Raw genomic sequence first — 56,112 nt, forward strand, 5'->3', positions numbered from 1 at the left:
GCGCCGGCGCCGAGGGCGCCGATCGCCAGCAGGTCACCGAAGCGCAGCAGCTGCCGGAGGAAGTCGATGGCCGCGTTGTCGGCGAGCGCCGGGTTGATCGCGACCGTCTGCGCCGCGATGCCTCCGGAGAGCTGGGCGTCGATCAGGCTGAGCAGCGCGCGCAGCGCCGAGAAGCCGAAGGTGCGGGCGCCGACGATGATCAGCTCGATCACCAGCGCCCGGCGTTCACGCGGATCGTCGACCACGGGCACGCCGGGCTGCGGTGCGCGCCGCACCCGGTCCCAGAAATCCGTCGCCGCTCTCACCCCGATCAGCCTACGGGCGCCGGGCCGCGGCGCGAGCCGTGCCGTCACGCGCGGGTCCGCGCGGCCGGTGTCAGCGGCGGAGCAGCTGGTGTGCGGCGAAGGCCAGGCCGCGGAAGTAGGGCCGCGGGACGGCGAAGCCGGTCTGTCCGGCCAGGTCGGCGAGTTCGGCGTCGCTGACCGGGTGGAAGTCCTCGCGCAGCCGGGTGCTGATGGCCGGCAGCGCTTCCTCGGAGACGCCGTGAGCCAGGGTGTAGGCGGCCATCGCGTCGAGATCGTCCTCGTCGTGCTCGGCCAGGTCGGCCAGCAGCAGCGGGGCTCCGGGGGCGAGCAGTGCCGCGATCTCGCCGAGGAAGGCGGCCTTGGCCTCGCTGCCGGCGATGAAATGCATCACCAGCAGCGAGACCGCGGCGTCGAAGCGTTCACCAGCGCCGATCCCGGAGGCGTATCCCTCGACGAACTCGACGTTGTGCAATGACTCGGCTTCGGCTCGCCGGCGGGCGATCGCCAGCATGTCCGGTGACGGGTCCACACCGAGGACCTGCCAGCCGGGGTTGGCCTTGGCGAAGGCCAACGTCTCGGTGCCGGTACCGGCACCCACGACGAGAACCCGGGCTCGCTCACCGAGCCGGGCGGCGAGCACCGCGGCGCTCATCTCGTGAAGTTCTGCGTACCCGGGGACCAGGGTGGCGATCCGGGCGTCGTAGCCGAGCGCGTTCTGCTCGGCGAAGCGGTCGGCCACGGTACTAGTGCTCATGGCGGTGTCCCCCGACCAGCTCGTGCAGCGCCTGCGAGAGTTCGGCGACCTTGGTCACCGGACGGTCGAAGGGCAGGCGCACGTCGGAGTCGTCGTTGGGGGTCTCCACGCGGAAGGTGATGCCGAACCGGTCCAGTCCCAGGGGCCGGATGCGGCCGCGCTGCAGGTGCTGGGGGAACTTGCTGGCGAGCCGGTAGACGAGGTCCTGGTGCTCGGCCTCGAGGTGCGAGATCCACTGACCCTCGTACTCCCAGAACGGGTCCGGGCTGGCGGCGGCCAGGGTCGGGGCGTCCACCGAGGAGGCGCCCGAGGTGGTGGCGATGACCGCGTTGTCCAGGTGCAGCCGCAGCAGGCAGTGTCCGTGCCCCACGTCCAGCAGCCGGGCGTCGGGGTGATCGCCGGCGATCTCGACGGCCAGATCGCGTTCGAGCGGCGCCGGCACCGAGTACAGGGTGCCCGAGAGCCAGATCAGCGACCGGACCCGCTCGCGCAGGCTGATCGGGGCGCAGTCGGCGAGTTCGAGCATGGCCGGCAGCCCGTCGAAGGCCTGCTCGGCGCGCTCGCGGATCGGCGCATCGTCGGGAACCACCATGAAGGCTTCGGACTCGAACAGATGCACCATCGCCACTGCGGCCGGGCTCGCGCCGTCCACCGACAGGGTGCCCTCGTGGGCGCGTCGGCATGCCGTCTGGATCAGCTCGGCATCACAGGGTGCCGGCACCGGCTTGTGCTCGGTCTGCTGCATCGAGTCCTCCTCGTCCGTCATCGACTCGCCGTCGCTTTGCTTAGGTGAGCCTAACTTATGCTTGCCTAACTTAAATGGGTGGCGCCGCGGCGTCAATGCGTTCCGCGGAATTGGCTGGTAATTCTCAGGTCGCGGGCACCGGCCGCACCGCACCCGGCTTCGTCGGCCGGCCTGCCGACCAGCGAGCAGGCCGCCCCGATGCCCTACCCTGGGAGTGTGTCCGTCTACGCATACTTCGGTCCGGCCGGAACCTTCACCGAGATGGCGCTCAACCGGCTCCTGGACCGTCGCCCGGACGGGGCGGACGCCACCCGCATCCCCGCGGCCTCACCGGCCGCCGCCCTGGCCCTGGTCCGCGCGGGCGAGGCCGACTTCGCCTGCGTACCGATCGAGAGCTCGCTGGAGGGTTCGGTGCCGGCGACCATGGACGCCCTGGTGCCCACCGCCGGCCGGCCGCGTATCCAGGCCTACGACGAGGTGAGCCTGGACATCGCCTTCACCATCGCCGCCCGTGAACCTCTGGCCCCCACTGCGGTACGCACCATCGCGGCCTACCCGGTGGCCTCGGCCCAGGTGACGCAGTCCGTCGCCGCCGCCTTCCCCAACGCCCAGTTCGTCATCTCCACGTCCAATGCCGCTGCGGCCCAAGACGTCTCCGACGGACGGGCCGATGCGGCGGTCACCACCGCGATCGCCGCCGATCTGTACGGTCTCACCCCGATCGCCGAGGGCCTGGCCGACGCCGACGACGCCGTGACCCGCTTCCTGCTGATCGGCCGGCCCGGTCCACCCACCGGACGCACCGGCGGCGACCGCACCTCGGTGATCCTGGATCTGCCCAACCGGCCCGGCAGTCTGGTCACCGCGATGAGCGAGTTCGCCTCCCGCGGCGTGGACCTGACCCGGATCGAGTCGCGCCCGCGGGGCGCCGGCGCTCCCGGCCAGTACCGGTTCTTCCTGGATGCGGCCGGACATCTGGACGACGACGCCGTGAGCGAGGCGCTGCGCGCCCTGTACCGGAGCTGCGAGCGGGTCACCTTCCTCGGCTCGTGGCCGGTGGACCGCAATCCGGCGCCCGCCCCAGACGACCACACCGACAGCTACCGCTGGTTGTCGGCCCTGCACAACGGAGACGAGTGAGATGGCACGGCTGTATCTGGTTCGGCATGGAGAGACGACCGCCAATGTGCTCGGTCAGCTCGACACCGCCCTGCCCGGCGCGAACCTCACCGACTTCGGCGCCCGGCAGGGCGTCCGGTTCGGTCTGACCAATCCGCTGCACACCCCGTCACTGCTGGTGAACTCGGTGGCCAGCCGGGCACAGCAGACCGCCGAGCTGATCGCCTCGGCCTGGGGCGCCGACCCGGTGAGCCTCGACGGCCTGCACGAGGTGCAGGCCGGTGACCTGGAGGGACGCAGCGACCGGGAGGCCCACGAGACCTTCCGCGATGTGGTGCACCGCTGGCATCACGGCGAGATCGATGCGCGGCTGCCCGGCGGCGAATCCCTGGAGATGCTGCGCGCCCGCTACCTGCCGGTGATCGACGAGCTGGCCGCCGCCAATCTCACCGGCGACCAGCAGCGCGACGTGTACGTGGTCTCCCACGGTGCCGCCATCCGGCTGGTCGCCGCACATCTGGCCGGGATCGATCCGGAGTTCGCCCTGCGCCACCACCTGCGCAACACCGAGACGGTCGAACTCGAACTCACCGACTCGGGCTGGACCTGTCTGCGCTGGGGCGGCGTCACCGACTTCGCCGTCCCCGACACCGTGGTCCCGACCACCCCGGACGAGGACTCGACCGCCGTCGGCCCCGACGACGAACCGCTGGGCTGATCCGCGCGGCGGCGGTCGCTCCGGTCGCTCAGCCCCAGCCGTGGGCGTCGAGCCAGGCGTCGTCGATCCCGAAGTGGTGGCCGATCTCGTGCAGCACGGTGATCGCCACCTGCTCACGCACCTCGTCGACGGTCCGGCAGATGCGCGTGATCGGCTCACGGTAGATCCAGATGGTGTCCGGCAGGAAACCGGCGTAGTCGCTGGTGCGGTGGGTCAGCGCCACTCCGCTGTAGAGCCCGAGCAGGTTGGGATCCTCCTCGTTGACCGGCTCGACCAGGATGACCACGTTGGACATGGCCCGCATGAACTCCTCGGGGAGGAGGTCGAGTGCCTCGCCCACCAGGATCTCGAACTGTTCGTCGGAGATCTGCACCGTCATCGGGTTCCCCTCCGCCTCGTCATCCCCAGTCGCCAACCCCACAGGTATCCGTCCCCCATCCGTATCCGTCCGTCATCGGCCTGCGTCCCCCATTCGCCTTCGGTACCCGTTCGCCCGCCGGCACCGTCCCGCCGATCAGCCGACCGGAGCCGGCACCTCGGTGGGGTTCGGCTCGTAACCCGGGGCCACCGGCACCGGAGTGGGCAGCTGACGGCCGGGCGGCCCCTCCTCCGGCGGCACCGGGATCTTGCCGTTGATCAGCAGCTCCTTGCGCGCATCGCCGATGAGCTTGGCGAAGCCGCCGCGGTCGGGCAGTGCCACGTAACAGACCGCCTTGCGGCTGCCGGTGAGCCAGCTCACCTCGGAGATCACCGACCACTGCACGTTCAGGGTGGTCTTGGTGAAGTTCTTCTCCCCGCCGAAGAAGCGGTTGGTCTGAGTGGGACAGATCGTCTTGAGATAGGCGTTCTGTTCCGCTTCGTCGGGCCAGGCGCGGCCGGAGTTGCGGGCCCCGAACTTCTGGCCGAGGTCCACGATCCCGGTGGTCTGGAAGGCGTGCGGCCCCGCGCAGTTGACCACCTCGGTGGTGGGCTTGCGGGTCTTCTCGTCGAAGCCGATGCAGGTGCCGGGCGGCCATGCGAAGGACTGGTCGGCGTCGGCCACCCGGCCGACGAACTCCTCCTGGGTGCCGTTCACGCCGGGCTGCTCGATGCCGCAGCGCAGCACCCGCGCCCCGCGCTGCCACTGCGCCTTGGACGGGTACATCAGACCGGTCGCGAAACGGCCCTGCGGGTCGAGGCCGCCGCCGAGGTAGCCGGTGACGATCACCGGGCAGTTCTCGTCCCGGATCTCGGCGAAGCGCTCGGCGCCGGGCCACGGTGCGGTGGAGCCGAACTCGGCACCCGGGAACTGGGCGGTGTCCACTTCACCGGCCACCTCGAAGCGGTGCGGGTCGGTGCACGCCACCTTCTTCGGGTTGCCCGGGGATTCGAGCTTCCAGGTCAGGCAGTCGCCGGCGGTGGACCGGGTGAAGTCGTTCTCCTCATACGAGGTGCCCTCACCGATGCCGGTGTCACCGAGCCCGCCGTCGTCGTCGAAGCCGCCGCGGGCGAAGATCACGCCGCCGGCGACCAGGGCGCCGACGAGGGTGGCGACCAGGACGGCGTAGAGCCGCGACCTCGATCGCCGGTACTGCGGGGTCTCTTCCGCTTCCGCAGCGAGATCCTGCGGAGCGTCGTCTTCCGTGGCACTCATCGGCATCCATCATGCCTGGTCGTCCTTCGCGACGGGTCCCGAGTAGGGTTCAGAGCGTGATCGACCTGAAGTTCGTACGGGAAAACCCCGACGTCGTCCGTGATTCACAGCGCGCCCGCGGCGAGGACCCGGAGCTCGTCGACCAGCTGCTCGAGGCCGACGCCGCACGACGCGCCTCCATCGCCGAGGCCGACACTCTGCGCGCGGAGCAGAAGGCGCTCGGCCGGCAGGTGGGCAAGGCCTCCGGGGACGAGAAGACGGCGCTGCTCGAGCGCGGCAAGGCGCTCGCCGAGCAGGTGAAGGCGGCCGTGGCCCGCCAGAACGAGGCCGGGGCCGCCTTCGACGGCTTCCACCGCGCGCTGTCCAACGTGATCGCCGAGCAGACCCCGCCCGGCGGCGAGGACGACTTCGTGGTGCTCGAGCACGTCGGCACCCCGCCGGAGCTGACCGACCCGAAGGATCACCTCGAGATCGGCGAGACCCTCGGACTGATCGACATGCCGCGCGGCACCAAGGTCTCCGGTTCGCGGTTCTACTTCCTGACCGGCTGGGGCGCCCTGCTGCAGCTGGGCCTGCTGAACATGGCCGCGGCCAAGGCCACGGCGGCCGGTTTCACCATGATGATCCCGCCGGTGCTGGTCAAGCCGGAGATCATGGGCGGCACCGGCTTCCTCGGCGCGCACGCCGACGAGGTGTACCACCTGGACAAGGACGACGATCTGTATCTGGTGGGCACCTCCGAGGTGCCGCTGGCCGGCTACCACAGCGACGAGATCCTGGATCTGTCCGACGGCCCCAAGCGCTACGCCGGCTGGTCGACCTGCTTCCGCCGCGAGGCCGGCTCGTACGGCAAGGACACCCGGGGCATCCTCCGGGTCCACCAGTTCGACAAGGTGGAGGGCTTCATCTACTGCCGCCCCGAGGACGCCGAGGCCGAGCATCAGCGGCTGCTGGACTTCGAGAAGTCGATGCTCGCCGCGATCGACGTGCCGTACCGGGTGATCGACGTGGCCGCCGGCGATCTGGGCAGCTCCGCCGCCCGCAAATTCGACTGCGAGGCCTGGGTGCCGTCCCAGGGGACCTACCGCGAACTGACGTCGACGTCCAACTGCACCACCTTCCAGGCCCGCCGCCTGCAGGTGCGGTACCGCGACGAGAACGGCAAACCGCAGACCGCGGCCACCCTCAACGGCACGCTGGCGACCACCCGGTGGATCGTGGCGATCCTGGAGAACCACCAGCAGCCCGACGGCTCGGTGCGCCTGCCCGAGGAACTGGCCCGCTTCGTCGGCAGGGACGTGCTCACACCGCAGTCCTGAGACCGGTTTCCCGGGCGCCGCTCCGCCGCGTCGCACAGCGTCCGCGGCTCCGGCGCCGCTCGGCCGCGTCACCCGCCGTCGGCCGGGTGGCCGACCACACCGGGCGGCCCCGCGCCACGCGCCGGTACCCTCGCTCTGGTGAACAGTCAGCCTCCCCCGCCGCCCCGGCGGCGACCGGACGGGTCCGCCCGCCCGGCCCCTCCCCGGGAGGCCCGTGCGCACCGAGAGCCCGGCGCACCGTCTCCGCGCCGGCAGCAGGGAGCCCAGCCGCCGCCCGCTCAGCAGCCGCCGCAGGGCCGTCCACCGCAGCCTCCCCAGGGTGCGCGACCGGCCCAGGCCGGTCCCGCCCAGCAGCCCCCGGCCGGTCAACCGCCGGCTGGTCAACCCCCTGCCGGCCGGCGCAGCGCCCGGCCACAGCCGCGCACCGCACCCCCGGCAGACGCCGAACGGACCCGGCGCGTCGCACCGCCGGGCCGCGCTGCACCGCCGCCCGGACCACAGCCCGCACCCGGGCCCGCCGGCCGGCGGCAGCCGCCGGCCCGCCCGGTCCGCGGTCCCGGTGCGACGGTGCCGGACCGGACCGCCGTCGACCGGCCCCGGCAGGCCGCCGCGGCTGATCCCGGGCAGCCTCCGCTGGCCTGGTCGGACGAACCGCCGCGGTCGCCGGACCGATACGCACCCCGGCAGGAACCCGAACCGCTTCCGCAGTCGCAGCTCATCGCGCGGAACCGGCCGGACGATGGTCCCGCTGCCGATGGTCCCGCTGCCGGCCGTCCCCCCGCCGACCGGCGCCGGCCCCCGGAAGGCAAACGCTCGCGGCGGGCAGAGGTCTCCCGCCCCTCGGCGGATCCGGCGGCACCGCCGCGTCCCAAACGCCGCCGCAAGCGGCGCATCCTGCCGTGGCTGCTGGTGATCCTGCTGGTCCTGCTGCTCTGCCCGGTGGGGCTGATGCTCTACTACGACAGCAGGCTCCACCGGGTCGATGCCCTCGCCGCGTACGCGGGCCGGCCCGCCGCCACCCCCGGAACCACCTGGCTGATCGTCGGCACCGACTCGCGGGCCGACCTGAGCCAGCAGCAGAAGGACGACCTGGCGACCGGCGACAGCGACGGCGCCCGCACCGACACCATCATGCTGGCCCACCTGCCACCGCACGGGAAGCCGATGCTGATCAGCATCCCGCGGGATCTGTACGTGCCGATTCCCGGCATGGGCAGCCACAAGGTCAACGCCGCGTTCAACAACGGCGGCGCCAACCTGCTGGTGCAGACCGTCGAACAGCTCACCAAACTGCGGATCGACCACTACGCGGAGATCGGCTTCGGCGGCTTCGCCACCCTCGTCGACGGTATCGGCGGGGTCACCATGTGCCTGAATCAGCCGCTGCGCGATCCGAAGGCCGGTCTCCGGCTCAAAGCCGGCTGCCAGAAGCTCGACGGCTCGCAGGCGCTGGGTCTGATGCGCACCCGCGCCTTCCCCAACGCCGACCTCGAGCGCGTGGTCAACCAGCGGAAGTTCCTGTCCGCCTTGATGGCCCGGGCGTCGAGTCCGGCGGTGCTGCTCAATCCGTTCCGGCTGATCCCGTTCCTCAACGGCGCCGTGGACTCGGTGACCGTCGCCGACGGCGACCACCTCTGGCACCTGGGCTGGCTGGCCTGGAAGCTGCGCGGCGATCCGGTGACCACCACCACGCCGACCGGCGACAGCTCCTACACCGACGACGGCGACTCGCTGCTGCCGGACGAGCGGACCGACGCGTTCTTCGACGACCTGCGGCACGGTCGGCAGGTGCCCGACGATCTGCTCAACGACGGACCCGGCTCCCTCTCCTGAGGAGGATCGCCGGAGACCGGCGAGTCAGCGCAGAGTGACCTGGCGGCCGATGATGCCCGCGCGTGAATTCCGCTCGGCGGCGTCGAGATCGGACTCGTCGGCCAGCGCCTCGGTGAGCCAGGCGTCGAGCTGGTCCAGTCCCGCGTACCACTCCTCGTGGTGCTTCTCGTTGTCCAGGTCGAAGACCGGGACGAGCAGTCCGTGGGTGCGGAACGAGCCGGCGAAACGCGAACCCTCACCCATGGTGAGCCGGCCCGCCGCGTGCAGGCGGGCCATCGCCTTCATCAGGGCGTCCTCGTCCTCCGGGCGCACCCAGCGCAGGTGGGCCCGCTCCCCCGCATCCACCCACCAGGGGGCGCCGACACCGCTCGTGGGGGTCAGCCGCGCGGTGGGCATGATCGTGTCATTGGCGCGGTCGATCATCGGGGCCAGCTCGGCCGGGATCTGGCCGCCCTCGAACCACCAGGAGAAGTCCTGGTACACCACCACGTCCAGCTGTTGCTCCGGATCCAGCAGCTCGGTCAGGGCGCGCTCGGCCGGCTCGCCGTCGTATTCGGCGCCCGGTTCGGCCGATGCCGCCCAGGAGATCGCCGCGGCCAGTTCACCGGCCAGATCCGCGGGCTCCGGATCGGTCTGCAGCGCGGCCAGGCCCTGCCGGACCGTGCCGTCGACCCCCTTCGCCGCGCCCCGCTCACCCCAGGTGGCGGCGTCGCGCTCGCGCACCATCGCCGGGACCGCACCGGGCAGGATGGTGGCGAAGTCCACCTCGTTCGGGGCGTCGACGCCGTCGGCGAACCGCACCTGAGCGGTGGCCGCGGCGATGAAGGCACGCATCGCCACCAGATCGCATTCCGCGGCGAGTCCGGCCAGCGGCCGCGCCGGGGCGGCGAGCGCCGCGGCCTGCCGCGCCTTGCGCGCCGCTACTCGTTCGGCCCGATTGCTTCCGGGGCGAGGTCCACTGCCGCGCTTGCTCTTCTTTCCCATGCCCCTAGCGTAGGGGGCGCGAAACCGTCATTCGACGGTGACCAGCCAATCGCGGACGCGGGCCGGATGATTGGTAGCCAGCCAGCGCACGCCGAGGTCGGCGCACAGCTGGACGTCCTCCTGGTTCTCCACCGTCCAGCAGTAGGTGACCCGGCCGGCGGCCGCCGCCTTGTCGACGAGATCCGGGTGGGTCCGCAGGGTCGCGATGGACGGCCCCACCCCGGTGGCGCCGACGGCGGTCGCGGCGCTGCCGGCGATCACCCGCGGGGTGTCGCCGAGCAGGATCGTCGGCAGCATCGGTGCGGTGCGACGCACCCGCCACACCCCGGACGGCGAGAAGGAGATCACCACGGCGCGGCTGTGATCGGCCGACGGCGGGGCGCCCACCCCGAACTCGTGCAGGGTCTCCATCAGTCGCTGCTCGACGAGTGAGCCGTACCGCACCGGATGCTTGGTCTCGATGAACAGCCGCACCGGACGCCGCCAGTCCAGGGTGAGGGTGAGCAGTTCCGGCAGCGTCAGCACCCCGGCCGGGGTGCCGTCGTGCCAGGAGCCGAAGTCGTGCTCACGCAATTGCGGCAGCGTCATCTCGCTGACGAGGCCGCTTCCGTCGCTGGTGCGGTCGATGGTGCGGTCGTGGATACACACCAGCTGATGGTCCAGGGTGAGCCGGACATCGCATTCGAGGCCGTCGGCCCCCTGCTCGAGGGCCGCCTCGTAGGCGCGCAGGGTGTGCTCGGCGTAATCGCCCGACGCGCCGCGGTGGGCGACCACCGCAGGCTTTCCGGAGCGCGAGATGCCGCCGGTCATGCCGGCACCAGCCGCCGCTGCGGCACCGGACGGGACCGGCCCGGTTCGGCCAGTGCGGCGAATCGGCGCGGCGCCCAGTAGACGAAGGCCGCCGAAGCCGCGAAAGACAGGGTCACCCAGGCCAGGGCGTCGGCGCCGGTCTGCACCGAATCCGACGGCCAGGCCACCAGCCGGTAGACCAGCGCGATCAGGCCCACCAGGCTCACCAGACCCCAGGCCACGGCGAGCCGGTCGATGCGGCGGCGGGCCCGGCGGGCCTCCTCGTCGCCGCGCAGGCGGGTGCTCTCGATGAGCAGGAAGGGGGCGGTGACGACGTTGACGAAGGGAGTCACCGCACCGAGGATCAGCAGAATCGGCCGGCGCGGCTCGCACCGGTCGATCCGGCGGTAGTCCGCCGCGCGCACCTCACGCAGCCAGCGCGCGAAACCGGCCAGGGCGATGATCGCACCGAGAGCGGCCAGCACGCCGAAGACCAGGACGGCGATCACGGTCAGCAGGTCCAGCCAGGCCGGGATCGGCCGGCTCCGGTTGACCACGAGCACGATGTAGCGCAGCAGCTGGGCGACGGCGGCACCGGCGAGGATCCCGCCGAGCAACCGCAACGACTGCCCGAGCTCGCGCCACCGGAGGCGGCCGCCCGCGTCCTCGTCGGCCGAGACTGCGGGCGGGACGTCGATCAGACCCCAGCGCGGGATCTCCCGGTACTGCGGCCGGGGCTGCGGCGGCCGGGCCGGGGCCGGCGGCGGCGGAATGGTCTCCGGCGGCCGATGGGCCCACCAGCGCAGGGCCGGGCGGTTGGGCAGGATGCGCCTCACCGTGTTGGTGGCCGACGAGACGGGTGCCGGACGCACCGGCCGGGCCGGGGCGGGCCGCGGCGGGGCGGACGGGGACGCCGCGGACTGGGACGCAGCGGAGTGGGGCGCAGCGGAGTGGGGCGCAGCGGAGTGGGGCGGAACCGGCTGGGAGGGGGCGGTCCGCCGCGACACGGGTCGCCGGGTCTGCGCATCGACCTCGGTCAGCGGCCCGCCGCAGCGGGGACAACTGGTGCGGCCGGCGCGATGCTCTGCCTGGATACGGCAGTTCGGGCAGACGTCGAGGGTCAAGTCGCCGGCTCCGCGGCGCTGTCGACGGGCTTGCCGGCGCCCTGCCAGGCCACCATGCCGCCGCGTACACAGGTCCCGTCGATGCCGCGCATCGCCAGATACTGCAGCAGCCGGATGGAGCGGCCGGAGGTGCGGCAGATGACCAGCAGGTCGGCGTTCAGATCGATCTCGTCCAGACGCGCGGGGACGTCGTCGAGCGGGATGTGCAGTGCCCCGCGCACATGCGCCTCATCCCACTCGTAGCCCTCGCGCACGTCCAGGAGCACCGTGTCGGTCACTGACGAGAAGTCGTCCGGCAGGTCGACGACGTCGATCTGTTCGATGTCCATGCTCACCCCTCCCATATTTCCACAGACCACCCGGGAGGCACCCGCGGTTGTCGTGCGGCCGGCGCACGCCCCGGCATAACACAGCGGAGGTCCGGTCCACCGTTCAAGGGAGTGCCGAAGCCGCCGAGACGCTGTCCACAACCGACCATAAGTCGTCTTCCCACAGTTGTCCCCAGGCCTCCCACATGTCGTGCGGATTCTGTGGATAACCCTGTGGAATTGTGGACTATCCGCACTACAGTAGGTGGCCCAGGTCACATTTCGGTGATGATTCATCTGCATTTGAGACGCCCGTCACAGAGTCGCCATCCGCCGTTGTCCACTCCTGTCCACATCCACAGCTGTGGAGAACGTGTGGATAACACGCCCCGCGACACTCTCAAGCTCACCTTTGGAGTTGTCCGAAACGTCGGGATGTGCCCTGTCAGCGAGCCAGGAAATCTTCCAGCATCCGGGCCTCGCCCTCGGCCGCCGACCGCTCCGCCGCACTCAGATCCCGGAGCTGCGTCAGCACCACCCGGTCCGCCTCGCGCGCCCAGGTGCCGGCCAGCCGGCCGTCGGCCAGGACGAAGCCGGGCGAGCGGCCGTTGGGGGTGACCGTCGCCCGGTACAGGGCCGCGTCGGCGAGCCGGTCCCGGTCGCCGTTGGCCACCAGCACGTTGTCGTACGGGGCGATCAGCCGCACCGGGGCCGGGGTGGCTCCGTCGACGATCGGCAGCCCGTCCAGGTCGTAGAGCGCCTGCCCGTCCGGTCCGGTCAGCTCCACCAGCTCCCAGTCGTCGGCCATCTCCCGCAACAATCCGCTCAGCCCGGTCAGGCCGCTCCACACGCCCAGCGCGCCGGCCGTCGCCGGGCCGTACCCGCGCAGATACATCCGGATCAGATCCTTGCCCGCCTCGTCGCCGGTCACCGCCGGCTCACCCGGACCGATCCAGTCGTCGAGCAGCCGGTACGAGAGCCCGCCGCTGTGCCGCCACAGTCCCCGCGGCGGCACCTGCACCAGTGGCAGCCGGACCCGGACCACAGCGGCCAGCGCCTCGGCCGGGTCGTCGGGCCACTGTGCGGCCAGCAGCTCCCGGATCCGGGCGGACGGCAGCGCCTCCTCGGTGGCACCGAACGCCGACAGCGCGACCTCGACGATCTGCGCCGGGTCGGCCGAGAGCCGGCGCAGATGGTTCTGCCGCAACCCGGCCTCGAGCACCGGCTGCACCGCGCTCCGGATCCAGCGCGCGTCGAGGCCGTCCATCAGGAAGACGGTGCCGCGCTGCAGCGCCATCCGGACCAGTTCCCGGTCGACCAGCAGTTCGTCGACCTCGGCGGGGTCGAAGCCGGCGATCCGCGACCAGAGCCCCACGAAGGGTGCCTGGGGGTCCTGCGACTGCAGTCCCACGCAGCGGTCGAGGACTTCGACGGCCTCCTCGTCGACCCGGTCGAGCAGGTGCTGCCGGGCCAGCAGCGTGCGGTTCCACTGCCCGGCGTCGATGGTCTCCGGCAAGGCCTCAGCCGGCGGCCGGGAAACTGAGCCCGGTCGTCGCGTGGCAGCGGTAGCCGTTGGGATTCTTGACCAGATACTGCTGGTGGTAGTCCTCGGCGTAGTAGAAGGTTCCGTTCCCGGCGTCGGCGAGTTCGACGATCTCGCTGGTGACCGGACCGTAGCCGGCGTCGGCCAGCACCGGCTCGAACCGGCGGGCGGCCGCAGCGGCCTGCTCGGCGTCGGCCTCGCTGAAGGTGAAGACCGCCGACCGGTACTGGGTGCCGATGTCGTTGCCCTGCCGCATCTCCTGGGTCGGGTCGTGGGCGGTGAAGAAGGTCGCCAGCAGGTCCGCGAAACTCACCTGCTGCGGATCGAAGACCACCAGCGCCACTTCGGCGTGGCCGGTGCGGGCGGTGCACACCTCCTCATAGGAGGGGTTGGGCGTGTAGCCGCCGGCGTACCCGACCGCCGTCGTGTAGACGCCGGGGATCTGCCAGAAGATCTCCTCGACGCCCCAGAAGCAGCCGCCGCCGAAGATCACGGCCGACAGCCCGTCGGGCCACCGGCCCACCCCGCCGGCGTAGCTCCCGTCGGCATCGGGTTCACCGCGCATGGGATGGCGCAGCACGATGTTCTCGGCAGCCAGCGGCTGCTCCTCGCTGCGCCCCGGCAGGGCGTCGGCCGGGTCCACCATGACCCGCTTGACATCTGAGGCGGCCATCATCCGATCGAACAGGCTCATACCGTCCAGGTTACGACGCTGCGCGGCCTCGCGCCGCCGGCCGGTTGTCCGCGGCGCTCCCGACGGCTAGGGTCTGAAGTGCTTTCTGATGTGAAGTGCGTCACTGCCGACGCACCCGGGGTGAGGACATTTCAGTGACCACGACTCGCGCGCCGCAGTCGGCCCGCCACACCTGCCGGGCCGCAGGCATCGCCTCGACGTCGTACAACGTGCGCGGACAGTGTCTGGCGATCACCGTGACCATCCTCGCGCTGCTGGCCGCATTCGTCCTGCTGATGGTGCTGTGACACGGCGGTTGAACGGACGGCGTCGGCCTGGGTCTGAGCCTTGCGCCGCAACGGCATTCCGGGGAGTGTAGAAATTGGACCTGGTACGAGAAACGCACTGAGAGAGGAACATCGTGGCTGACTACACCCTGCCCGACCTGGATTACGACTACGGAGCTCTCGAGCCCCACATCTCCGGCAAGATCATGGAGCTGCACCACAGCAAGCACCACGCCACCTACGTGGCCGGCGCCAACACCGCCCTGGCGAAGCTCGCCGAGGCTCGCGAGGCCGGCGACATCCAGGGGAAGGTGTACGGCCTGTCGGCCAACCTGTCCTTCCACCTGGGTGGCCACACCAACCACTCGATCTTCTGGAAGAACCTCTCCCCCAACGGCGGCGGCGAGCCCACCGGCGACCTGGCCGAGCAGATCGGCGTCGACTTCGGCGGTTTCGAGCCGTTCAAGGCGCACTTCACCGCGGCGGCCACCACCCTGCAGGGCAGCGGCTGGGCCATCCTCGGCTACGACACCATCGGCCAGCGCCTGGTGATCGAGCAGCTGACCGACCAGAGCGGCAACACCTCGGCCGCGCTGATCCCGGTGGTCATGCTCGACATGTGGGAGCACGCCTTCTACCTGGACTACCAGAATGTGAAGCCGGACTACGTCAAGGCCTGGTGGAACGTGGTGAACTGGGAGGACGCCGCTGAGCGCTTCGCTCGCGCGAAGACCCAGGGCTCGGGCCTGATCGTCCCGGCCTGATCGACGCCGCCGAACGGCGGTCGCCCCATCCGGGGCGGCCGCCGTTCGCGCATCCGGTGCCCGCGCGCCGGGGGGGTGCGTTCGCGACATCGGAACCGGAACGCGCACGTGCGCACACGCGCGTTCCGGTTCCGGTGCCGCGGTCTCGGGCGGACGCCGGCCCGGCGGGATCAGAACAGAACGGTCAGGGTGATCGCGGCGGCACAGGCGGCCGCGATCAGCAGCAGCGCCACCGCGTCGGCGCGCCCGGGCCGCGACGGGTAGGCGGTGAGCCGCCCGGTGCCGCCGCGGGCGGTGATGGCCTCCCCCATCTCCGCGGCCCGGCGCATGGCCGACGACATCGCCGCCACCACCATGTCCAGAATGCTCAGCTCCGCCGACGGGTGCCCCGAGTCGGCCCGCGAGGTGGGCCGCAGCCGCTGCGCCGCACGCAGCATGCGCATCTCCTCCATCAGCATCGGCAGCCCGCGCAGCGAGAGCGCGATGGCCACCGCCCATTCGTCGACGGGCAGCCGGAGCAGCCGCAGCGGGGCCATCAACCGGGCCAGCGCCGGGGCCAGCTCGGCCATCGGGGTGGTCCACACCACCAGGATCGACATGGCCAGCACCACCAGCCCCAGCACGGTGCCGCGTAGCGCGACCAGCATGCCGTGGGTGCCGGCCGAGACTCCCGAGACACCGATCGCGACCAGCATGAGCACCCAGAACCACCACGGCGGACGCGGGATGGCGCCGAGCGGGATCCCGGCGGCCACCGCCATCACGATGACGCAGATCGCCACCAGGATCAGTGCCGGCCAGGACGGCAGCACCCACGTCATCACGCCCAGCATCAGGACGATGAGGAGTTTGGTGCCGGCCCACAGCCGGTGCACCACCGAGTCGCCGGGGATCTGCCGCAGCGGCGGCGTCTTGAGGCTCACAGCGATCCCTCCAGGACTCCGGCGGCCAGTTCCACTCTCCGGTTGCACACCCGATCCAGCGCCTCCAGGTCGTGCGAGATGATGATGATGGTGATGCCCTGCCGGCGCAGTCCGGCCAGCACGTCGAGGACTTCTTCGCGCGCCCCCGGGTCGAGTCCGGCCAGCGGCTCGTCGAGCACCAGCACGTCGGGTTTGGAGGCGGCGAGCGAGGCCAGCACCACCCGGCGCATCTGGCCGCCGGAGAGCGAGTCGACGCGGCGGGCCGCGATCTCCCGGGGCAGAGCCACCAGGTCCAGCACGTGGCCCACCTCGGCGGTGCCGACGGATTCGCCGCCGACGGCCATGATCTCGTCGCTGACGCTGGTCTTCTGCAATTGCAGACGGGCATGCTGGAAGCCCAGCCCCACCTTGCCGATCTGCTCGCTCGTCGGCTCGCCGCGGAGCAGCACCCGCCCCTCACTGGGCTCGATCAGCCCGGCGACGATCCAGGCGAGGGTGGTCTTGCCGGAGCCGTTGCCGCCCACGATGAGCAAACCGTCGCCCTCGTTCACCTGCAGGTTGACCCGGTGCAGCGCGGTCACCTCCCAGGGCGAGCCGGCCATGTAGGTGTGCGAGACGTCCTCGACGGTCAGCAGCGGCCGCCCGCCGGCGTGTGCGGCCGGCAGCTGCGGATTGTGCTCCTCGGGCCGCATCCACTCCGGCCGGTGTTCGACGATGCGCCCGGCCTGCAGATGGATCACCCGGTCGGCGGCGCGCGCCTCGTCGTCGCGGTGAGTGATCAGGACGACGGTGATCCCGCGCCGGCGCGGCAGCTCGGCGAGGATCGAGATCAGGTCGCGCCGGCCTTGCGGGTCGACCATCGAGGTCACCTCGTCGGCGATCAGCAGCCGCGGATCGCGGGCCAGGGCGGCGGCCACGGCCAGGCGCTGCTGCTGCCCGCCGGACAGATCGGAGGTCTCACGCATCGCCAGGCCGGTCAGGCCCACCTCGTCGAGCAGCCCGTCGATGTCCACCTCGGCGTCGGCCGGCAGACCCCACACCAGGTCGTCGGCGACCCGCGAGCCCAGCATCTGGGCCTCCGGGCGCTGGAGCACCACGGCGGTACCGCCCGTGCGGCCCAGGCCCGGGGCGCCGGGGCGGTCCACCACGCCCACGGTGGGTTCGGTGCCGGCCAGCAGTTTCGCCAGGGTCGACTTGCCGGAGCCGTTGGCGCCGACCACGGCGACGAATTCGCCGCGGATGAGCGCCAGGTCGATGCCGTGCAGGACCTCGCGCTCGGTGTTCGGGTAGCGGTAGCCCACCCCCGACATCCGCAGCGGCAGGGGGTCGACGTCCTCGTCGACGGTCAGGTCGCGGCTGGAGTCGAGCGTGTCCTCCATCTTGATGTGGGCCAGCCGGTTGATCACGCCGACCAGCAGCCACCACGCCACGTACAGCGAGATCAGGGTGCCGACGGCGCCGGAGATCAGCATGTAGATCCACCAGTGGTCGACGATGTTTCGGCCGAAGCCGTCGATGCCGTCGCCGATGGACCGCAGGCCCACGCCGCGGAAGATCTTGCCGATGCCCTCGGCCAGGTTGCCCAGCACTTCGAGTGCCAGGTTGCGCAGCGGTATCAGCACCCACAGCACCAGCACCGAGGCCGCGGCCAGCACGGGCGCGGCGACGATACCCACGGCCGTGAGCATCGCCAGTCCGCCGCCGCGGCGTTTCACCTCGCCCACCAGGCCGCCGAGGATCGCCGCGGTCAGCACCGAGAGCGCCGGCGCCAGGCCGGCGACGGCGAAGGTCACGCCCGTGGAGGTGACCGCCGCGGCGACCACCGCGCGCGGTCGGGTGCGGGCGGCGATCAGTGCGATGGGGACGGGGGCCAGCAGACCGGCGGCGGTGGCCAGCGGAATCACCGCGGCGATCACCACCGAGACCACGGTCAGACCCGAGAGGATCGCGACAGTCGCGATCTCCAGCGGGCGCAGCGGTCCGGTCACGGTGCCTGCGCGCGGGTCGAGGGCATGGGTGCTCACCCCATCATTCTGCCTGTGCGGGGGTGGGCCGGTGGTTCGGCAGGGTGCCCGGAGCATCCGGATGCGGGCACCCGAACAGTAGATTTTTGTGCTCCTACCTGCGGATATGCGGAGGTGCGAGGTGTTGCGGGCACGGCGCGAGCATGCCTAACGTTGTCGTCATGGTCACTGCCCTCCTGCTCAGCTTCGGCGTCGTCTTCGTCGCCGAACTGGGCGACAAGTCGCAGTTGATGGCCATGACCTATGCGCTGCGGTACCGCTGGTGGGTGGTGCTGACCGCGATCCTGACGGCCACCACCCTGGTGCACGCGGTGTCGGTCTTCTTCGGTCACTTCCTGGGCCTGTCGATTCCGACGCATCTGATGGCGATCGTCGGCGGCCTGGCCATGCTGGCCTTCGCCCTGTGGACGCTGCGCGGCGATGAACTGTCCGAGGACGAGGGCAGTCGCGCGGTGCGGGTGTCCGGCTCGGTGTTCCTGGCGGTGATGAGCTCGTTCATGCTGGCCGAGCTGGGCGACAAGACGATGCTGGCCACCATCACCCTGGCCACCGACCATGACTGGCTCGGCATCTGGATCGGTTCGACGATCGGCATGGTGGCCGCCGATGCGCTGGCCATCGCGGTGGGCGCCCTGCTCGGCAAGCATCTGCCCGAGCGCACCATCGCACTAGCCGCGGCCGCACTGTTCTTCGGCTTCGCGGTCTGGCTGCTGGTCGACGGCCTGGCCGGCGCGAGCCCGGCGCTGCTCGGCGGCACTCTGGCGGCGGTCGCGGTCATGCTGATCGTCGGCGGCCGGCTGATCGTGACCACCCGGCGCCGACGGGCCCGCGCGGCCGCCGCCCGGCTGCCCCGAGACGAGACCCCCGCCTCACTCCCCCACTGACCGGCCGCCGACCGCCGAGCACCGCGCAGACTGTCGAATCGACCCGCTCTCGGCGGGTCGATTCGACAGTCTGTCAGCTCAGCACCTGTTCGGCGGTCGGCAACCGGAGGATGTCGGCGGAACTGAGCCATTCGCGCAGCACCTTGGTCGCCTGCACATCGTCCTCGTTGTATTCGAGCAGCCGGTCGCGCTGGCTCACGTCCAGCGTGGTGCCGTCGAGGGCGACCGCCGCGGCGTACCAGTCCATCGAGGCCTCGCCGCTGGCCTCGTCGTCACGCCAGTGGAAACCGGCGACGGGCGCGATCCGTTTGAGGCCTTTGCCGTTGGGACAGATGAAGTTGGCGCCGACGGCCTCGTAGATGTCCACCCACTGCGGGGAGGCGATGAAGGCGTCCACCTCCTCGCGGCTCGGGATGCCCGGGTATCCGGCGAAGCGGTCGGCGCTGCCCCGCAGCCACCGGTTCTCGGCCTGCTGCGAATAGCAGTAGGCGGCAAAGGTCTTGCCCTGTGCCGCAGCCTCTGCGCGGCGGTCCTTCATCCAGCCCCAGAACTCGGCGAAGGAGCGGGCCTCGTCGTCGGTGGGCAGCGGATCCCAGGTGACGAACGGCCGGTACCGCACCGGGACGGCGGGATCGGTGGTGTCGGTGAGCAGCGTGCCCCACAGGTAGGCGCCGCGCTCACCGAAGCTCTCCATGTCCACGTCCACCTCGATGTCGGCGCGGGCCACGCGCGGCCGTTCGAGCCGGCGCACCAGCGGGATGCCGTCCCGGAGGCAGTTCGCGGAGACCACCGCGTCGGTCAGGCGCGCCGACCCGGGCCAGTCCTCGGGCGGTTCACCGCGGTAGTCGGCCAGTTCGTCGAAGGTGACGATTCCGGCGGCCCGCAATGCCTCACCGGCGCTCCCGCCGATCACCAGGGACAGGTCGCGCTCCTGATAGAGGGTGACCTCGCATTCCGGCCACCACGCGCAGCTGCGGCATTCGCTGACCTTGCGCGGATGTGTGGCGATCCGGCCCTCGGCGACGGCCCGGCGGCGCACCAGCAGCTCGTCGTAGTCGGCGAGCAGCGAGCCGAGCCCGACGGCGACGATGCAGTCGGCGTCGGAGCCGATCACGCCACCCTGCCAGTCGGCGCGGTCAGGGAAGGCGGACAGCCCGAGTTCGTCGAGCATGCTCGCCAGGTGCGTCAGCCGGAGAGCATCGCGCCGGTTGCTGCGGGCGGTACGCGTGGCGTCCGGCTCCGGAGTCCAGCCCCACAGCGGGCTGGTGCGCAGCGACGGCGGCGGCGCATCGGCGTCGCGCTCGCCTTTGGCCGGGCTCGTGACGCGGTGGTTGACGATGATGATCGGCAGATAGCCGGTCCCGTGCCGGAGCAGGACCTCGGCGTGGCCTCGGCGGCCGTGTTCGGGGTCGCTGGGCAGCCAGGCCTGGAAGATCCACGGGACTCCGGCCCGGCAGGCCGCCAGAGTGGCGGCCACCCGTTCCCGAAGCGGGGCGTCGTCGTCGATCTCGGTGTAGGACGCCGGATCGGCGCTCTGAAGGCCGCGCAGCATCGAGATCACCTCGTTGCGGTGGATCTGCGCGGCTTCTATGCGGCGCTGTGCCTCAGTGGTCTGCTCGACGGGGACGGCCTGCTCGCGGCGGTTGAAGTCCAGTGCCAGACGGTGCTCGCATCCGGACAGATTCCGTGCACCGAGCACCGCAGAGTCCACCCGCCGCCCCTCTCCTGGTCTCTCGCCCGGCCGACACGGATACGGCTGCAGACGTTCATTCGACTATTGACACTATGCAATGCTGGAAGATGTCATGCGTAAGCCGGGCATCCGGCGGAAAGGACGGCATGGGTCTGTTGTCATCCCGGCGAACCACGAGCGTCGAACGGAAAGCCAGCGCCACTGTGCGGCGGGCGGAGCGCAAAGCGGCCAAGAAGGTCCGCAAGGCCGAGCGGAAGCTGGTCAAGGAGCGCGCCCGCGCCGAGGCCAAATTCAGCGCCCGGGAAGAGAACCGGGCGCGCAAGAAGGCGCTGCGCACCGAGCGCAAGCACAACAAGAAGTCGCACCGCGACGAGCGTAAGACCGCCAAGGTCGCCGGCAAAGCCCAGGAGAAGGCTGCCGCCGCCGAGACCAAGAAGCTCGCCGCCGAGGCCAAGAACGTCGAGAAGACCGGAGCGCTCGCGCCGGCCAAGATCCGCCGGTATCTGACAGCGGCCCGCCTGGTGGCGCCGATCGCCGGACCGCTCGCCTACCGGGCGGGCACCGCCGCCCGCGAGCAGCTCGTCGAGTTCCAGGCGCGCCGTGCCGGAGTGTCGGCGACGGCGCTGAGCGCCTATGGAGGTCCCAGCGCCGCACTGCGGGCCCGGATCGACGCGGCGCGTTCGTCGGCGCAGCAGGTGTCGCAGGTCGAGACCACCGATGAGGGCCGGGCCTTCGTCGGGGCGATGAGTGAACGGCTGGACAACCTCAAGGTGGCCGTCGACGCCGCCGACACCATGCCGCCGAGCCAGCGCCGGGCAGCCCAGCGCGCCATCGAGAACGAGCTGGCGGCGATCGACAGCGATCTGCTGGCCCGCCTGAACGTGCACCCGTAGGAGACGAGACCCCGATGACAACCGAAGATCCGGCCGGAACACCCGATCAGAAGCCGGCCGCGGCACCGCAGGCCGCGAGCGCGGACGCCACCGCTGAGCAGGCCCCGCCCGCGAAGAAGGCCCCGCCCGCGAAGAAGGCGGCACCGGCCGACGAGAAGCCCGCCGCGAAGAAGACCGCGCCCGCCAAGAAGACCGCACCGGCCAAGAAGGCGGCACCGGCGAAGAAGGCCACTGCCAAGAAGGCCGCACCGGTCAAGAAGGCCGCACCGGTCAAGAAGGCCGCACCCGCCAAGAAGGCCGCGAACGCGGCACCGGCGGAGAAGGCTCCCGCCAAGAAGGCTCCGGCCAAGAAGGCACCGGCGCCCGCCGAGGGGAAGGCGCCCGCTCCCGAGCAGGCGACGATCGATCAGATCGCCCCGGCACCGGTCGCCGAGCAGCTGACGGCCGCGCCGGAGAAGCCCGAGCTGACCGCGGCTCCGGAGAAGCCCGAGCTGAGTGCGGCCCCGCCGAAGGCCGAACGTGCCGCCGCACCGGAGACGCCCGGGCCGGCCGCACCGGCCGACGACGTCGTCGCCAAGGCCGATGCGGAGCGCGATCTGTTCGCCCAGCTCCGCCGGACCGCGCCGACGCGGCTGCCTTCCGGCGGCGCCTCGCCGGCTGTGATCGCCGCCGTCCTGGCGGTCCTCGGTGTGCTGGTGGTCCTGGCGCGCCGCCGTCGTTCCTGAACCGTCGTCGTTCCTGAACCGTCGTCGTTCCTGAAACGCTGCGCCCAGACAGAAGTGCACCCGGAGAAGAAGGCGCCCGGACTTCGGCACGGCCGAAGTCCGGGCTATCGCGTTCGGGCGCGGGTCAGCGTCCGGGCAGGTACTTGAGCGCCTTGATGGCCAGCGGGGTGACCTTCAGATACAGATCGCGCGGGACGCCTCGCATCCCGTCGAGCCCGATGAACCGCTGGCTGGCGATGGTCTGCGGCTCGGTGTACTTCACCAGGCCCTCGTCACCGTGCCGGCGGCCGACACCGGAGATGCCCATCCCGCCCATCGGGGCCGCGGTTGACGCCCAGGCGGCGGCGTAGCCCTCGTTGATGTTGACGGTGCCGGCGCGCAGCTGCTCGGCGATCTTCTGGGCCTGCGCGGTGGATCCGGCGAAGACGCTGGCGTTGAGACCGTAGTCGGTGTCGTTGGCCAGCGTGATCGCCTCGTCCACCGAGTCCACCGGGTAGATGGAGACCAGAGGCCCGAAGGTCTCGTCGGCGAAGCAGGTCATCTGGTCGGTGACACCGGTGAGCACGGTCGGGGCATAGAAGAGCGGGCCCAGGTCGGCACGGCGCTTGCCGCCGGCCAGGACGGTCGCGCCCTTGGCGACGGCGTCCTGCACGTGCTTCTCGACGGTGTCGATCTGCGACTGCGAGGCCAGTGATCCCATGTCGGCGGTGAAGTCGTAGCTGCCCGAGAGCGTCATGTTCTCCACGTACTCGGCGAACTTACGGCTGAACTCGTCGGCGATCTCTCGCTCCACGTACAGGCGCTCGATGGAGATGCACAGCTGACCCGAGTTGGAGAAGCAGGCGCGGGCCGCGCCGGCCACAGCCTGGTCGATGTCGACGCCCGCGGTGACGATCATCGGGTTCTTGCCGCCGAGTTCGGCGGAGAAACCGATGAGCCGTCGGCCGGCCTGCTCGGCGAGGGTGGCGCCGGTGGCCGAAGAACCGGTGAACATCAGGTAGTCGGTGGTGGCGACGATCTCCTGGCCGACCACCGAACCCGGGCCGGGCACCACGGCGTAGAGCTCGCGCGGCAGTCCCGCCTGGTAGAGCAGCTCGGCCAGGGCCAACGCACAGTACGGGGTGTTGCTGTCGGGCTTGATCACCACGGCGTTGCCGGCGATCAGCGCGGCGACCGCGTCAGAGACGGCCAGAGTCAGTGGGTAGTTCCACGGGCTGATGACGCCGACGACGCCCTTGGGCTGGTAGCGCACCCGCACCTCGGTGGCGCCGGGGATCATGCCCTGCACCTTGCGCTCGGCCAGGATCGACGCCGCGTTGGTGGCGTAGTAGCGCGCGGTCAGCGCGACGTCGATGACCTCTTCCTGCGCATAGATCCGGGCCTTGCCGGTCTCGGCCTGCGCGATGTCCATCAGCTCATCGGCGTGCTTGTGCACCAGCGAGGAGAACCGGTCGATCACCTTGGCGCGGTCGGCGACGCTGCGGCCGGCCCAGTCGCGCTGAGCGGAACGCGCCCGCTTGACGGCCAGCCGCAGGTCGGCGGCGGTGGCCACCGGGATGGTGGCCATCTCGGTGGCGGTGAAGGCTTCGAGGACCGGCTTGGTGGGCCGCGTGTCGTCGGGTTCGAGGGCGGCGAGGGCCGCGAGGCGCTGGAAGTACGCCGGGGACGGCTTGGGCATGGTGGGGTGTCCTTACTTCGGTGTCGGAGTACTTCGGTGTCGGAGTACTTCGGTATCGGCGTACTTCGGTATCGGCGTACTTCGGTGTCGGGGGCGGTCCGGTGCCGTGCACCGGCGCCGTCAGGACGCGGGTGCGACCGCGACGATCCCGTCGTCGTCGGAGTAGACGACGTCGCCCGGGGTGAAGGTGATACCGCCCAGTTCCACCGGCACGTCGCGCTCGCCGGCGCCGGTCTTGGTGGACTTTCGCGGGTTGGTGCCGAGCGCCTTGACGCCGATCGCCATACCGCCGATCGTCTTGGCGTCGCGGATGGCGCCGTTGGCGATGATCCCCACCCAGCCGTTGCTGCGGCCGAGTTCGGCGATGATGTCGCCGACCAGCGCGGTGTGTACCGAGCCGTCGCCGTCGATCACCAGCACGCCGCCCGGATTGGGCTCGGAGAGGATCGACTTCAGCAGGGCGTTGTCCTGGAAGCAGCGGACGGTGGTCACCGTGCCGACGAACTCCCGGTTGCCGCCGTACTGCGTGAACTGGGTGTCGCAGCTGCGGACATCGGCGCCGATCTCGTCGACGAGGTCGGCCGTGGGGGTGAATTCGAGCGAGGTCATAGTGCCTCAGTCTATGCCCGCACTGATTTGTCTGTTACCGCGCGTAACGGAGATCACCGGCGTGGATCGCCCCCGCGAGGTCGGGAGAAGGCGCCGTATCCGCGGCGGGTCTGCCGGGCGGCGGGCCGAGCAGGCACAATGGTGCTGTGGACCTGATTCCGATCTCCGACGAGAGCATCCGCCTCGGCCAGTTCCTCAAGCTGGCCAGCCTCATCGAGTCCGGGGCGGACGCCAAGTTCGTCATCGCCGACGGTCTGGTGTCGGTGAACGACGAGGTGGAGACGCGGCGTGGCCGGCAGCTGCATGACGGTGATGTGGTGGAGCTGGGCGGAATGAGTGTGCAGGTGTCCGCCGGGGGCGGCGCCGATGTCTGAGCAGGCCACCGTCTCCGGCGGCGCGGTGCATCCGCTGCCCGATGATCTGCGGGCTGCAATCCTCGGCGGACAGCGCGGCGTGGGCGACGACGGAAGCCCGTCGGTGGGCCGGAGCGTGCTGGAGCTGTGGGAGGCGTGCACTCCCTTGGGCCGCAACGAGTTCATCTGCTGGGTCGACGACGCCAAGCAGGCCAAGACACGGATCCGGCGCATCCGCCGGACCTGCGAGGAACTCGAGGACGGCGCTCGCCGCCCGTGCTGCTGGCCGGGCTGCAAACACCGCGAACGCACCGGCAGCGCCTGACCGTTCTGCTCTCGGCAGCACCCCTCCGCCCACAGCTGAGCGGGCCTGCCGCGGTGCCGCGGAGGGCGCACAGTCGGTTCCATGAGTGATGATGTGAAACGCCCGCCATTGAGCCGGCAGACCGCCGAGAGCCTCTTGAGCCGACGGATTCTGTTGCTCGACACCGCCCTCGACGACGAGATCGGCAGCCAGTTGTGTGCGCAGTTGGTGATCCTCTCGGTGGACGACCCGAGCGCCGACATCTCGCTGTGGATCAACTCGCCCGGCGGCTCGGTGCCGGCCATGCTGGCCATCGCCGACACCATGGCGCTGATCCCCAACGACGTGGTGACGGTGAACCTCGGAATGGCTTACAGCGCAGGACAATTCCTGCTCTGCTGCGGCACTCCCGGCAAGCGGTACATCCTGCCGCACGCCAAGGTTCTGCTGCACCAGGGTTCGGCGGGGATCGGCGGATACGCGCCCGACATCGAACTGCAAGCCGACGATCTGCGACATGTCCGGGACACGGTGCTCGGGATCATCGCGGAGAAGACCGGACAGCCCCTGGAGAGGGTGTTCGAGGACTCGCTCCGCGACCACACCTTCACCGCCGGCGAGGCCATCGACTACGGCTTCGTCGATCACATCGCCGAGTCTGCCTCGCAGTTGCGCCCAGCGGGCCCGCCGTCCACCGGATTCGGGGTGTCGCGATGACTTACCCGATCCCCAATGTGATCTCCCGGACGCCGCAGGGAGAACGGGTGCTGGACATTTACAGCCGCCTGCTCGACGACCGCATCGTCTACCTGGGCACCGAGGTCGACGACGGCGTCGCCAATGCCCTGATCGCCCAGATCCTGCACCTGGATTCGGAGAATCCGGAGGCCCCGATCGACCTGTACATCAATTCGCTCGGAGGTTCTGTGATGGCGACCTTCGCCGTCTACGACACGATGCGCTACTGCCATGCGCCGATCGCGACGACCTGCGTGGGTCAGGCGCTGTCCACATCGGCCCTGCTGCTGGCGGCCGGGACACCCGGACGACGGTCCGTGCTCCCGCACGCCCGCGTGCTACTGCATCAGCCGTCCGGCCAGGGGCGCGGCACCATCCCGGACCTGATCCTGGCGGCCGAGGAGATACTGCGCACCCGGGAGGATGTGGAGCAGGCGCTGAGCAGACACACCGGACAGTCGGTGGAGACCCTGCGCCGGGACACCGACCGTGACCGGATCCTGCGTGCACCGGAGATCGTCGAGTACGGCATCGCCGATCAGATCATCGAGCCCGGCTAAAACACCCCGCATGCGGGGTCTCGACTCCTACGCACAGGCCAGCGCGAGCGGCCTGCCGGCGCCGGCGGGCGGGGAGAAACGCGCGGGGGACGCGATCGTGGACACGCTTGCGAGCACAGGTGCCGTCCTGGACAGTTCGATCGCGGCTTCCCGGGTGAACTCGGCAAGGGTCATCTCGAGCGCGCCCACCACTGCCTCGAGAATCTCCGAGGAAGCGTCCTTGCGGCCGCGTTCGAGTTCGGAGAGGTACTGGCTGGAGACTCCGGCACGCTCGGCCGTCTCGACCAGCCGCTCGCCGCGCTCATGCCTGCGGCGACGGAGGATCCGTCCGGTGACCTCCCGCCAGAGCGGTTCGGGCTCGGTCCGTGCACGATCGTCCATGGCTCGATGGTAGGCAGATCCGACGAGTCCGTCGCGCTGGTCTGCTCAGAGCAGAACGGACGTCCGGGGCCGATCAGCTGGTCGGCGTGTCCCGCCGTCGATCTGGACGTTCCCTCCGCCTGGATCAACGGCCGGAATGTCAGCGGACGAGCCGAAGCCGGTGCATCTCGGCCGGTGTGATCAGCCGCTCGTAGCGCTCGTCGGCGGCGGCCGTCGGACGGCCCTTGCCGAGCAGCCCACGACCGCCGAAAATGCGGCCCCGGCGACGCCACCGTGTGCTGATTGCGGTGCTCATGTCTCTCCCGATGAAGCAACTTCTACGTCCACCGGGTATGTCGCCGCCGTGGACGCAAGTGTTAACGGCTTCGCGTGAACTCCATTCGATCGAAGGATGTCACCACACGAGACGTGAGCCGCAACCTCAGCCGGGCTGGACCACACCCTCACCCGGTCAGCCGCCACAGATGACGCCCGGCTACGCGCCGTACCCCGGAACGTCAGCCCCGGTGCCCCCGGTGCCCCCGGCGGCCCGCAACACCGTCGGCATCGTCGCACTGGTCTTGGCGTAGTGGGTGTGATCGTCGGCGTCGTCGTCTTCGCCACCCTGGTCGAGGATGCGATCGACGATGCGTTCGGCACCGATGCCCCGGTCACCGCGGTCGACGAGGACGGCGAGACCCAGTCGCCTGACGGTGCTACCGGACCGTCGAACCCAGGCCCCGCCCCAGGCCGAGCTGCACCTCCAGCGCCGAACAGACGCCGAACGACGGAGTCCGGCCGGGACACCCCTGAGGGTCTCCCGGCCGGACCGCTTTCCATCCTCAGGCCGGGTGTGAGGCGGCCTGAAGTCCGTTCCCGTCAGATCAGCGCTGGGCCACCTGGGTCGGGATGATCGGGGCGGGCAGCTCAGTGCTCGCCGTGAGGTAGGCGTCCACCGCAGCAGCGGCGGAGCGGCCCTCGGCGATGGCCCAGACGATCAGCGACTGTCCGCGGCCGGCGTCTCCCGCGACGAAGACGCCGGAGAGACCCTTGGCGGCGAACTCGCCGTCGCGGGCGATGTTGCCGCGGCCGTCGTATTCCACGCCCAGCTTGTCGAGCAGGTCGCCGCGCTCAGGGCCGACGAAGCCCATTGCGAGCAGCACCAGATCGCACTCGAGCTCGAAGTCGCTGCCCTCGACCTTCTCGAAGCGGCCGTTCACCATCGTCACCTCGTGCGCCTTGAGCGCGGTGAGCTTGCCGTTCTCGCCGATGAACTCCTCGGTGTTCACCGAGAAGACCCGCTCGCCGCCCTCTTCGTGTGCCGAGGAGACCCGGTACATCAGCGGGTAGGTGGGCCACGGCGTGGACTCGGCGCGCTCGGCCGGCGGCCGCGGCATGATCTCGAACTGGTGGACGATCTCCGCGCCCTGGCGCAGCGAGGTGCCCAGGCAGTCGGCGCCGGTGTCGCCACCGCCGATGATGACGACCTTCTTGCCCTCGGCGGTGACCTGCCCGGGAACCTCGTCGCCGACGGCGGCGCGGTTGGCCTGCGGCAGGAACTCCATGGCCTGGTAGATGCCTTCGAGTTCACGGCCCGGGATCGGCAGGTCGCGGCCGATGGTCGAACCGTTCGCCAGCACCACGGCGTCGAAGTCGGCGCGCAACTGCTCGACGGTCACGTCTACACCCACGTTCACGCCGGTGCGGAAGACGGTGCCCTCGGCCTCCATCTGCTCGAGCCGCCGGTCGATGAAGTGCTTCTCCATCTTGAACTCGGGGATGCCGTAGCGCAGCAGGCCGCCGATGCGGTCGTTGCGCTCGAAGACGGTCACGTCGTGTCCAGCACGGGTCAGCTGCTGGGCGGCAGCCAGACCCGAAGGGCCCGAACCGATCACGGCCACGGTCTTGCCGGTCTTCTCCGACGGGAGGACCGGCGTCACGGAGCCTTCCTCCCACGCCTTCTCCACCAGCTCCACCTCGACCTGCTTGATGGTCACCGCGGGCTGGTTGATGCCCAGCACACAGGACGCCTCGCACGGTGCCGGGCACAGCCGGCCGGTGAACTCGGGGAAGTTGTTGGTGGCGTGCAGGCGCTCGATACCCGCATCCCACCGGCCCTTGTAGACCAGGTCGTTCCATTCCGGAATCAGGTTGCCCAGCGGGCAGCCGTTGTGGCAGAACGGAATACCGCAGTCCATGCAGCGGCTCGCCTGGGTGGTCAAGGTGTCCCGGTCGAAGGTGTTGTACACCTCTTTCCAGTCCATCAGCCGCAGGTCCACCGGCCGACGCGTCGGCGTCTCCCGCTCGGTGTGCTTCAGGAATCCTCTGGGATCAGCCACGAGCCGCCTCCATGATCGCTTCGTTCACATCTCGTCCGGTGCGCTCGGCGACGTCGATGGCGTCAAGCACTCTCTTGTAGTCGCGCGGCATGACCTTCGCGAACTTGGTTTGGGCCACCGCCCAGTTGCCCAGCACCTTGGCCGCGACCGTCGAGCCTGTCTCGTCGCGGTGCTCGGTGAGCATGTCCTGCAGGTACTTCAGGTCGTCGGCGTCCAGCGGAGCCAGGTCCACCAGTTCGGTGTTCAGGTTCTCGGCGAACCCTCCGTCCCGATCGAGCACGTAGGCCACACCGCCGGACATGCCGGCCGCGAAGTTGCGGCCCGTGGTGCCCAGCACGATCACCCGGCCACCGGTCATGTACTCGCAGCCGTGATCGCCCACGCCCTCGACGACGGCGTGCACACCCGAGTTGCGGACGCAGAACCGCTCGCCGGCCACACCGCGCAGGAAGATCTTGCCGGCGGTGCCGCCGAAGCCGATCACGTTGCCCGCGATGATGTTCTGCTCGGCTACGAACTCCTGCGGCGCTCCGGCCGGCGGGGCGACGACGATCTTGCCGCCCGAGAGCCCCTTGCCGACGAAGTCGTTCGCGTCGCCGGCGAGCCGCATGGTGATACCGCGCGGAACGAAGGCGCCGAAGCTGTTGCCGGCCGAACCGGTGAACTCGATCGAGATGGTGCCGTCCGGAAGGCCCCGGGCCCCATAGGCTTTAGTCACCTCGTGCCCGAGCATGGTGCCGACCGTCCGGTTGACGTTGCTGATCGGCGACTCGATCACCACCCGGGTGCCCGCCTCGATGGCCGGCCGCGCCTTGGCGATCAGCTCGTTGTCGAGCGCCTTGTCCAGACCGTGGTCCTGAGTGCCGGAGCAGTACAGGTCCTGGTTCATGAACGGCGAGTCGGCCATGGTCAGGATCGGCGACAGGTCGAGCTTGCCGGCCTTGGCCTCGCGCCAGTGCGCGAGCGCCTTGGCGGTGTCGAGCGCCTCGACGTGGCCGACCGCCTCCTGCAGGGTGCGGAAGCCCAGCCGGGCCAGCAGCTCCCGGACCTCTTCGGCGATGAAGAGCATGAAGTTCTCGACGAACTCCGGCTTGCCGGTGAACCGCTCGCGCAGCAGCGGATTCTGGGTGGCCACACCCACGGGGCAGGTGTCGAGGTGGCAGACGCGCATCATGATGCAGCCCGAGACCACCAGCGGCGCGGTGGCGAAACCGAACTCCTCGCCGCCGAGCAGGGCGGCGATCACCACGTCGCGTCCGGTCTTGAGCTGACCGTCCACCTGGACCACGATCCGGTCGCGCAGACCGTTCAGCAGCAGGGTCTGCTGGGTCTCGGCCAGGCCGATCTCCCAGGGCGCTCCGGCGTGCTTGAGCGAGGTCAGCGGGCTGGCGCCGGTGCCGCCGTCGTGCCCGGAGATGAGCACCACGTCGGCGTGCGCCTTGGACACGCCTGCGGCCACGGTGCCCACCCCCAGCTCGGAGACGAGTTTCACGTGAATCCGGGCCTCCGGGTTCGCGTTCTTCAGGTCGTGGATGAGCTGGGCCAGATCCTCGATCGAGTAGATGTCGTGGTGCGGCGGCGGCGAGATCAGGCCGACGCCCGGCGTGGAACCACGCACCTCGGCGACCCACGGGTACACCTTGTGCGGGGGCAGCTGGCCGCCCTCACCCGGCTTGGCTCCCTGAGCCATCTTGATCTGGATGTCGGTGCAATTGCTCAGGTAGTGGCTGGTCACGCCGAACCGGCCGGAGGCCACCTGCTTGATGGCCGACCGGCGCCAGTCGCCGTTCTCGTCGTGGCTGAAACGCCGCGGATCCTCGCCGCCCTCACCCGAGTTGGACCGGCCGCCGAGACGATTCATCGCGATCGCGAGCGTCTCGTGGGCCTCGGCAGAGATGGAGCCGTAGCTCATCGCGCCGGTGGAGAAGCGCTTGACGATCTCGCTGGCCGGCTCCACCTTGTCGATCGGGATGGGATCGCGATCACCGAAGTTGAAGTCGAACAGACCGCGCAGGGTGCCGATCCGCTGAGACTGATCGTCGACCAGCTTGGTGTACTCCTTGAACACCTCGTACTGACCGGTGCGGGTGGAGTGCTGGAGCTTGAAGACGGTCTCCGGGTTGAACAGGTGGTACTCGCCCTCACGGCGCCACTGGTATTCACCGCCCACCTCGAGCTCACGGTGCGCACGCTCGGTGGGCCGCTCACTGAAGGCCAGCGCGTGCCGGGCGGCCACGTCGGCGGCGATCTCGTCGAGACCGATGCCGTCGAGCTGGCTGCGCAGGCCGGTGAAGAACTCGTCGACGAGCTCCTGGCTCAGGCCGATCGGCTGGAACAGCTGCGCGCCGTTGTACGACGGCACCGTGGAGATGCCCATCTTGCTCATCACCTTCAGCACACCCTTGCCGGCGGCCTTGATGTAGTTGGCGCGGGCCTTGGCGAAGTCCGCCGGGGAGCGCAGGGCGCCCGAGTCGATCATGTCCTCGATGGACTCGAAGGCCATGTACGGGTTGATCGCGGCGGCGCCGAATCCCACCAGCAGCGCCATGTGGTGCACCTCGCGCGCGTCACCGGCCTCGACCACGATGCCGGCCCGGGTGCGGGTGCGCTCACGGACCAGGTGGTGGTGCACCGCCGCGGTCATCAGCAGCGACGGGATCGGCGCCATGGTCTCGTCCGACTCCCGGTCCGAGAGCACGATGACGCGCGCGCCGTCGGCGATGGCCGCCGAGGCCCGGGCCCGCAGATCGTCGAGCGCCCGGCGCAGCCCCTCGCCGCCCTCGGCGACCGGGTACAGGCCGTGCAGATGCACAGACGGGAAGCCGGTGGCGGCGCCGTCGATCTCCACCAGGCGGGCCAGGTCGTCGTTGTCGATGACCGGACCGCTCAGCACGATCTGCCGGGCCGACTCCGGGGCCGGATTCAGCAGGTCGCCCTCGCTGCCGATCCGGTTGGACAGGCTGGTGACGATCTCCTCACGGATGGCGTCCAGCGGCGGGTTGGTGACCTGCGCGAACAGCTGCTGGAAGTAGTCGAAGAGCATCCGCGGCCGGTTGGAGAGCACGGCGATCGGGGTGTCGGTGCCCATCGAGCCCAAGGCCTCACCGCCGCTGGCGGCCATCGGCGCCACCAGCAGATTCAGGTCCTCGTTGGAGTAGCCGAAGAGCTGCTGCCGGTGGGTGACCCGGTCGTGGTTCATGTGCACGTGCGGGCGCATCGGCAGATCCTCGAGGTGGACCTGATTGTCGTCGAGCCACTGCCGGTAGGGGTGCTGACCGGCCAGCTCGTCCTTGATCTCCTCGTCGGCCACGATGCGCCCCTGCGAGGTGTCGACCAGGAACATCTTGCCCGGCTGCAGACGCTGCCGGGAGACCACGTCGGCCGGATCGATGTCGAGCACGCCGACCTCGGAACCGAGCACCACCAGACCGTCCTTGGTGACCCAGATGCGCGAGGGCCGCAGACCGTTGCGGTCGAGGACGGCGCCGATCAGGGTGCCGTCGGTGAAGCACACCGACGCCGGGCCGTCCCAGGCCTCCATCAGCGCCGAGTGGTACTCGTAGAACGCCCGGTGCTCGGGCTTCATGTCCTCGTGCCGCTCCCAGGCTTCGGGGACCATCATCAGCACGGCGTGCGGAAGCGGCCGGCCGCCGAGGTGCAGCAGTTCGAGAACCTCGTCGAAGCGCGCGGTGTCCGAGGCTCCCGGGGTGCAGACCGGGAAGATCTTCTCCTCGGCGCCGGGGCCGAAGACCGAGGTGTCGATGAGCGCCTCGCGGGCCCGCATCCAGTTCTCGTTGCCGGTGACGGTGTTGATCTCACCGTTGTGGGCCACCCGGCGGAACGGGTGCGCGAGCGGCCACGACGGGAAGGTGTTGGTGGAGAAGCGCGAGTGGACCATGCCCAGCGCACTCTCGACCCGATCGTCCTGCAGGTCCAGGTAGAAGTCGCGCAGCTGCGGGGTGGTCAGCATGCCCTTGTAGACGAAGGTCTGGCCGGACAGGCTCGGGAAGTAGGCGGTTTCGCGGCCCGGGCCGTCCTGGCCGGGGCCCTTCTCGCCGAGCTCATACTGCACGCGCCGGCGCACCACGTAGGCCTGCCGCTCGAGTTCGGCGCCGGAGGCGCCGCCGATGAAGACCTGGCGGAAGGTGGGCATGGCGTCACGGGCCAGCGCGCCCAGCGAGGACTCGTCCACCGGGACGTTGCGCCAGCCGAGCAGGGTCAGGCCCTGAGCCTCGACGATCTTCTCGATGCCCTTGACCGCGTCGGCCACGTCGTCGGCGGCCTGCGGCAGGAAGGCGATGCCGGTGGCGTACTCGCCGGCGGCGGGCAGATCGAAGTCGACGACCTCGCGCAGGAAACGGTCCGGGACCTGGATCATGATGCCGGCGCCGTCACCGGTGTTCGGCTCGGCTCCGGCGGCCCCACGGTGTTCCAGATTCACCAGCGCGGTGATGGCCTTCTCGACGATGTCGCGGCTCTTGCGGCCGTGCATGTCCACGACGAAGGCGACGCCACAGGCGTCGTGTTCGTTGACCGGGTCGTAGAGCCCGACGGGCCCCGGCATGTGCATCATGAATCTGCCTACTCCGTACGCCACGCTGCGCACTAATACGTACTGGAGAGTTCCGGGTTTCTTGATGGACGCGATCACGTCGCCCGGATCAGCTTCATTGCTGGCCGGCTCGGGCAGTGCGCGGACCGTCACGTTCCGCTACACCTCGAGCGCAGTACCCGCAATTCTGCCACGCCGCCCAGGGGGAAGCAAAAGCGCTGGGATACACCGCCGAAACAGACACGTCACATAGTCAGACAGGCTTACAGTGGCGCATGTGAGTCCTGTGACACGTGATCGACGACGCCCGCCGTTCGGACCGGCGGCGGCCGGCGTCATCCGCGGCACCATGCGCCCGATGATGGGCGTGGCCGGCCGCACCCCGGTGGCCGGCCCACTGCTGCTGCAGGCCAGCCGTCCCGCCCTGAACGCCTCCCTGTCGGCGCTCTCCCCGGTCCCGCCGGAGACGCGGACCACGCCGGTACGGGTGAGCGTGCCCACCGGCCAGGTACGCGGCGAGTGGCAGCACGAGTCGAGCCGGTTCGGCGGCGAGCAGCCCGATCCGTCGTCGGGACGGTCGATCATCTACTACCTGCACGGCAGCGGCTATCTGGTGTGCTCGCCGCGCACCCACCGCGGCATGGTGGCCCGGCTGACCCGGCGCGCGGGAATCGGCGCGTTCAGCCTCGACTACCGGCTTGGCCCGCGGTACCGCTTCCCGGCCGGCGGCGACGACACCGTCCGCGGCTACCGCTGGCTGCTCGAGCAGGGCTTCTCCGGGGATCAGATCATCGTGGCCGGCGACTCGGCGGGCGGCCATCTGGCCCAGGACCTGCTGCTGTCGAACCATCTCGACGGCCTGCCACAGCCGCGGGCGATGGTGCTGTTCTCCCCGCTCTACGATCCGACGTTCACGCTGGCCTGCGCCCAGGAGCGCTCGGGGGTGCACGACCCGATGATCGACGCCGCGGCCGCCGCCCGGCTGCTGCGGCTCTACACCGGCGGCGCCCGGGCCGACGATCCGCGCATGCGGGTGCGGCTCACCCCCGACATGACGCTGCCCGACACGCTCATCCAGTACGGCGGCCGCGAGGTGATGGGTGCCGACGCCCGCGCCGTCCACGACAGCCTGCTGGCCGCCGGCGGCCAGTCAACGATTCAGGCGTGGCCGCGTCAGGGGCACGTCTTCCAGATGTTCCCCCGGCTCACCCCGGACGCCCGGGAGGCCACCGCCGCAGCCCGGGACTTCATCGACCGGTACCTCTGCTGATCTCCGCCGGGCGGTGGGCGCCCGGTTCACGGCGGCCCCGCGACGGCCGGCCGCCCGCTACGATCAAGGTCCCCTCCTCTCTCCGGCGCCGCGCCAGAATCGAGCCGACCGTGACCGACGTCAACGACCTGATCAACCGTCTGCCCATCGACGCGCTCGCCCGGCAGCTCGGCGTCGCACCCGACGAGGTCCGTGCCGCCTCCGAGCAGGCGGTGCCGACGCTGCTGGCCGGGCTGGCCGCCCAGACCGACGATCCCGGCCGCGCCGACACCCTGGCCGGGGCGCTGGCCCAGCACGACGACGATCTGGCGGACGGCACCATCGACCTCGACCAGGTGGACGGCGCCGACGGCGAGAAGATCGTCGGCAAACTCTTCGGCGACGACGCCGACGGCGTGGCCGCGGGCATCAGCGGTGCCGTGCCGGCGGCCGCCGTCGACCAGGGTCTGGTGCGCAAGCTGCTGCCGCTGCTCGCCCCGATCGTGCTCAGCTACGTGATGAGCCAGTTCGGCAAGAAGGGCGGCGGCACGGGCGCAACCCCGTCCGGCGGTGGGCTGGGCGATCTGCTCGGCGGCATGCTCGGAGGTCAGAACACCGGCGGCCTCGGCTCGATCCTCGGCGAGGTGCTCGGCGGTTCGAAGAGCGGCGGCAAGGGCGGCAATCCGCTCGGCTCCATCCTGGGCTCCATCCTCGGCGGCAAGTGAGCACCGGTCCGGTACGGACGGCGCTGGCGATCCGGCATGTGCCGTTCGAGGATCTCGGGATCTTCGGCGACGTCCTGGCCGAGCGCGGCTACCGCATCCGGTACTCCGACGCCGGACTCGACGCAGTGGATCGGCGGGCGTGGCGGGACGCCGACCTGCTGGTCGTGCTCGGCGGGCCGATCGGCGTCGGCGACATCGACCGCTATCCGTATATCGCCGACGAGATCGACGCGCTCACCGGGCGGCTCGCCGATCAGCGGCCGACGCTCGGCGTGTGTCTGGGTGCGCAGCTGATGGCTGCGGCGCTCGGCGCCGAGGTCGGGCCCACCGGTGCGGTGGAGATCGGCTACGGCCCGTTGACGCTCACCGAGTCCGGGGCGCGGAGCGTGCTGAACCGGCTCGGCCAGACGCCGGTGCTGCACTGGCACGGCGATCAGTTCGCCATCCCCCTCGGCGCCGACCGGCTGGCGTCCACCCCCGGCTTCGACCATCAGGCCTTCGCTCTCGGCGATCATGCGCTGGCCCTGCAGTTCCACCTCGAGGCCGACCCGGAGCGCATCGAGAGCTGGCTGATCGGGCACGCGCACGAGCTGGCGACCCAGCGGATCGACCCGCGGGTCATTCGCGCGGATGCCCGCCGGTTCGGCCCTGAGCTGGCGGCCCGCGGCCGTGCGGTGCTGGCCGAATGGCTCGCCCGCGCGGGCGGCTGAGCGTCCACCGGCTGCCCGATCATCCGGGTTCCCTCCGACCCACACCCTAGGATCGACTGACATGAAGCGCGTTGGACTCTCACTGGCGGTGCTGCTGCTGACGGTCTTCGGGCTCTTTCTGCCGGTGATCAACTTCTCGTCGTCCGACGGCACCGCCGAGTCGGATCCGATGACCATCAGCGACTGGCGCAGCGAATACGACGTCAGCGCCGACGGGCGCCTCCAGGCCGTCGAGACGATCACCGCCGAGTTCCCCTACGGACGGCACGGCATCTTCCGGCAGTGGGACATCGCCGACCAGGGCTCCGACCAGAACACCCGGTACGTCCCCGAGGACGTCTCGGTCACCATGGACGGCGCATCGGTACCGGTGGAGATGCTCTGGGAACAGGGCCGGCGGATCCGGGTGGCCAAGATCGGTGATCCGAACAGCACGGTGTCCCCCGGCCGGCACACCTACGTGGTCAAGTACCACGTCGACGGTGTCCTGGCGCCCGGCGACACCGGTGGCGGGACCGGCGGCGGCAGCTGGGGAAGCCCCGACGCCTCGGTGTTCATCTGGCGGCTGGTGCCCACCGGGAGGCAGATGCCGGTCGAACGCTCCGAATCGGTGGTGAATCTGCCGGAGGCGCCCACCGCCTTCACCTGCAGCACCAACCGCGGCATCGACTGCAAGATCTCCAAGAGGTCCGACACCTCGCTGGTCGTCACCACCGGAAGCCTGGCCGCGGGAACCGGGCTGGCCGTGCGGGTCGACCTGCCGTCGGCGGCACCCGATCAGGTCACCGTGCCCTGGTCGGTCACTCTCGATCCGGTCCTCGGCCGCTCGCTGCCCCTGCTCATCGTCATTCTCATCGTGAGTGCCCTGACCTGCGCGGCCGGTCTGTGGTGGGCGCTGCGCAGCCGGGAGTCCGAGCCCCTGCTGCCGGTGATGTACGAGCCGCCGGCCGATCCGCGCGATCCTGACAAACGGCTCGGCCCGGCGCAGACCTTCTACGTGGCCTACGAGCGACTGCCGCGCAAGGCGCTGGTGGCCACCCTGTTCAACCTCGCGGAGCGAGGCGCAGTGCGCCTCGAGCGGCACGGCGACGACTGGTCGGTGATCTCCCAGATGACTCCCGAGATGCAGCAGAGTCTGGACCCGGCCGGTCTCGCCGTGATCAATGCGCTCGGCCTCGGCCGGAACGGCGCCGTCTTCGCCGCCGACGGCTCGGTCGGGGCCGGACGCCGGCTCGGCACGGCGCAGAGCTCCATCGACAACTCGGTCCGGACCTGGGGTGCGGCCAGCAACACGGTCCAGCACTCGAGCTTCGAGACCCTCGGCAAGTTCCTGGTGATCATCGCGATCGCACTCGCGGTGCTGATGGTGGTCTTCGGCTGGGCCCCCGCCACCGTATGGATGCTGCCGCTGGCCGGCTTCGCGATCGGCGCCGCCGGGCTCTGGGACACCGGCGTCGGCACGCGGCGCACCAAACTCGGCCGCGAGGTCTGGTCCCGGGCCGGCGGTTTCGAACGACTGCTCTCGACCCGGTCGAATCAGGAGCGTCTCGACTTCAGCGCCCGCAAGGATCTGTTCACCGACTTCATCCCGTATGCGATCGCCTTCGACTGCGCCGACGCCTGGGCGGACAAGTACCGCTACGCCACCAACCAGGAGCCGCCCGACCCGATCTGGTTCGGCCCCGGTTTCTATCACACCTCGTACTTCGGCGGCTTCGGCGGCGGCGGCTCGGCCTTCGACAGTTTCGAGTCCAGTCTGTCGTCGTCGATGTCGGCGTACTCGGCCTCCAAATCGTCGAACAGCGGCGGCGGATTCGGCGGGGGCGGCGGCGGATTCAGCGGCGGCGGCGGGGGCGGCGGCGTCGGCTCCTGGTAGCACGTGGCACGCGATACCTGTGGCCGGTCCCCGTCCCCGGATACCCTCAATCAACCCCTCAACGGAAGAGACGTGACATGACAGCAGTCTGGATCATCCTGATCGTCATCGTGGTGCTGATCGTCGTGGCCGCCATCGTCGTGATGGTCGGCTTCAACAAGCTGCGCAAGGCCGACATCACCGCGCAGGAGTCGCTGGGCGGAATCGACGTCCAGCTCACCCGCCGGGCCGACCTGATCCCGAATCTGGTCAACACCGTCAAGGGCTACGCCGCCCACGAAGCCGGTGTGCTCGAGGCGGTGACGCAGGCCCGCGCCAGCGTGCAACAGGCCGCGCATGCCCCGTCCGTGGCCGACAAGGCCGCGGCCGACGCCCAGATGACCGGCGCGCTGGGCCGGCTCTTCGCGGTGGCCGAGAACTACCCGCAGCTGCAGGCGGCCCCGAACTTCATGGCCCTGCAGAAGGAGCTGTCGGACACCGAGAACAAGCTGTCCTTCGCCCGGCAGTACTACAACGACGCCGTCTCCCGGCTCAACCAGCTGGTGCGGACGCTGCCGTGGATGTTCTTCGCCCCCATGGCCGGGGTCAAGGCACGTGAGTTCTACCAGGCGCCGGCCGGCCAGCAGCAGCCCCCGACCGTCCAGTTCTGACCGTCGACGCCGGCCCCGCGGCACCACCGGGCCGTCACCGCGACATCACAACCGGTACGCGCGTGTGCACACACGCGCGTACCGGTTTTCGTGTCGCGTACGCCGGGATCTGCGGACGGCCTGCGGGCCGTCCGGCACCTGCTCAGGGTTCCCAGCGCTCGCTGGCCGACGGATAGCGCACCCGCAGCACGCTATAGACGTAGGTGGCCACCACCAGCACCCCCGCCGAACCGAGTGCCCACCACAGCCAGTCGTTGACCGGGCTGGTGCGCACCGCGGCCGCCGCCCACAGCAGCACGGTCACCACGCACAGGATGGTCGCCAGCATCCGCAGCACCAGCACCACCGTGGTCGCCAGCGCCCAGATCGCCTCGCGAACGGTGCGCCGCGCCGATTCGTCAGCCACCCGCACAGCGTATCGTCGCCGCGCTCGGCGGCGCCGCCGATGCGGCGGGCCCCTCGCCGCCGTCTGCGGTGAGGGGCCCGGTGCCTCGCGCCGGGGCGACGATCAGGACAGCGCGGCGATCAGCTCGGCCTTCTTCATCGTCGAGTAGCCCTTGACACCCTTGGCCTTGGCCTCGGCCTTCAGCTCGGCGACGGTCTTCGCCTTGCCTGCGGCGGGCTTGGCAGCCGCCGGCTTCTTCTCCGCAGCGGGCTTGGCGGCAGCGGACTTCTCGGCAGCGGGCTTCTTCTCCGCAGCGGGCTTGGCGGCGGCGGGCTTGGCGGCCGCCGGCTTCTCGGCAGCAGGCTTCGCAGCCGCAGGCTTCTTCTCCGCAGCAGGCTTCTTCTCCGCAGCAGGCTTCTTCTCGGCGGCGGGCTTCGCAGCGGACTTGGCCTTCGCCGGCTCAGCGCTGTCCTTCTTCGCCGGGGCGGCCTTGGTGGCCGCGGGCTTCGCCGGGGCCGGCTTCGCGGCAGCGGGCTTGGCGGCTGCCGGCTTGGGCGCCTCGGTCTTCGGTGCGGGCGCCACGGCGGGCACCTCGTCGGCCTTGCCGAGCTGGACCCGCGAGGCGACGGTGTCGCGCAGCGCCACCACTTCCTCAGCGAGCCGCCTGACTTCCTTCTCCAGCCGCTTGATCAGCTTGTTCTTGGAACCCATTTCGCTTCCTTGTTCGGCGATCACGTATGTCGGCCGCCGGGCGGCCTGGCCCCATTCTTCCCTGAATACGCCCGATATGGCGATACCCGGGAACCGATGCGTTTCAGCGGGATCCTCGGGCGCCGGCGTCTCAAACCGCTGTTCAGCATAGGTGAAGTTGCCTTGGGATCACTGTTCCTCTTGTGGCGCAACGGGTTTCGCTCACCACAATGCCCCGTACCCGCCGTGTTCACCGCGCCGTCGTCGGACGGTCGGCACCCCGGTGCCGGCCGGATCGCCGAGTGAGATGCACCGCATCACCCTCCCCTGTGGGACAGAACACTCACTGAGACGGGCCGTAGGGTTCGTCTCAAAACCCTTGCCGCGGCAACGGCTCGCCGGGACTCTGGAGCGTAGAGAACTGGATCCATCCGACGCCTCTGCGGCCGCAGAGTCCGTTTCCCAATGTAAGGAGATGCCATGAGCACCAGCTGGTTCCCCTCATTGCGCCATCCCTCCCCCGACGACCTCGAGCTCTGGCTCGAATCGAACGCCGCCCGGGGCCGGCATCTGACCGGTGTGAACCGTCTGCTGCCCGTGCGGATGAAGTTCGCCGACTCCGCGCCCACCCAGACCCGCTACGTCCTCGACCAGCGCGCCCAGCCCACTCCGAGCGACTACTTCACCTTCCGCGAGAACCGCGGCTGGGACCTGGTCGGCTCGGCCGGCGATCTGCACGTCTGGCGGCGCGACTACACCGGGGCCCGGCCCGAGGGCTTCATCGGCGGCGGCAACCTGACCCGCCGGGTCTCGGCCTGGGGCACCGTCCTGGGCGTGGCCGCCCTGGTGCTGCTCGCCACCGCCGTGGTCCTCGGCATCCTGTCGGGCACCGGCAGCATCGCCGAAGGCAGCCCCCGGGACGCCTGGGCCCCGGCCGTTGCGTTCGCGGTCGTCGGCGTGATCGCCGGGATCGTCGCCCTGCAACTGCGCATCTCGCACGTGGTGGCCGCCCGCGCGGCCCGGACTCCGGCGCCGGCCGTCGAGTCCCGGGAGCCGGCACCGACAGCCTGACCGGCTCACACCGACCACCCGGGGTGCCGTCCGTCCTTCCGACGAACGACACCCCGGGTGCTTTTTGCGCCCGGCTCGCCGGAGAATCCCGGCACAGCGCGCCGACGGCGCTAACGTGGTGAAAAGAGTCCCTTACAAGGCCTCCGGCCGGAGAGGTGTGCCGATGTCCCACAATCCCCCCGCCGACGACGGACCTGCCGGGGATGCGGCGCCCGGCCCCGAATCCGCCGAGGAGTTCACCGAAGAGCGCTTCGACTCCGAGATCGACCGGATGTGGTTGCGCTTCCGCGCCGAACTGGCCGATCGCCTCGCCGACCTGTCCGTCGGCCACCCGCTGAAAGTGCTCTCGCTGTGGACCGAGATGTTCGGGCCGCAGCCCGGCGTCGTCTTCAGCCTCACCGATCGGGGCCGGCTGCACGCCTCCCTCGACGTCGCCGACCTGTATCCGTTCCCGCCCGAACGTCAGCAGCGCCTGAGCATGGTGCGTGAGCTGGGCTGGCAGGAGCAGGAGGCTTCGGCCACCGGCGAATCGCACTCCGAGATCCCCGACGCGTGCACGCTCGACCTGCCCGAACGCGAGGTGGACAAGGCCGCCCTGGTGGTCGAGCGGACGTTCCGCGAGGTCTGGGACGTCCTCGATCCCTCGTTCCTCATCTCCGAGGAGAACGAGGTGATCAGGCGCTTCACCGAGCCGCCGCCGCAGCCGAGGGAACGCCGGATGCGCTGAATCTCACCCGATCCGATTGCAATAGGGCGGTAACACGGCCGTAAAGTTCATCAGGTACGACACCCCGGCCCCGGTCGGGTACACAGCGCTGCGACGACGCAGCAGAGAGAGTAGTGCCGATGAGCGAACTGGAAGGTCCCCTCAAGGACATCTTCGACGTGGTGATCCACCGCAACCCCGGCGAACCCGAGTTCCAGCAGGCCGTGCACGAGGTCTTCGAGACCCTGACGCCGGTGATGGCCAAGCACCCGGAGTACGAGGACGTCCTCACCCGGATGTGCGAGCCGGAACGGCAGATCATCTTCCGGGTGCCGTGGATCGACGACGACGGCAAGGTGCAGATCAACCGCGGCTTCCGGGTCGAGTTCAACTCGGCGCTGGGCCCCTACAAGGGCGGACTGCGCTTCCACCCCTCGGTCAACCTGTCGATCGTGAAGTTCCTCGGCTTCGAGCAGATCTTCAAGAACTCGCTGACCGGTCTGCCGATCGGCGGCGGCAAGGGCGGCTCGGACTTCGACCCGAAGGGCCGTTCCGACCGCGAGGTCATGCGCTTCTGTCAGTCGTTCATGACCGAGCTGTACCGGCACATCGGTGACAAGACCGACGTTCCGGCCGGCGACATCGGGGTGGGCGGCCGCGAGATCGGCTACCTGTTCGGCCAGTACAAGCGCATCACCAACCGCTACGAGTCCGGTGTGCTCACCGGCAAGGGCCTCACCTGGGGCGGCTCGCAGGTTCGTCCGGAGGCCACCGGCTACGGCGCCGTGTTCTTCGTCGACGAGATGCTCAAGGCCAAGGGGCAGGGCTTCGACGGCAAGAAGGTCCTGGTCTCCGGCTCGGGCAATGTGGCCACCTACGCGATCGAGAAGATCCACCAGCTCGGCGGCACCGTCATCGGCTGCTCGGACTCGTCCGGCTACGTGATCGACGAGAAGGGCATCGACCTCGAACTCCTCAAGGAGGTCAAGCAGGTCCGTCGCGCCCGGCTGTCCGAATACGTCGAACTGCGCGGCAACGGCACCAAGGTGGGCACCGACGGCACGCTCTGGCAGGTGCCGGCCGACATCGCGCTGCCCTGCGCCACCCAGAACGAGCTCGACGAGGACGACGCGAAGGCTCTGGTGGCGAACGGCTGCCAGATCGTCGGCGAGGGCGCCAACATGCCCACCACCCCGGAGGCCATCAAGGTGCTCCAGGCGGCGGGCATCGGCTTCGCGCCGGGCAAGGCCGCCAATGCCGGCGGTGTGGCCACCAGCGCGCTCGAGATGCAGCAGAACGCCTCGCGCGACTCGTGGAGCTTCGAGTACACCGAGGAGCGGCTGAGCGACATCATGCGGTCGATCCACGAGACCTGCGTGGAGACCGCCGACGAGTACAACGACCCGAACAACTACATCGCCGGCGCCAACATCGCCGGCTTCGTCCACGTGGCCGAGGCCATGCTGGCGCTCGGCGTCATCTGATCCGACGAGTGCGCCGATCCCGGCGTCTCTCCGGCGCGGCCCGATCCCCTCACCCGGGGATCGGGCCTCGTTGCATCTCCCGTCACAGCCCTCCCACCTGCATCGTTGGCCGTCGTCCGATCAGACGTCGACCGACGGATCGAATCTCTCCGATACGTGTTACGGGCACCACTTCCTCAACGAATGTCGCAGTATCCACCCTCACTCGCAGGAGACGCCTGCGTGAGGTGTCGAGGAGGAGATCATGACCTATCCGGGACCCGGGCAGTACCCGTACGACCCCACCACCGTCGCACTGGCACAGGCGGGCAAACGCAGCCGACGACGCTTGACCATCATCTTGTCGGCGGTGGTGGCCGTTCTGGTGGTCGTCGTCGCTCTGGTGGCCAACCAGGTCTACTTCGAGAGGACCGGCAAGGCCGTGATTCCGGCGCTGACCCTGCGCTCGGCGAACGATCCAGGCCCGGACCCGTTCACCGCCCCGGTGCACCTGACCAACAAGACCCGGCCGGTGCAGCCGCGTGTGGATACCGCGAGCGGAAACGGGGTGCGCCTGGTCAACGGCACCGCACCGGGGCTGTACGGCACCTACGGGGGCGCCGTCTGCGACACCGCGGCGCTGGGCAACCAGCTGGCCGCCAATCCCGGGGCGGCCTCGGCCTGGGCCGCGGTGCAGGGCATCCGCACCCAGGACATCCCCTGGTATCTGAACTCGCTGACCCCGGTGGTGCTCACCGCCGACACCTGGGTGACCAACTACTCGTACACCGGCGGTGTGGCCCGGCCGTTCCAGGCGGTCCTCGAGTCCGGAACCGCCGTCTTCGTCGACGCCGACGGCGTGCCGCGGGCGGTGTGCGCGTGCGGCAATCCCTTGCGGCCGCCGGCCGATGCGCCGATCGGCGGCTACCGGGTGACCGGCACCCGCTGGCCCGGCTACACGGTGAACAACACCTACCGCGTCACCTACAACAACACCTACGTCAGCAACAGCACCGTGATCTCGCAGGCACCGCAGCCGCGGCAGACCGCGGCGGCGAACCCGGTCCTGGACGTGATCGACCTGGTCACCCGGGCGATCGTGCCGGTGGTGCTCGACGGCGAACTCAACGACCTGGGACCGGCCCCGGCCGGTATGGAGGACTTCCAGTCGCCGGAGTTCCTCGCCGCACGCTCGGGGGCCCCGACCTTCGACGACCAGCAGGACGCCCTGGCCCAGGGGCTGGCCGGTGCGGGCGAGACCCGGGCCGCCGAGAACGTCGAGGCGGCGGCGGCCGAGAACGGCGGCGATCCGCTGCGTGAAGAGACCGCCGGCGAGCAGTCGGCGGCCGACGGCGCGCCGGGTGCCGCCGATTCCTCTGCCGCCGATTCCTCTGCGGCAGACGCATCAGCGGCCGATCGGTCCGGCTCGTCCCAACCGCGGCAGAGCACGGTCTTCGCCTCACTCACCGCCGGCTCCGATGCGATCGGCGAGCTGACCTACCGGGACGGGACGCGCACCGTCACCTGCCGTCTCCCGAGCACCTTCGACGGTGCGACGGTGACCCCGGTGAACAGCGACTGCCCGCTGGTCTTCAACGCCGGCGATCTGCGCAAGGACGCCGTGGACGCCGCGGTGGCCGGCGACGCCGATCGGGTGTGGACACTGACCCCGATCGGTGCGACGAGCCCCGTCGAGGTGCTCAGCGCCACCTGGCAGACGCTCACCCCGGAGTCCACCACCGAGGAGCCGACCACCACGACGACCACCGAGACCACCGAGACCACCGAGGAAACCGTGGAGGAGCCGACCACCACGACCACCACGACCACCGAGGAGCCGTCGTCCGTCGAGACCGAGGAGAGTCCCGCGGTGCCGTCGGCCTGACCGCAGGGCACCGAGGCCCGCGGCCCGGACACCTGGCCGGTGTCCGGGCCGCGGGCACGTGCTAGACGGAGTCAGGTCCGCTCGACCAGCTTGTTCACCGCCGCCACGAAGAGCGCGTCGAAGGCCTCGTCGTCGATCGGCCCGCCAGTGGGCGAAGTCCCGGCGACGCTGACTGTGTAGCCGTTCACCTGGGCGTAGCCGAGGCGGGTGCTGGAGGTGACGTCCTGGCCGCCGACGTTCATCCGCTGCGTCTGCTCGACGACCAGGGTGTCGGCGGTCTTGGTCTTCGGCGCGGTGAGCACCTTCTGGGCCACCCTGCTCTTCACCTGCTGGCCCGAGACGTCCATGGTCATCGTCAGGTTCGCGCACTTTCCGGTGACGGCCTTGCGCTGATCGGCGATCGACGCGCCGCCCTCGACGACGGCGGTGCCGAGCACCGAGGTGCCCTTGCTGGCCGTCGCCATACCCACCTGCGAGGTGTCGATCGAGTCCGGGATCAGGCTCACCTGTAGACAGGAGCTGGGCACCACGGTGGCCGATCGGGTGGAGGCGAGGACCGTGTCGAGGACCTCCTGCACCTGCGACGGCGGCACCTCGAGGGCGGCGTAGCCCGCCGGGAACTCGGACCGGTCCAGGACCAGCTCCTGCACGTCGGCCGTGCGGGTGGCCGGCGTCGACGCGGAACCGGACGGGTCGCTCGAGGCCGGAACCGCACCGTCGGCCTTGACCGCCTCGCCGTCGACGGTGCCGCAGCCGGCCAGTGCGAGCGTCGCGGTCAGGGCGAGCCCGCCGGCCAGGGCCCGGCGCGTCGCCCGGTCGCGCAGCACGGCGGTCAGCCGGGTGAATCCTGACCGGGTGAATCCTGACCGGGTGAATCCTGACATGGGTGGGAAAGCTCCTGCCTGCGGTGAGGATCGTCACCGCTGAACTTACCCGCCCGGGCCGGGGGCACCGGAGCCGGTTCCGGACGTTGGGCGGACGAACACGCCGGGCGGAATGTTTCGGCAATCTCACCGGGCGGTTTGGTAACCCGTGCGCAATACAGAGTCGGCCGCCTGAAACATCCGCGGGGAACGATGAGTCCATGAACCCGACCGCCCCACCGACAGGTGCCGGCGCCGCAGCCCTCACCAGCTACGACGCCGGGGCCCAGCAGAGTGCCGTGGACGAGATGTTCCGGCCCGACGGCACCGTCCGGCCGCCGTACCGCGGGATCGCCACCGCCCTCGACGCGCTGGAGCCGAGCGACCTGCGGGCACGCCTCGACGCCCTCGGCCGGGCCTATCTGGACCAGGGCGTCACCTTCTCGCTGTCGGGCACCGAACGGCCCTTCCCCCTCGATCCGGTGCCTCGGGTGATCGGCGCCGCGGAGTGGTCGCGACTCGAGGCCGGCATCCGGCAGCGGGTGCGGGCGCTGGAGCTGTTCCTCGACGACGTCTACGGCGAGCAGGCCGTGCTGGCCGACGGTGTGGTGCCGCGCCGGCTGATCAACTCGTGCGAGCACTTCCACCGTCAGGCGGCCGGCATCCGGCCGCCCAACGGGGTGCGTATCCATGTGGCCGGCATCGACCTGATCCGCGACGAGCACGGCGATCTGCGGGTGCTCGAAGACAATGTGCGTTCGCCGTCGGGCGTCTCCTATGTGATCGAGAACCGCCGCAGCATGGCGCGGGTGTTCCCGGACCTGTTCGCCGCGCACCGGGTCCGCGCGGTACGCGACTATCCGCGGCATCTGCTGCGGGCGCTGCAGGCGTCGGCGCCGACCAACGTGACCGATCCGACGGTGGTGCTGCTGACCCCCGGGGTGGCCAATTCGGCGTACTTCGAGCATTCGCTGCTGGCCCGGCAGATGGGTATCGAGCTGGTGGAGGGCCGCGACCTGTTCTGCCGCGACAACGTGGTCTACATGCGCACCACCGACGGGCAGACCCGGGTGGACGTGATCTACCGCCGCATCGACGACGCCTTCCTCGATCCGCTGCACTTCCGGCCCGACTCGATGCTCGGGGTGGCCGGTCTGGTCAACGCCGCCCGGGCCGGAAACGTGGTGATCTCCAGTGCGATCGGCAACGGCGTGGCCGACGACAAACTCGTCTACACGTACGTGCCCGAGCTGATCCGCTACTACCTCGGCGAGGAGCCGCTGCTGCAGAACGTGCAGACTCTGCGCTGCTGGCTGCCCGACGAATGCGCCGAGGTGCTCGCCCGCATCGACGAGCTGGTGGTCAAACCGGTGGAGGGCAGCGGCGGCTACGGCATCGTCTTCGGTCCCACCGCGACCCGCGCCGAACTCGACGAGCTGGCCGGACGCATCCGGGCCAATCCGCGCGGCTGGATCGCTCAGCCGATGATCGCGCTGTCGACCAATCCGACGCTGATCGGCGACCGGCTGCAGCCGCGACACGTGGATCTGCGGCCGTTCGCGGTGAACGACGGCGAATCGATCTGGGTGCTGCCCGGCGGCCTGACCCGGGTGGCGCTCACCGAGGGGTCGCTGGTGGTGAACTCCTCGCAGGGCGGCGGATCCAAGGACACCTGGGTTCTGGCCACCCGGACCACCGAGGAGGAGCCGGAGATCAACGACGACGAGCACCTCGTGGACGCCGACATCCCGCCCGGACCGATGCCCGAGCCGGGTCCGCCGATGCGCCCGGCGGCCGACCAGCAGCAGCAACAGCAGCAGGGCCGGACTGCCGGGCAGGGAGGCCCACGATGATGCTGGCCCGGAACGCCGATTCGCTGTACTGGATCGGGCGATACGCCGAACGCGCCGACGACATCGCCCGCATCCTCGACGTGGCGGTGCAGCAGCTGCTCGAGGATGCCACCGTCGACACCGACCGGATGGTGCGGCATGTGATGACGGTGCTCGGCTTCGCCCCCGACGCGCAGTCGCAGACGGTGTGGACGCTCACCGAGCAGGTGGCCTACGACGCCGCCGTCGACGAGTCGATCGCCGGCCTGCTGCGGGCGGCGCGGGAGAACGCGCGCGGGGCCCGCGAGGTGATCTCGAGCGAGATGTGGGAATGCCTCAACGCCACCTTCATGGGACTCGGCGAGGCCGAGCGGGTGGCGCGGCGGCTGGGTCCGCACGCCTTCCTCAGCTACATCAAGGAGCGGATGGCGATGTTCGCCGGGCTCACCGACGCCACCTTGAGTCACGACGACGGGCACAGCTATCTGCTGGTGGGACGGTCCATCGAGCGGGTGGACATGGTGGCGCGGATGCTGCTGTCGAACTCCGGCGACCGGTCGGGCTCGCCGTCGTGGATGAGTCTGCTGATCGCGGCCGGCGCACAGGACACCTACGTGCGGACCTACCGCGGTGCGGTGGCCACCGAGAACGTGGTGGAGTTCCTGATGCTCGACCGGCTCTTCCCGCGTTCGGTGTTCCACTCACTGCGGGTGGCCGAACAGAATCTGGCCGAACTCGACCGCCGGCCCGACCGGGTGGGCACCAAGTCGACGGCGCTGACCCTGCTCGGCCGGGCCCGCAGTTCCCTCGAGTTCGTCGATCCGGCACGTCTGCTCGACGATCTGCATGCGCAGTTGCTGGACCTGCAGGAGACGGTGCGCCGGGTGAGCGAGTCGATCGCCGAGGAGCACTTCCACATCGAACCGTACGTGTCGTGGACGGACACCGGCCTGGTCTCCGATCTCGCCGACAGGGGGGAGACCCGATGAGCGCGCGGATGCGCATCGTGCACACCACCGGCTTCAGCTATTCGTCGCCGGTGACCAGCTCGTACAACGAGGCGCGCATCACCCCGCGCAGCGACGGCCGGCAGACGGTGGTCGTCGACCATCTCGACACCAGCCCCGCGGCCCGGCAGTACCGCTACAACGACTACTGGGGCACCGTGGTGACCACCTTCGACCTGCATTCGCCGCACGAGCGGCTGGAGGTGACCGGGACCGCCGTCGTCGAGACCGAGGACGAGAACCGCAATGGCGAGGCGCTGGCCGCGGACTGGGCTCAGCTGCGGACCGAGTCGGTGATCGACGAGTTCGACGAGATGCTCGGCGCCACCGGATACAGCCCGTTCGCACCGGACCTGACCGACTTCGCGCAGCGGGCCGCGCAGGGGCTCTCCCCGGCCGGCGCGGTGGAGGCGCTGGTGTCGCGGGTGCACGACGAGATGACCTACCAGCCGGGGACCACCGAGGTGCATTCGACGGCCGCCGATGCCTGGCGGCATCGGTCCGGCGTCTGCCAGGACTACGCGCACATCACCCTGGCGATGGTGCGCAGCCTGGGGATTCCGGCCCGGTACGTCTCGGGCTATCTGCATCCGCGGCACGGCGCCGGGACCGGTGAGACGGTGCACGGCGAGTCGCACGCCTGGGTGGAGGTGTGGACCGGCGGCTGGTGGGGCATCGACCCGACCAACGACAAGCTGATCGACGATCACCACATCTCCGTGGGCACCGGCCGCGACTACGCCGATCTGCCGCCGATCAAGGGCATCTACACCGGCAGCGGCCAGTCGCAACTGGACGTGTCCGTGCGGATCACCCGGCTCTGAACCGGTCCGGCGGGCGGCCGCGCCGGACGGCGGGCCGCCGCGTACTCACTGCGCCGGCGCGGGGTCCTTGAAGTAGCAGAGCTGGTGGGTGGTGGCCAGCAGCAGCGCATGGTCCGGCCCGCCCCAGAGCTGCCCGTACTGGTCGAAGTGCCCGTTCCCGAAGCGCGCCCCACGCGCGGTGGCCAGCACGTAGTCGTCGCCGTGCGCGGCGAGCTCGGCAGACGTCGCGTGGAAGTAGGTGGTCATCGTGATGGTGCCGGTGGGCATGTAGTTCGCATGCCGGACGAACACCCGCGGCGCAAAGGTATCGCTGAGTCCGGCCAGGGCCGGGAAGTCGAGCGGGCGCGCGGGGGCGTCGCGGATCCACATGGTGGTGGTCGAGTCCTCGCTCGGCGAGTCCCAGGTACCGGTGATGATGCGCTTCTCATAGCTGCGCGCCCAGCCGATGAACTCGGGGAAGGGCGTCAGCTCCACCTCGGCGGCCGGCGGCACCGTCGGCGGCGTCGCCTCGACGTCGGACCAGGTGTCGCGGGTGATGCCGAACACGGCGCTGCCGCTGCCGACGACCGCGCCGTCCTGCTCCACGGTGAACGTCCAGTGCTGGTTGGTCCGGTTGGTGCGGATCAGCTGCGGCCGGATCTGCCAGGCGCCGTAGGCGATCGGCGCGGCGAAGTTCAGGGTGAGCGCGAGCGGCTCGCCGGTCTGCTCGGGATGCGCTGTGAGCGCGTGGAGCACCGTGGCGGCGGTGCTGCCGCCGAACGGTCCGACCATGTTGGCGTAGGCCTCATGGGTCTGGGCCTGATAGAGGCCGGCGTCGTCGTAGCTGCCGGCGATCGCTTCGTCGAGAACGTGGGTCATGCACCGAACCATACAGAACGATTGGTCTACTTCGGTATACTGTGCGGCATGGCACAGAGGCCCCCCGTGCGTGACCGGCTGGTGATCTCGGCGATCGAGCTCCTGCGCGGCCGCGGCGCCGACGGCTTCGGGATGAGTGAGCTTCTCGAGACCAGCGGCGTGGCCCGCCGGTCGATGTACCAGCACTTCCCGGACGGCAAGGCGCAGTTGCTCGAAGCCGCGGTGCGCGCGGCCGGCCGGCACATTCAGGGCGAGCTGGACGCCGCACTCGAGGACCACTCCCCCGTCGAGGCGCTCGCCGTGTGGATCACCGGCTGGTCCGAAACGCTGATCGAGAGCGACTTCCGGCTCGGCTGCCCTCTGGCCGCCGCCGCCCAGGCCGGCACCGACTACCCCGATGCGGCCTGGGCCGCCGCCGACGTGCTGCAGGGCTTCATCCTCCGACTCACCGACGCCCTCATCTCCGACGGGTTCGCGCCGGACGACGCTGTCAGGACCGCCGGCCTGCTGGTGAGCGGTGTGCAGGGAGCGATCGTCACCTCTCGGTGCCTGCGCTCGACGGCCCCGTTCGACGACCTGCTGAGCCACGCCCGCAGCGTCTGGGGGCGCGACCGCGCTCCGGACACCCGGCCGGCGCACGGGGCGCCGCGGACCTCGTCGCCGCTACCCTGACCTCATGCCCGACGACCCCGAGGTCCTGATCGTCTCCGCCACCGCGTCGGAGGCGCGGTACGTGCCCGCCGATGCCCGCCTGCTGATCTGCGGAATCGGAAAGGCCACGGCGGCAATGACTCTCACCCGTGAGCTGACGGCCGGACCGCCGGTGAGCAGAGTGGTGAATATCGGGACGGCCGGGGCCCTGCACGGCCACCACGCCGGCCTGTACCTGCCGTCGGCGGTCCTCGAGCACGACATCAGCTCCGCGGCGCTGACCGCGATGGGCTATCCGCTGGTCGACCGCTGGGAGCTGCCCGGCGGCGATGCGACGGTGCTGGCCTCCGGCGACACCTTCGTCGCCGACGAGGCCCACCGCGACCGGCTCGCGCAGACCGCGGATCTGGTGGACATGGAGGGCGCCGCGATCGCCCGGGTGTGCGCCGAATTCGGCGTGGCCCTGCGGCTGGCGAAGGTGGTCAGCGATTACGCCGACGAGGGCGCCATGGACTGGCCGGCGGCCGTCGACGCCGCCGCCCGCACCCTCGGCGACTGGCTGACCGCCACCGGGCTGGGCGCCCGGTAGACCGCCGTACCCGGCCCGGCCGCCTGCGGGAAGGGGCACCTGCGCGAAAGGGCACCGGGGCGGCGCGACGGTGCGGAACAATGACCGGCGAGGAACCGGATCCGGACCAGGCCGGGCACATCCCGCGGAATCGAGCACTATGAGCACCGACCAGAACGCCCTGCAGCAGCTTCTCGACGAGGCCGAGATCGCCCGGCTGCTGACCCGGTACGCCACGGCCGTCGACGCGCGCGACTGGGATCTCTACCGGACCGTGTTCACCCCGGATGCGTGGATCGACTACACCTCGGCACCGCACGGACAGGCCGGCAACCTCGACGAGACCGTCGCCTGGCTCGCCGCGAGTCTCACGCTGCTGCCGATGACCATGCACTACGTGCTCAACATCGACGCGGCGATCGACGGCGACGGCGCCACCGTGCGGGCCATGTTCTACAACCCGCTGCAGATCCCCGGGGTCGAGGGCACCTCGTTCTGCGGCGGGTATTACAACCACACCCTGGTGCGCACCGGCGACGGCTGGCGTTCGGCACGGCTGATCGAAGAGAACCTGTGGTTCGAGAACAATCCGTTCGCGTCGTCGTGAAGGGTCGGCGCGGCGGCGGTCACCGCCGCCAGAGCGGACCCGGCGGTCACCTCCGTGGCTTCGACCACAGCTTCTATGCTGGAGTGCATATCACTGCCGGCACGCCGGTATTCTCGGTTCCGGCACCGTGCGGCAACCGCGGCACGGCCGGAACGTCGGGACGAGGAGGGCCGGCATGAGCGAACCGAAGAAGGTCCGGACCCGCGAGCGGATGCTCGCCAGCGCCGCCGACCTGCTGAGCACCACCGGATCCGGCGGGGTGACGATCGACCGCGTGCTCCGCGAGAGCGGCGCTCCGCGCGGCTCGGTGTACCACCACTTCCCCGACGGCCGGGCGGAAATGGTCACCGGTGCCGTCGCGCTGGCCTCGGAGGCGATGATCAGCATGCTGACCGCGGTGGCCGAGCAGGCGACGCCGCAGGAATGCCTGGACTACCTCGTCGCCTTCTGGAAGAACCGTCTGGAGACGAGCGACTTCACCCTCGGCTGCCCCATCGTCGGCGCCACCATCGACGACGGTTCGGTGCCGGGCCTGCATGAGCTCGTCGCCGGAACCTTCGATCAGTGGCATCGGCTGATCGCCGAATCGCTCACCGGCTCCGGCGTCGCCGAAGCCCGCGCCCGGACCCTGGCCACGGTGATCATGGCGGCGACGGAGGGCGCGATCGTGCTGAGCCGGGCCGCCGGTTCCACCGCGCCGCTCGACGACGTGAACCTCGAACTCCGGCAGAGCCTCGACGCGGCGGTCGCCGCGGCCTGACCGGCCCGCGTCATGCGCCGGCGCCGACCGGCTGTTTGCGCCGCACGTACACCTGGCGCCGGACCTCGGCGACGGCCTTCCCGTCCGCGTCGGTGATCGTCGTAGCGAACCAGGTCAGACTCTTGGAACCGTCCGCGGTGTCGGCCCGGATGGCCTCCACCACGTCCGCCGGCAGTTCCATCCGCACCGACAGATCGCTGCGGCCCGGGCTGACGAACCGGATCTCGGCGGCCTGATCCCAGACCAGATACTCCGGCCCCAGCGTGTGGTGCAGCAGGAGCATGTAGAACGGGTCGGTCATGGCCGACAGCGACCCGCCGAAAGTCGTGCCCACCACGTTCCGGGTGAACCGGTTGTGCCGCAGGGCGACCGTGGCCGACGACCAGTCGTCGGCGATCTCCCGCACCCGGATGCCGGCCCCGATGAGCGGCGGCCACAGGTTCATCCCGGTGCGCAGCAGGCGTGGGGTCATCGTCATTCCGCTCATCGGTCTCCTCCGGTGATTGCTCTTGTGGGGGTCGTTGCTCTCTTGGGGTCACTGCCCTCCCGGACTCACACCGGGCGCCGCTGCGGCACGCCGGTCCGGCCCGGGTCGGGTGGGCTTGCATTGACACCGGCCCATCGACCATGCCAACGTCTGTTGGTACATAGTATGCCATAGTGCATACCCGCTCTTCGATGGCCGGCCCCGCTGTCACCGACGGAGAGACGCCCGTGCACACCACTCCGGAATCGAGGGCCGATGGCCGCACAGACACAGAGCGCGCTGCTCACCCGGGCCGGCGGCTGGATTCACCGGCACGCCTGGTGGGTGGTGGTGGTGTGGATCGCCGTCGCCGGCGGACTGAACGTCGCCGTCCCGCAACTCGAGCAGGTCGTCAGCAGTCACTCGGCCGATTTCCTGCCCCAGGACCTGCCGGCCAACCGCGCGCTCGAGAAGATGGCCGCCGACTTCGGGGTACCCCCGTCCAACGGCGTGAGCAGCATCATCCTGGCCGACGAGAACGGCTTCGACGCCGCCGACGCCGCCTACTATCAGCGGCTCGTCGAGCGGCTCACCGCCGACCACGAGAACGTCGCCTACCTGGTGGATCTCTACAGCGACGAGATGACCCGCGACATCGCGGTCAGCGAGGACGGCAAAGCGGTCAACCTGCTGCTGGCCGGTGAGGGGTCCACCGGCTCGACCCGGGCCCACCACGCCGCCGAGGCGGTCCGCGACCACATCGCCGAGCTGGATCCGCCGGCCGGTCTGCAGGTCCACTTCAGCGGCCCCACCGCCACCCTTGCCGATCTGTTCGCCGAGATCGACGTCTCCCTGCTCATCATCACCGGGGTCTCGATCCTGCTGATCACCGTTCTGCTGCTGGTCGCCTACCGGAATCTGGTGACCGCCCTCATCCCGCTGATCACCATCGGTATCACTCTGGCGGTGGTGCGCCCGATCATCGGCCTGCTCGGCGACGCCGGAGTCCTCTCGGTCTCCAACTTCACCATCGCGATCATGACCGCGCTGGTCCTCGGGGCCGGCACCGACTACGCGATCTTCACCATCGGGAACTATCACGAGGCGCGCCGTCAGGGCCGCGCCCTCGGAGATTCGGTGGCCCGCGCCTCGGGCCGCACCGGCCCGATCCTGGTGGCCTCCGCGCTGACCATCGCCGCGGCCTGCGGTTCGATGGCCTTCACCAAGATCGGCATGTTCACCACGGCCGGTCCGCCCACCGCGCTGGCGGTGCTGCTCGCGCTGGCCGTGGCCGTGACCCTGCCTCCGGCGCTGCTCAGTCTGGCGGGACGGCGCGGCTGGGCCGAGCCGCGGCGCTCGTCGACGGCGCGCTGGCAACGGCGCGGCGCCCGGATCATCCGGCACGCCGGGATCTACACCGCCGCGGCGCTGATCTTCCTCATCGGCACCGCGCTGATCACCACCACCCTCCGGATGAACTGGGATGAATCGGCCATGCCGCGGTCGGCGACCGATTCGACCCGCGGCTACGACCTGGCCTACAAGCACTACGGAAACAACGTCCTCGCTCAGGAGTTCGTGCTGCTGCGCAGCGATCACGACATGCGCAACACCGCGGATCTGGCGGCCCTCGAGCTGGCCGCGACGGCGGTGGCGAACTTCCCCGAGACGGCGGTCGTCCGGTCGGTGACCCGGCCCTACGGGGTGCCGCTGGCCGAGGCGTCGACCGGCTACCAGACCGGAATCGTCGGCTCCCGCCTGGCCGAGGGCGAGGACCGCATCACCGAGGCCACCCCCGAGCTGAAACGGATGGCCGCCGGAGTGGCGCAGCTCTCCGACGGCGTCGACGACGCCGTGACGCACCTGCCCGAGCTGGTCGCCGGCACCGAGAAGGTCGCCGGCCTCGCCCAGTCGATGCTCACCGTGCTCGATCTCGCCGACGCCGCCGCGCGGACGGCCGGCGGCGCCTCGGCCGCCGACACCCTGACCCGGCTGCGCGGCACCGTGCAGACCGTCGCCGACATCACCGACCAGGTGGTCGACCAGAGCGGGCTGGCGCAGACGAGCGGCCGGCTCGACGCCGCGCTCGCACCGCTGTTGGCCCAGCGGGCACCGGCCGGCTGCCGGTCCCAACCGGCCTGCCGCGCCCTGCGCGATGCGCTCGCGGCCTACGACCGCGCCAGCGGCGGCCAGGTCAGTGCCGCCCGCGCCGACTGGGCCGCCCTGCAGACCGGCATCCGCGACGGGGTGGGCCGGCTGCAGACCCTGCTCCCCCAGCTCGACGAGCTCCTGACCGCCCTCGGCGGACTGGTCGCCCAGACCGGCGGGACCGGCAGCGGCGAGATGCGCGCCCAGCTGCAGCGGCTGGTGAGCGGCACCCACGAGCTGCAGACCGGAATGGAGACCGTGTCCGACGGTCTGCACCAGGTCAAGGACGGCACCGATCAGACGGTGGCGATGACCGGCGAGCTCCGGTCGGGGCTGCAGGAGGCCGCCGATTATCTGCGGGCGATGAGCGCCGCGACCACCTCCGGACCCGGCGCCGGCTTCTACCTGCCCGACGAGGGTCTGCGCGACCCCCGGTTCGTGCAGGGCTCGCGGCTGCTGATGTCGCCGGACGGCAAATCCGCGCGCATGATGGTGACCTGGTCGATCAACCCGTACAGCCAGCAGGCGATCAGCACCACCCGCGAGATCCCCGGGGCCGTCGAGCGCGTCCTGAACGGCACCGTG

The 56,112-nt window shown here is 70.3% G+C and carries 54 protein-coding genes and 1 pseudogene (1 of these 55 running past the window's edge); 30 read left to right on the forward strand and 25 right to left on the reverse strand.

Annotated elements, in window-relative coordinates:
* The 3 genes and pseudogenes from ACJMNC_RS06450 to ACJMNC_RS06460 form a co-directional block, all read right to left on the reverse strand.
* Positions 1-305 (reverse strand): annotated as a pseudogene (locus ACJMNC_RS06450) (CPBP family intramembrane glutamate endopeptidase); the annotation flags it as partial.
* Positions 306-375: 70 nt separating this feature from the next.
* Positions 376-1,059 carry a class I SAM-dependent methyltransferase gene (locus ACJMNC_RS06455; RefSeq protein ID WP_408947122.1) on the reverse strand — a complete coding sequence of 228 codons (684 nt, stop codon included), beginning with the start codon at positions 1,057-1,059 and terminating at the stop codon, positions 376-378.
* Positions 1,049-1,825: a DUF2470 domain-containing protein gene (locus ACJMNC_RS06460; protein ID WP_408947123.1), complete on the reverse strand. Its 777-nt coding sequence runs from the start codon at positions 1,823-1,825 to the stop codon at positions 1,049-1,051. Before ACJMNC_RS06460 ends, ACJMNC_RS06455 begins: the two co-directional genes overlap by 11 nt.
* A gap of 195 nt (positions 1,826-2,020) precedes the next feature.
* Between ACJMNC_RS06460 and pheA the strand changes: the two genes are divergently transcribed.
* The gene (gene pheA / locus ACJMNC_RS06465) at positions 2,021-2,944 is read left to right on the forward strand and encodes a prephenate dehydratase (protein ID WP_408947124.1); all 924 of its coding nucleotides are present in this window, start codon (positions 2,021-2,023) and stop codon (positions 2,942-2,944) included.
* A 1-nt stretch (position 2,945) separates the two neighbouring features.
* Positions 2,946-3,641 (forward strand): histidine phosphatase family protein, encoded by a 696-nt coding sequence (locus ACJMNC_RS06470; protein ID WP_408947125.1) that lies wholly within the window; start codon positions 2,946-2,948, stop codon positions 3,639-3,641.
* 28 nt (positions 3,642-3,669) lie between these two features.
* On the opposite strand, the gene ACJMNC_RS06475 is transcribed toward ACJMNC_RS06470, so the two are convergent.
* Both ACJMNC_RS06475 and ACJMNC_RS06480 read right to left on the reverse strand, forming a co-directional pair.
* Positions 3,670-4,020, reverse strand: coding sequence for a metallopeptidase family protein (locus ACJMNC_RS06475; protein WP_408947126.1), 351 nt, complete (start codon positions 4,018-4,020; stop codon positions 3,670-3,672).
* A 135-nt stretch (positions 4,021-4,155) separates the two neighbouring features.
* Positions 4,156-5,274, reverse strand: coding sequence for a septum formation family protein (locus ACJMNC_RS06480; RefSeq protein ID WP_408947127.1), 1,119 nt, complete (start codon positions 5,272-5,274; stop codon positions 4,156-4,158).
* Between the two features lie 56 nt (positions 5,275-5,330).
* Here ACJMNC_RS06480 and serS point away from each other — a divergent pair, with 56 nt between their 5' ends.
* Positions 5,331-6,593 carry a serine--tRNA ligase gene (serS, locus tag ACJMNC_RS06485; RefSeq protein WP_408947128.1) on the forward strand — a complete coding sequence of 421 codons (1,263 nt, stop codon included), beginning with the start codon at positions 5,331-5,333 and terminating at the stop codon, positions 6,591-6,593.
* 567 nt (positions 6,594-7,160) lie between these two features.
* Positions 7,161-8,426, forward strand: coding sequence for an LCP family protein (locus tag ACJMNC_RS06490; RefSeq protein WP_408947129.1), 1,266 nt, complete (start codon positions 7,161-7,163; stop codon positions 8,424-8,426).
* Positions 8,427-8,450: 24 nt separating this feature from the next.
* On the opposite strand, the gene ACJMNC_RS06495 is transcribed toward ACJMNC_RS06490, so the two are convergent.
* The 6 genes from ACJMNC_RS06495 to msrA all read right to left on the reverse strand — a co-directional run bounded on the left by ACJMNC_RS06495 (position 8,451) and on the right by msrA (position 13,868).
* Positions 8,451-9,410 (reverse strand): DUF5926 family protein, encoded by a 960-nt coding sequence (locus tag ACJMNC_RS06495; protein ID WP_408947130.1) that lies wholly within the window; start codon positions 9,408-9,410, stop codon positions 8,451-8,453.
* Between the two features lie 27 nt (positions 9,411-9,437).
* Entirely contained in the window at positions 9,438-10,220 is a 783-nt protein-coding gene (locus tag ACJMNC_RS06500) for a glycerophosphodiester phosphodiesterase (protein WP_408947131.1), read from the reverse strand.
* Complete coding sequence (locus ACJMNC_RS06505; RefSeq protein ID WP_408947132.1) at positions 10,217-11,071, reverse strand: DUF4328 domain-containing protein; 855 nt, start codon at positions 11,069-11,071, stop codon at positions 10,217-10,219. Before ACJMNC_RS06505 ends, ACJMNC_RS06500 begins: the two co-directional genes overlap by 4 nt.
* Before the next feature lie 248 nt (positions 11,072-11,319).
* Complete coding sequence (locus ACJMNC_RS06510) at positions 11,320-11,652, reverse strand: rhodanese-like domain-containing protein (protein ID WP_408947133.1); 333 nt, start codon at positions 11,650-11,652, stop codon at positions 11,320-11,322.
* A gap of 424 nt (positions 11,653-12,076) precedes the next feature.
* Complete coding sequence (locus ACJMNC_RS06515) at positions 12,077-13,147, reverse strand: winged helix DNA-binding domain-containing protein (protein ID WP_408947134.1); 1,071 nt, start codon at positions 13,145-13,147, stop codon at positions 12,077-12,079.
* A 4-nt stretch (positions 13,148-13,151) separates the two neighbouring features.
* Complete coding sequence (msrA, locus tag ACJMNC_RS06520; RefSeq protein ID WP_408947135.1) at positions 13,152-13,868, reverse strand: peptide-methionine (S)-S-oxide reductase MsrA; 717 nt, start codon at positions 13,866-13,868, stop codon at positions 13,152-13,154.
* Positions 13,869-14,002: 134 nt separating this feature from the next.
* Between msrA and ACJMNC_RS06525 the strand changes: the two genes are divergently transcribed.
* Positions 14,003-14,155 carry a hypothetical protein gene (locus ACJMNC_RS06525; protein ID WP_408947136.1) on the forward strand — a complete coding sequence of 51 codons (153 nt, stop codon included), beginning with the start codon at positions 14,003-14,005 and terminating at the stop codon, positions 14,153-14,155.
* Positions 14,156-14,268: 113 nt separating this feature from the next.
* Positions 14,269-14,898: a superoxide dismutase gene (locus tag ACJMNC_RS06530; RefSeq protein WP_408947137.1), complete on the forward strand. Its 630-nt coding sequence runs from the start codon at positions 14,269-14,271 to the stop codon at positions 14,896-14,898.
* A gap of 170 nt (positions 14,899-15,068) precedes the next feature.
* On the opposite strand, the gene ACJMNC_RS06535 is transcribed toward ACJMNC_RS06530, so the two are convergent.
* Positions 15,069-15,821, reverse strand: coding sequence for an energy-coupling factor transporter transmembrane component T family protein (locus ACJMNC_RS06535; protein ID WP_408947138.1), 753 nt, complete (start codon positions 15,819-15,821; stop codon positions 15,069-15,071).
* The gene (locus tag ACJMNC_RS06540) at positions 15,818-17,845 is read right to left on the reverse strand and encodes an ATP-binding cassette domain-containing protein (protein ID WP_408947139.1); all 2,028 of its coding nucleotides are present in this window, start codon (positions 17,843-17,845) and stop codon (positions 15,818-15,820) included. The genes ACJMNC_RS06535 and ACJMNC_RS06540 overlap by 4 nt, the downstream gene beginning before the upstream one ends.
* A gap of 161 nt (positions 17,846-18,006) precedes the next feature.
* Between ACJMNC_RS06540 and ACJMNC_RS06545 the strand changes: the two genes are divergently transcribed.
* Positions 18,007-18,729 carry a TMEM165/GDT1 family protein gene (locus ACJMNC_RS06545; RefSeq protein ID WP_408947140.1) on the forward strand — a complete coding sequence of 241 codons (723 nt, stop codon included), beginning with the start codon at positions 18,007-18,009 and terminating at the stop codon, positions 18,727-18,729.
* Positions 18,730-18,802: 73 nt separating this feature from the next.
* Here ACJMNC_RS06545 and ACJMNC_RS06550 read toward each other — a convergent pair whose 3' ends face one another.
* A complete protein-coding gene (locus tag ACJMNC_RS06550; protein WP_408947141.1) occupies positions 18,803-20,440 on the reverse strand; it encodes a TM0106 family RecB-like putative nuclease in 1,638 nt (545 codons plus the stop codon).
* A gap of 128 nt (positions 20,441-20,568) precedes the next feature.
* Here ACJMNC_RS06550 and ACJMNC_RS06555 point away from each other — a divergent pair, with 128 nt between their 5' ends.
* Both ACJMNC_RS06555 and ACJMNC_RS06560 read left to right on the forward strand, forming a co-directional pair.
* A complete protein-coding gene (locus ACJMNC_RS06555) occupies positions 20,569-21,315 on the forward strand; it encodes a DUF6474 family protein (protein ID WP_408947142.1) in 747 nt (248 codons plus the stop codon).
* 14 nt (positions 21,316-21,329) lie between these two features.
* Positions 21,330-22,040 (forward strand): hypothetical protein, encoded by a 711-nt coding sequence (locus ACJMNC_RS06560; RefSeq protein WP_408947143.1) that lies wholly within the window; start codon positions 21,330-21,332, stop codon positions 22,038-22,040.
* Positions 22,041-22,164: 124 nt separating this feature from the next.
* Here the strand turns inward: ACJMNC_RS06560 and ACJMNC_RS06565 are convergent, their stop codons facing one another.
* Both ACJMNC_RS06565 and rraA read right to left on the reverse strand, forming a co-directional pair.
* On the reverse strand, positions 22,165-23,718 hold the full coding sequence (locus ACJMNC_RS06565; protein WP_408947144.1) for a succinic semialdehyde dehydrogenase: 1,554 nt from the start codon (positions 23,716-23,718) through the stop codon (positions 22,165-22,167).
* Between the two features lie 120 nt (positions 23,719-23,838).
* Positions 23,839-24,327: a ribonuclease E activity regulator RraA gene (rraA, locus tag ACJMNC_RS06570; RefSeq protein ID WP_408947145.1), complete on the reverse strand. Its 489-nt coding sequence runs from the start codon at positions 24,325-24,327 to the stop codon at positions 23,839-23,841.
* A 146-nt stretch (positions 24,328-24,473) separates the two neighbouring features.
* Between rraA and ACJMNC_RS06575 the strand changes: the two genes are divergently transcribed.
* The 4 genes from ACJMNC_RS06575 to ACJMNC_RS06590 all read left to right on the forward strand — a co-directional run bounded on the left by ACJMNC_RS06575 (position 24,474) and on the right by ACJMNC_RS06590 (position 26,282).
* On the forward strand, positions 24,474-24,701 hold the full coding sequence (locus tag ACJMNC_RS06575) for an RNA-binding S4 domain-containing protein (RefSeq protein WP_408947146.1): 228 nt from the start codon (positions 24,474-24,476) through the stop codon (positions 24,699-24,701).
* Positions 24,694-25,005: a YdeI/OmpD-associated family protein gene (locus tag ACJMNC_RS06580; RefSeq protein ID WP_408947147.1), complete on the forward strand. Its 312-nt coding sequence runs from the start codon at positions 24,694-24,696 to the stop codon at positions 25,003-25,005. The genes ACJMNC_RS06575 and ACJMNC_RS06580 overlap by 8 nt, the downstream gene beginning before the upstream one ends.
* Before the next feature lie 81 nt (positions 25,006-25,086).
* Positions 25,087-25,701 carry a ClpP family protease gene (locus ACJMNC_RS06585; RefSeq protein WP_408947148.1) on the forward strand — a complete coding sequence of 205 codons (615 nt, stop codon included), beginning with the start codon at positions 25,087-25,089 and terminating at the stop codon, positions 25,699-25,701.
* Positions 25,698-26,282, forward strand: a complete 585-nt coding sequence (locus ACJMNC_RS06590) for a ClpP family protease (RefSeq protein ID WP_408947149.1) — start codon at positions 25,698-25,700, stop codon at positions 26,280-26,282. The genes ACJMNC_RS06585 and ACJMNC_RS06590 overlap by 4 nt, the downstream gene beginning before the upstream one ends.
* A gap of 27 nt (positions 26,283-26,309) precedes the next feature.
* Here the strand turns inward: ACJMNC_RS06590 and ACJMNC_RS06595 are convergent, their stop codons facing one another.
* From ACJMNC_RS06595 to gltB, 4 genes are all read right to left on the reverse strand, one after another.
* Positions 26,310-26,663 carry a helix-turn-helix domain-containing protein gene (locus ACJMNC_RS06595; RefSeq protein ID WP_408947150.1) on the reverse strand — a complete coding sequence of 118 codons (354 nt, stop codon included), beginning with the start codon at positions 26,661-26,663 and terminating at the stop codon, positions 26,310-26,312.
* A 139-nt stretch (positions 26,664-26,802) separates the two neighbouring features.
* Complete coding sequence (locus ACJMNC_RS06600; protein WP_408947151.1) at positions 26,803-26,958, reverse strand: hypothetical protein; 156 nt, start codon at positions 26,956-26,958, stop codon at positions 26,803-26,805.
* Between the two features lie 568 nt (positions 26,959-27,526).
* On the reverse strand, positions 27,527-28,981 hold the full coding sequence (locus ACJMNC_RS06605; protein ID WP_408947152.1) for a glutamate synthase subunit beta: 1,455 nt from the start codon (positions 28,979-28,981) through the stop codon (positions 27,527-27,529).
* Entirely contained in the window at positions 28,974-33,554 is a 4,581-nt protein-coding gene (gene gltB / locus ACJMNC_RS06610) for a glutamate synthase large subunit (protein ID WP_408947153.1), read from the reverse strand. Before gltB ends, ACJMNC_RS06605 begins: the two co-directional genes overlap by 8 nt.
* A 316-nt stretch (positions 33,555-33,870) precedes the next feature.
* Here gltB and ACJMNC_RS06615 point away from each other — a divergent pair, with 316 nt between their 5' ends.
* The 5 genes from ACJMNC_RS06615 (at position 33,871) to ACJMNC_RS06635 (ending at position 38,743) form a co-directional block, all read left to right on the forward strand.
* A complete protein-coding gene (locus ACJMNC_RS06615; protein ID WP_408947207.1) occupies positions 33,871-34,803 on the forward strand; it encodes an alpha/beta hydrolase in 933 nt (310 codons plus the stop codon).
* Between the two features lie 110 nt (positions 34,804-34,913).
* Positions 34,914-35,507, forward strand: coding sequence for a DUF937 domain-containing protein (locus ACJMNC_RS06620; RefSeq protein ID WP_408947154.1), 594 nt, complete (start codon positions 34,914-34,916; stop codon positions 35,505-35,507).
* A complete protein-coding gene (locus ACJMNC_RS06625; RefSeq protein WP_408947155.1) occupies positions 35,504-36,217 on the forward strand; it encodes a glutamine amidotransferase in 714 nt (237 codons plus the stop codon). The genes ACJMNC_RS06620 and ACJMNC_RS06625 overlap by 4 nt, the downstream gene beginning before the upstream one ends.
* Before the next feature lie 61 nt (positions 36,218-36,278).
* Positions 36,279-38,093, forward strand: a complete 1,815-nt coding sequence (locus ACJMNC_RS06630; RefSeq protein ID WP_408947156.1) for a DUF2207 domain-containing protein — start codon at positions 36,279-36,281, stop codon at positions 38,091-38,093.
* 77 nt (positions 38,094-38,170) lie between these two features.
* A complete protein-coding gene (locus ACJMNC_RS06635; RefSeq protein ID WP_408947157.1) occupies positions 38,171-38,743 on the forward strand; it encodes a LemA family protein in 573 nt (190 codons plus the stop codon).
* Between the two features lie 142 nt (positions 38,744-38,885).
* Here ACJMNC_RS06635 and ACJMNC_RS06640 read toward each other — a convergent pair whose 3' ends face one another.
* Positions 38,886-39,149 carry a hypothetical protein gene (locus tag ACJMNC_RS06640; RefSeq protein ID WP_408947158.1) on the reverse strand — a complete coding sequence of 88 codons (264 nt, stop codon included), beginning with the start codon at positions 39,147-39,149 and terminating at the stop codon, positions 38,886-38,888.
* Between the two features lie 102 nt (positions 39,150-39,251).
* Positions 39,252-39,839, reverse strand: coding sequence for a Rho termination factor N-terminal domain-containing protein (locus tag ACJMNC_RS06645; protein ID WP_408947159.1), 588 nt, complete (start codon positions 39,837-39,839; stop codon positions 39,252-39,254).
* 459 nt (positions 39,840-40,298) lie between these two features.
* On the opposite strand from ACJMNC_RS06645, the gene ACJMNC_RS06650 reads away from it, so the two are divergent.
* From ACJMNC_RS06650 to ACJMNC_RS06665, 4 genes are all read left to right on the forward strand, one after another.
* A complete protein-coding gene (locus tag ACJMNC_RS06650; protein WP_408947160.1) occupies positions 40,299-40,889 on the forward strand; it encodes a DUF2812 domain-containing protein in 591 nt (196 codons plus the stop codon).
* 163 nt (positions 40,890-41,052) lie between these two features.
* A complete protein-coding gene (locus ACJMNC_RS06655; RefSeq protein WP_408947161.1) occupies positions 41,053-41,616 on the forward strand; it encodes a TY-Chap domain-containing protein in 564 nt (187 codons plus the stop codon).
* 119 nt (positions 41,617-41,735) lie between these two features.
* A complete protein-coding gene (gdhA, locus tag ACJMNC_RS06660) occupies positions 41,736-43,079 on the forward strand; it encodes an NADP-specific glutamate dehydrogenase (protein ID WP_408947162.1) in 1,344 nt (447 codons plus the stop codon).
* 244 nt (positions 43,080-43,323) lie between these two features.
* Entirely contained in the window at positions 43,324-44,943 is a 1,620-nt protein-coding gene (locus ACJMNC_RS06665; protein ID WP_408947163.1) for a DUF6777 domain-containing protein, read from the forward strand.
* A gap of 71 nt (positions 44,944-45,014) precedes the next feature.
* On the opposite strand, the gene ACJMNC_RS06670 is transcribed toward ACJMNC_RS06665, so the two are convergent.
* A complete protein-coding gene (locus ACJMNC_RS06670) occupies positions 45,015-45,827 on the reverse strand; it encodes a hypothetical protein (RefSeq protein ID WP_408947164.1) in 813 nt (270 codons plus the stop codon).
* 200 nt (positions 45,828-46,027) lie between these two features.
* Here ACJMNC_RS06670 and ACJMNC_RS06675 point away from each other — a divergent pair, with 200 nt between their 5' ends.
* From ACJMNC_RS06675 to ACJMNC_RS06685, 3 genes are read left to right on the forward strand one after another with little or no spacing between them, the layout of a single operon-like run.
* Entirely contained in the window at positions 46,028-47,659 is a 1,632-nt protein-coding gene (locus tag ACJMNC_RS06675; protein ID WP_408947165.1) for a circularly permuted type 2 ATP-grasp protein, read from the forward strand.
* A complete protein-coding gene (locus tag ACJMNC_RS06680; RefSeq protein ID WP_408947166.1) occupies positions 47,656-48,627 on the forward strand; it encodes an alpha-E domain-containing protein in 972 nt (323 codons plus the stop codon). The genes ACJMNC_RS06675 and ACJMNC_RS06680 overlap by 4 nt, the downstream gene beginning before the upstream one ends.
* The gene (locus ACJMNC_RS06685) at positions 48,624-49,469 is read left to right on the forward strand and encodes a transglutaminase domain-containing protein (protein ID WP_408947167.1); all 846 of its coding nucleotides are present in this window, start codon (positions 48,624-48,626) and stop codon (positions 49,467-49,469) included. The genes ACJMNC_RS06680 and ACJMNC_RS06685 overlap by 4 nt, the downstream gene beginning before the upstream one ends.
* Before the next feature lie 45 nt (positions 49,470-49,514).
* On the opposite strand, the gene ACJMNC_RS06690 is transcribed toward ACJMNC_RS06685, so the two are convergent.
* Positions 49,515-50,327: an acyl-CoA thioesterase gene (locus ACJMNC_RS06690; protein ID WP_408947168.1), complete on the reverse strand. Its 813-nt coding sequence runs from the start codon at positions 50,325-50,327 to the stop codon at positions 49,515-49,517.
* A 48-nt stretch (positions 50,328-50,375) separates the two neighbouring features.
* On the opposite strand from ACJMNC_RS06690, the gene ACJMNC_RS06695 reads away from it, so the two are divergent.
* The 4 genes from ACJMNC_RS06695 to ACJMNC_RS06710 all read left to right on the forward strand — a co-directional run bounded on the left by ACJMNC_RS06695 (position 50,376) and on the right by ACJMNC_RS06710 (position 52,913).
* Entirely contained in the window at positions 50,376-50,999 is a 624-nt protein-coding gene (locus ACJMNC_RS06695; RefSeq protein ID WP_408947169.1) for a TetR/AcrR family transcriptional regulator, read from the forward strand.
* Positions 51,000-51,003: 4 nt separating this feature from the next.
* Positions 51,004-51,567 (forward strand): nucleosidase, encoded by a 564-nt coding sequence (locus ACJMNC_RS06700; protein WP_408947170.1) that lies wholly within the window; start codon positions 51,004-51,006, stop codon positions 51,565-51,567.
* Positions 51,568-51,706: 139 nt separating this feature from the next.
* Positions 51,707-52,153: a nuclear transport factor 2 family protein gene (locus ACJMNC_RS06705; protein WP_408947171.1), complete on the forward strand. Its 447-nt coding sequence runs from the start codon at positions 51,707-51,709 to the stop codon at positions 52,151-52,153.
* A 175-nt stretch (positions 52,154-52,328) separates the two neighbouring features.
* Positions 52,329-52,913, forward strand: a complete 585-nt coding sequence (locus tag ACJMNC_RS06710; RefSeq protein WP_408947172.1) for a TetR/AcrR family transcriptional regulator — start codon at positions 52,329-52,331, stop codon at positions 52,911-52,913.
* Between the two features lie 10 nt (positions 52,914-52,923).
* Here ACJMNC_RS06710 and ACJMNC_RS06715 read toward each other — a convergent pair whose 3' ends face one another.
* A complete protein-coding gene (locus ACJMNC_RS06715; RefSeq protein ID WP_408947173.1) occupies positions 52,924-53,400 on the reverse strand; it encodes a DUF4442 domain-containing protein in 477 nt (158 codons plus the stop codon).
* Between the two features lie 255 nt (positions 53,401-53,655).
* Here ACJMNC_RS06715 and ACJMNC_RS06720 point away from each other — a divergent pair, with 255 nt between their 5' ends.
* On the forward strand, positions 53,656-56,112 hold the 5' portion of the coding sequence (locus tag ACJMNC_RS06720) for an MMPL family transporter (protein WP_408947174.1). It continues 591 nt past the right edge of the window; 2,457 of the gene's 3,048 nt are visible here — the first part of the coding sequence; its start codon is at positions 53,656-53,658; the stop codon falls past the right edge of the window.

Source organism: Gordonia sp. VNK21, assembly GCF_046098115.1.
Classification (GTDB): Bacteria; Actinomycetota; Actinomycetes; order Mycobacteriales; family Mycobacteriaceae; genus Gordonia.

Bases quoted from the DNA above. Each gene is read 5' to 3' on its own strand.
- ACJMNC_RS06630 (WP_408947156.1), top strand. From the start codon at position 36,279: ATGAAGCGCGTTGGACTCTCACTGGCGGTGCTGCTGCTGACGGTCTTC.
- ACJMNC_RS06555 (WP_408947142.1), top strand. From the start codon at position 20,569: ATGGGTCTGTTGTCATCCCGGCGAACCACGAGCGTCGAACGGAAAGCC.
- ACJMNC_RS06585 (WP_408947148.1), top strand. From the start codon at position 25,087: ATGAGTGATGATGTGAAACGCCCGCCATTGAGCCGGCAGACCGCCGAG.
- gltB (WP_408947153.1), bottom strand. From the start codon at position 33,554: ATGATGCACATGCCGGGGCCCGTCGGGCTCTACGACCCGGTCAACGAA.
- ACJMNC_RS06545 (WP_408947140.1), top strand. From the start codon at position 18,007: ATGGTCACTGCCCTCCTGCTCAGCTTCGGCGTCGTCTTCGTCGCCGAA.
- ACJMNC_RS06595 (WP_408947150.1), bottom strand. From the start codon at position 26,663: ATGGACGATCGTGCACGGACCGAGCCCGAACCGCTCTGGCGGGAGGTC.
- ACJMNC_RS06590 (WP_408947149.1), top strand. From the start codon at position 25,698: ATGACTTACCCGATCCCCAATGTGATCTCCCGGACGCCGCAGGGAGAA.
- ACJMNC_RS06645 (WP_408947159.1), bottom strand. From the start codon at position 39,839: ATGGGTTCCAAGAACAAGCTGATCAAGCGGCTGGAGAAGGAAGTCAGG.
- ACJMNC_RS06580 (WP_408947147.1), top strand. From the start codon at position 24,694: ATGTCTGAGCAGGCCACCGTCTCCGGCGGCGCGGTGCATCCGCTGCCC.
- gdhA (WP_408947162.1), top strand. From the start codon at position 41,736: ATGAGCGAACTGGAAGGTCCCCTCAAGGACATCTTCGACGTGGTGATC.
- rraA (WP_408947145.1), bottom strand. From the start codon at position 24,327: ATGACCTCGCTCGAATTCACCCCCACGGCCGACCTCGTCGACGAGATC.
- ACJMNC_RS06600 (WP_408947151.1), bottom strand. From the start codon at position 26,958: ATGAGCACCGCAATCAGCACACGGTGGCGTCGCCGGGGCCGCATTTTC.
- ACJMNC_RS06510 (WP_408947133.1), bottom strand. From the start codon at position 11,652: ATGGACATCGAACAGATCGACGTCGTCGACCTGCCGGACGACTTCTCG.
- ACJMNC_RS06715 (WP_408947173.1), bottom strand. From the start codon at position 53,400: ATGAGCGGAATGACGATGACCCCACGCCTGCTGCGCACCGGGATGAAC.
- ACJMNC_RS06650 (WP_408947160.1), top strand. From the start codon at position 40,299: ATGAGCACCAGCTGGTTCCCCTCATTGCGCCATCCCTCCCCCGACGAC.
- ACJMNC_RS06500 (WP_408947131.1), bottom strand. From the start codon at position 10,220: ATGACCGGCGGCATCTCGCGCTCCGGAAAGCCTGCGGTGGTCGCCCAC.
- ACJMNC_RS06680 (WP_408947166.1), top strand. From the start codon at position 47,656: ATGATGCTGGCCCGGAACGCCGATTCGCTGTACTGGATCGGGCGATAC.
- ACJMNC_RS06670 (WP_408947164.1), bottom strand. From the start codon at position 45,827: ATGTCAGGATTCACCCGGTCAGGATTCACCCGGTCAGGATTCACCCGG.
- ACJMNC_RS06655 (WP_408947161.1), top strand. From the start codon at position 41,053: ATGTCCCACAATCCCCCCGCCGACGACGGACCTGCCGGGGATGCGGCG.
- ACJMNC_RS06675 (WP_408947165.1), top strand. From the start codon at position 46,028: ATGAACCCGACCGCCCCACCGACAGGTGCCGGCGCCGCAGCCCTCACC.
- ACJMNC_RS06480 (WP_408947127.1), bottom strand. From the start codon at position 5,274: ATGAGTGCCACGGAAGACGACGCTCCGCAGGATCTCGCTGCGGAAGCG.
- ACJMNC_RS06470 (WP_408947125.1), top strand. From the start codon at position 2,946: ATGGCACGGCTGTATCTGGTTCGGCATGGAGAGACGACCGCCAATGTG.
- ACJMNC_RS06685 (WP_408947167.1), top strand. From the start codon at position 48,624: ATGAGCGCGCGGATGCGCATCGTGCACACCACCGGCTTCAGCTATTCG.
- ACJMNC_RS06665 (WP_408947163.1), top strand. From the start codon at position 43,324: ATGACCTATCCGGGACCCGGGCAGTACCCGTACGACCCCACCACCGTC.
- msrA (WP_408947135.1), bottom strand. From the start codon at position 13,868: ATGAGCCTGTTCGATCGGATGATGGCCGCCTCAGATGTCAAGCGGGTC.
- ACJMNC_RS06560 (WP_408947143.1), top strand. From the start codon at position 21,330: ATGACAACCGAAGATCCGGCCGGAACACCCGATCAGAAGCCGGCCGCG.
- ACJMNC_RS06635 (WP_408947157.1), top strand. From the start codon at position 38,171: ATGACAGCAGTCTGGATCATCCTGATCGTCATCGTGGTGCTGATCGTC.
- ACJMNC_RS06705 (WP_408947171.1), top strand. From the start codon at position 51,707: ATGAGCACCGACCAGAACGCCCTGCAGCAGCTTCTCGACGAGGCCGAG.
- ACJMNC_RS06690 (WP_408947168.1), bottom strand. From the start codon at position 50,327: ATGACCCACGTTCTCGACGAAGCGATCGCCGGCAGCTACGACGACGCC.
- ACJMNC_RS06455 (WP_408947122.1), bottom strand. From the start codon at position 1,059: ATGAGCACTAGTACCGTGGCCGACCGCTTCGCCGAGCAGAACGCGCTC.
- ACJMNC_RS06700 (WP_408947170.1), top strand. From the start codon at position 51,004: ATGCCCGACGACCCCGAGGTCCTGATCGTCTCCGCCACCGCGTCGGAG.
- ACJMNC_RS06495 (WP_408947130.1), bottom strand. From the start codon at position 9,410: ATGGGAAAGAAGAGCAAGCGCGGCAGTGGACCTCGCCCCGGAAGCAAT.
- ACJMNC_RS06460 (WP_408947123.1), bottom strand. From the start codon at position 1,825: ATGACGGACGAGGAGGACTCGATGCAGCAGACCGAGCACAAGCCGGTG.
- ACJMNC_RS06710 (WP_408947172.1), top strand. From the start codon at position 52,329: ATGAGCGAACCGAAGAAGGTCCGGACCCGCGAGCGGATGCTCGCCAGC.
- ACJMNC_RS06565 (WP_408947144.1), bottom strand. From the start codon at position 23,718: ATGCCCAAGCCGTCCCCGGCGTACTTCCAGCGCCTCGCGGCCCTCGCC.
- ACJMNC_RS06475 (WP_408947126.1), bottom strand. From the start codon at position 4,020: ATGACGGTGCAGATCTCCGACGAACAGTTCGAGATCCTGGTGGGCGAG.
- ACJMNC_RS06695 (WP_408947169.1), top strand. From the start codon at position 50,376: ATGGCACAGAGGCCCCCCGTGCGTGACCGGCTGGTGATCTCGGCGATC.